61 protein-coding genes (2 of these 61 cut by a window edge) are annotated in these 57,671 nt (G+C 39.6%); 38 read left to right on the top strand and 23 right to left on the bottom strand.

Annotated elements, in window-relative coordinates:
* The 3 genes from DIZ80_04785 to DIZ80_04775 all read right to left on the bottom strand — a co-directional run.
* Positions 1-288, bottom strand: the start of a protein-coding gene (locus tag DIZ80_04785; GenBank protein ID RDH84785.1) for a hypothetical protein. 990 nt of this gene lie to the left of the window's left edge; only the first 288 of its 1,278 coding nucleotides appear in the window; it begins with the start codon at positions 286-288; the stop codon falls past the left edge of the window.
* Positions 273-500: a hypothetical protein gene (locus tag DIZ80_04780; protein RDH84784.1), complete on the bottom strand. Its 228-nt coding sequence runs from the start codon at positions 498-500 to the stop codon at positions 273-275. The genes DIZ80_04785 and DIZ80_04780 overlap by 16 nt, the downstream gene beginning before the upstream one ends.
* 146 nt (positions 501-646) lie before the next feature.
* Positions 647-1,927, bottom strand: coding sequence for a hypothetical protein (locus tag DIZ80_04775; protein RDH84783.1), 1,281 nt, complete (start codon positions 1,925-1,927; stop codon positions 647-649).
* A gap of 38 nt (positions 1,928-1,965) precedes the next feature.
* On the opposite strand from DIZ80_04775, the gene DIZ80_04770 reads away from it, so the two are divergent.
* The gene (locus DIZ80_04770; protein RDH84782.1) at positions 1,966-2,211 is read left to right on the top strand and encodes a hypothetical protein; all 246 of its coding nucleotides are present in this window, start codon (positions 1,966-1,968) and stop codon (positions 2,209-2,211) included.
* A gap of 92 nt (positions 2,212-2,303) precedes the next feature.
* On the opposite strand, the gene acs is transcribed toward DIZ80_04770, so the two are convergent.
* The gene (gene acs, locus DIZ80_04765; GenBank protein RDH84781.1) at positions 2,304-4,268 is read right to left on the bottom strand and encodes an acetate--CoA ligase; all 1,965 of its coding nucleotides are present in this window, start codon (positions 4,266-4,268) and stop codon (positions 2,304-2,306) included.
* A gap of 207 nt (positions 4,269-4,475) precedes the next feature.
* Between acs and DIZ80_04760 the strand changes: the two genes are divergently transcribed.
* The 11 genes from DIZ80_04760 (at position 4,476) to DIZ80_04710 (ending at position 12,597) form a co-directional block, all read left to right on the top strand.
* On the top strand, positions 4,476-5,372 hold the full coding sequence (locus DIZ80_04760; GenBank protein RDH84780.1) for a TIGR01777 family protein: 897 nt from the start codon (positions 4,476-4,478) through the stop codon (positions 5,370-5,372).
* 177 nt (positions 5,373-5,549) lie between these two features.
* Positions 5,550-6,245 carry a peptidase gene (locus tag DIZ80_04755; protein ID RDH84779.1) on the top strand — a complete coding sequence of 232 codons (696 nt, stop codon included), beginning with the start codon at positions 5,550-5,552 and terminating at the stop codon, positions 6,243-6,245.
* 229 nt (positions 6,246-6,474) lie between these two features.
* A complete protein-coding gene (locus DIZ80_04750; GenBank protein ID RDH84778.1) occupies positions 6,475-6,840 on the top strand; it encodes a hypothetical protein in 366 nt (121 codons plus the stop codon).
* A 158-nt stretch (positions 6,841-6,998) separates the two neighbouring features.
* Positions 6,999-7,241, top strand: coding sequence for a hypothetical protein (locus DIZ80_04745; GenBank protein RDH84777.1), 243 nt, complete (start codon positions 6,999-7,001; stop codon positions 7,239-7,241).
* 132 nt (positions 7,242-7,373) lie between these two features.
* Complete coding sequence (locus DIZ80_04740; GenBank protein RDH85039.1) at positions 7,374-7,619, top strand: (2Fe-2S)-binding protein; 246 nt, start codon at positions 7,374-7,376, stop codon at positions 7,617-7,619.
* Between the two features lie 161 nt (positions 7,620-7,780).
* Positions 7,781-8,005 carry a hypothetical protein gene (locus DIZ80_04735; protein ID RDH84776.1) on the top strand — a complete coding sequence of 75 codons (225 nt, stop codon included), beginning with the start codon at positions 7,781-7,783 and terminating at the stop codon, positions 8,003-8,005.
* A 128-nt stretch (positions 8,006-8,133) separates the two neighbouring features.
* Positions 8,134-9,705, top strand: a complete 1,572-nt coding sequence (locus tag DIZ80_04730) for a hypothetical protein (protein RDH84775.1) — start codon at positions 8,134-8,136, stop codon at positions 9,703-9,705.
* A gap of 4 nt (positions 9,706-9,709) precedes the next feature.
* On the top strand, positions 9,710-10,042 hold the full coding sequence (locus DIZ80_04725) for a hypothetical protein (GenBank protein RDH84774.1): 333 nt from the start codon (positions 9,710-9,712) through the stop codon (positions 10,040-10,042).
* Positions 10,043-10,260: 218 nt separating this feature from the next.
* Positions 10,261-10,596: a cytochrome C gene (locus DIZ80_04720; protein RDH85038.1), complete on the top strand. Its 336-nt coding sequence runs from the start codon at positions 10,261-10,263 to the stop codon at positions 10,594-10,596.
* Positions 10,597-10,617: 21 nt separating this feature from the next.
* Positions 10,618-11,352, top strand: coding sequence for a lipo-like protein (locus DIZ80_04715; protein ID RDH84773.1), 735 nt, complete (start codon positions 10,618-10,620; stop codon positions 11,350-11,352).
* Positions 11,353-11,433: 81 nt separating this feature from the next.
* A complete protein-coding gene (locus DIZ80_04710; GenBank protein RDH84772.1) occupies positions 11,434-12,597 on the top strand; it encodes a cytochrome-c peroxidase in 1,164 nt (387 codons plus the stop codon).
* Between the two features lie 39 nt (positions 12,598-12,636).
* On the opposite strand, the gene DIZ80_04705 is transcribed toward DIZ80_04710, so the two are convergent.
* From DIZ80_04705 to DIZ80_04690, 4 genes are all read right to left on the bottom strand, one after another.
* Positions 12,637-13,551 carry a tRNA glutamyl-Q(34) synthetase GluQRS gene (locus DIZ80_04705; GenBank protein ID RDH84771.1) on the bottom strand — a complete coding sequence of 305 codons (915 nt, stop codon included), beginning with the start codon at positions 13,549-13,551 and terminating at the stop codon, positions 12,637-12,639.
* 202 nt (positions 13,552-13,753) lie between these two features.
* Complete coding sequence (gene dksA / locus DIZ80_04700; protein RDH84770.1) at positions 13,754-14,185, bottom strand: RNA polymerase-binding protein DksA; 432 nt, start codon at positions 14,183-14,185, stop codon at positions 13,754-13,756.
* A gap of 198 nt (positions 14,186-14,383) precedes the next feature.
* Positions 14,384-15,721, bottom strand: coding sequence for an exodeoxyribonuclease VII large subunit (locus DIZ80_04695; GenBank protein ID RDH84769.1), 1,338 nt, complete (start codon positions 15,719-15,721; stop codon positions 14,384-14,386).
* A gap of 309 nt (positions 15,722-16,030) precedes the next feature.
* Positions 16,031-16,366, bottom strand: a complete 336-nt coding sequence (locus DIZ80_04690) for a SoxXA-binding protein (protein ID RDH85037.1) — start codon at positions 16,364-16,366, stop codon at positions 16,031-16,033.
* Between the two features lie 204 nt (positions 16,367-16,570).
* Here DIZ80_04690 and DIZ80_04685 point away from each other — a divergent pair, with 204 nt between their 5' ends.
* From DIZ80_04685 to DIZ80_04660, 6 genes are all read left to right on the top strand, one after another.
* Entirely contained in the window at positions 16,571-18,028 is a 1,458-nt protein-coding gene (locus DIZ80_04685; protein ID RDH84768.1) for an IMP dehydrogenase, read from the top strand.
* Positions 18,029-18,236: 208 nt separating this feature from the next.
* Positions 18,237-19,817 (top strand): GMP synthase (glutamine-hydrolyzing), encoded by a 1,581-nt coding sequence (locus DIZ80_04680; protein ID RDH84767.1) that lies wholly within the window; start codon positions 18,237-18,239, stop codon positions 19,815-19,817.
* 180 nt (positions 19,818-19,997) lie between these two features.
* Positions 19,998-21,143, top strand: a complete 1,146-nt coding sequence (locus DIZ80_04675) for a hypothetical protein (GenBank protein RDH84766.1) — start codon at positions 19,998-20,000, stop codon at positions 21,141-21,143.
* Between the two features lie 109 nt (positions 21,144-21,252).
* On the top strand, positions 21,253-21,723 hold the full coding sequence (locus DIZ80_04670; protein ID RDH84765.1) for a tRNA adenosine(34) deaminase TadA: 471 nt from the start codon (positions 21,253-21,255) through the stop codon (positions 21,721-21,723).
* Positions 21,724-21,984: 261 nt separating this feature from the next.
* Entirely contained in the window at positions 21,985-23,133 is a 1,149-nt protein-coding gene (locus tag DIZ80_04665) for a hypothetical protein (protein RDH84764.1), read from the top strand.
* Between the two features lie 250 nt (positions 23,134-23,383).
* Positions 23,384-24,103 carry a Crp/Fnr family transcriptional regulator gene (locus DIZ80_04660; protein RDH84763.1) on the top strand — a complete coding sequence of 240 codons (720 nt, stop codon included), beginning with the start codon at positions 23,384-23,386 and terminating at the stop codon, positions 24,101-24,103.
* Between the two features lie 137 nt (positions 24,104-24,240).
* On the opposite strand, the gene DIZ80_04655 is transcribed toward DIZ80_04660, so the two are convergent.
* The 3 genes from DIZ80_04655 to DIZ80_04645 all read right to left on the bottom strand — a co-directional run bounded on the left by DIZ80_04655 (position 24,241) and on the right by DIZ80_04645 (position 28,866).
* Positions 24,241-26,199, bottom strand: coding sequence for a hypothetical protein (locus tag DIZ80_04655; GenBank protein ID RDH84762.1), 1,959 nt, complete (start codon positions 26,197-26,199; stop codon positions 24,241-24,243).
* A gap of 289 nt (positions 26,200-26,488) precedes the next feature.
* Positions 26,489-26,719: a hypothetical protein gene (locus tag DIZ80_04650; protein ID RDH84761.1), complete on the bottom strand. Its 231-nt coding sequence runs from the start codon at positions 26,717-26,719 to the stop codon at positions 26,489-26,491.
* 59 nt (positions 26,720-26,778) lie between these two features.
* On the bottom strand, positions 26,779-28,866 hold the full coding sequence (locus DIZ80_04645) for a hypothetical protein (protein ID RDH84760.1): 2,088 nt from the start codon (positions 28,864-28,866) through the stop codon (positions 26,779-26,781).
* A gap of 90 nt (positions 28,867-28,956) precedes the next feature.
* Between DIZ80_04645 and DIZ80_04640 the strand changes: the two genes are divergently transcribed.
* The 3 genes from DIZ80_04640 to DIZ80_04630 all read left to right on the top strand — a co-directional run bounded on the left by DIZ80_04640 (position 28,957) and on the right by DIZ80_04630 (position 30,979).
* Positions 28,957-29,187, top strand: a complete 231-nt coding sequence (locus tag DIZ80_04640; protein ID RDH84759.1) for a hypothetical protein — start codon at positions 28,957-28,959, stop codon at positions 29,185-29,187.
* A 187-nt stretch (positions 29,188-29,374) separates the two neighbouring features.
* Positions 29,375-29,674 carry a cytochrome C gene (locus DIZ80_04635; protein RDH84758.1) on the top strand — a complete coding sequence of 100 codons (300 nt, stop codon included), beginning with the start codon at positions 29,375-29,377 and terminating at the stop codon, positions 29,672-29,674.
* Between the two features lie 12 nt (positions 29,675-29,686).
* Positions 29,687-30,979, top strand: coding sequence for a hypothetical protein (locus DIZ80_04630; protein RDH84757.1), 1,293 nt, complete (start codon positions 29,687-29,689; stop codon positions 30,977-30,979).
* A gap of 233 nt (positions 30,980-31,212) precedes the next feature.
* On the opposite strand, the gene DIZ80_04625 is transcribed toward DIZ80_04630, so the two are convergent.
* Together DIZ80_04625 and DIZ80_04620 are read right to left on the bottom strand one after the other, a co-directional pair.
* Entirely contained in the window at positions 31,213-31,392 is a 180-nt protein-coding gene (locus DIZ80_04625) for a hypothetical protein (protein ID RDH84756.1), read from the bottom strand.
* A gap of 302 nt (positions 31,393-31,694) precedes the next feature.
* Positions 31,695-32,633 carry a LysR family transcriptional regulator gene (locus DIZ80_04620; protein RDH84755.1) on the bottom strand — a complete coding sequence of 313 codons (939 nt, stop codon included), beginning with the start codon at positions 32,631-32,633 and terminating at the stop codon, positions 31,695-31,697.
* Between the two features lie 180 nt (positions 32,634-32,813).
* Between DIZ80_04620 and DIZ80_04615 the strand changes: the two genes are divergently transcribed.
* The 5 genes from DIZ80_04615 to DIZ80_04595 all read left to right on the top strand — a co-directional run bounded on the left by DIZ80_04615 (position 32,814) and on the right by DIZ80_04595 (position 35,506).
* Positions 32,814-33,578, top strand: coding sequence for a glucose dehydrogenase (locus DIZ80_04615; protein ID RDH84754.1), 765 nt, complete (start codon positions 32,814-32,816; stop codon positions 33,576-33,578).
* Between the two features lie 56 nt (positions 33,579-33,634).
* Positions 33,635-34,015: a nuclear transport factor 2 family protein gene (locus DIZ80_04610; GenBank protein ID RDH84753.1), complete on the top strand. Its 381-nt coding sequence runs from the start codon at positions 33,635-33,637 to the stop codon at positions 34,013-34,015.
* A 97-nt stretch (positions 34,016-34,112) separates the two neighbouring features.
* Entirely contained in the window at positions 34,113-34,787 is a 675-nt protein-coding gene (locus DIZ80_04605) for a hypothetical protein (protein RDH84752.1), read from the top strand.
* Positions 34,788-34,811: 24 nt separating this feature from the next.
* Positions 34,812-35,030, top strand: a complete 219-nt coding sequence (locus tag DIZ80_04600) for a 4-oxalocrotonate tautomerase (GenBank protein ID RDH84751.1) — start codon at positions 34,812-34,814, stop codon at positions 35,028-35,030.
* 17 nt (positions 35,031-35,047) lie between these two features.
* Positions 35,048-35,506, top strand: coding sequence for a hypothetical protein (locus DIZ80_04595; GenBank protein ID RDH85036.1), 459 nt, complete (start codon positions 35,048-35,050; stop codon positions 35,504-35,506).
* A gap of 231 nt (positions 35,507-35,737) precedes the next feature.
* On the opposite strand, the gene DIZ80_04590 is transcribed toward DIZ80_04595, so the two are convergent.
* Entirely contained in the window at positions 35,738-36,028 is a 291-nt protein-coding gene (locus tag DIZ80_04590) for a transcriptional regulator (protein ID RDH84750.1), read from the bottom strand.
* Positions 36,015-36,206: a hypothetical protein gene (locus tag DIZ80_04585; GenBank protein RDH84749.1), complete on the bottom strand. Its 192-nt coding sequence runs from the start codon at positions 36,204-36,206 to the stop codon at positions 36,015-36,017. The genes DIZ80_04590 and DIZ80_04585 overlap by 14 nt, the downstream gene beginning before the upstream one ends.
* A gap of 815 nt (positions 36,207-37,021) precedes the next feature.
* Here DIZ80_04585 and DIZ80_04580 point away from each other — a divergent pair.
* From DIZ80_04580 to DIZ80_04550, 7 genes are all read left to right on the top strand, one after another.
* Complete coding sequence (locus DIZ80_04580) at positions 37,022-37,615, top strand: hypothetical protein (GenBank protein ID RDH84748.1); 594 nt, start codon at positions 37,022-37,024, stop codon at positions 37,613-37,615.
* A 500-nt stretch (positions 37,616-38,115) separates the two neighbouring features.
* Positions 38,116-39,504, top strand: a complete 1,389-nt coding sequence (locus DIZ80_04575; GenBank protein ID RDH84747.1) for a nitrate ABC transporter substrate-binding protein — start codon at positions 38,116-38,118, stop codon at positions 39,502-39,504.
* Positions 39,505-39,673: 169 nt separating this feature from the next.
* The gene (locus tag DIZ80_04570; protein RDH84746.1) at positions 39,674-40,630 is read left to right on the top strand and encodes a nitrate ABC transporter permease; all 957 of its coding nucleotides are present in this window, start codon (positions 39,674-39,676) and stop codon (positions 40,628-40,630) included.
* A gap of 22 nt (positions 40,631-40,652) precedes the next feature.
* A complete protein-coding gene (locus tag DIZ80_04565) occupies positions 40,653-41,450 on the top strand; it encodes a bacitracin ABC transporter ATP-binding protein (protein RDH84745.1) in 798 nt (265 codons plus the stop codon).
* A gap of 520 nt (positions 41,451-41,970) precedes the next feature.
* Positions 41,971-42,369, top strand: a complete 399-nt coding sequence (locus DIZ80_04560; GenBank protein ID RDH84744.1) for a hypothetical protein — start codon at positions 41,971-41,973, stop codon at positions 42,367-42,369.
* A 729-nt stretch (positions 42,370-43,098) separates the two neighbouring features.
* Positions 43,099-45,348 (top strand): collagenase-like protease, encoded by a 2,250-nt coding sequence (locus DIZ80_04555; protein RDH84743.1) that lies wholly within the window; start codon positions 43,099-43,101, stop codon positions 45,346-45,348.
* Between the two features lie 146 nt (positions 45,349-45,494).
* Positions 45,495-46,154, top strand: coding sequence for a glutathione S-transferase (locus tag DIZ80_04550; protein RDH84742.1), 660 nt, complete (start codon positions 45,495-45,497; stop codon positions 46,152-46,154).
* Between the two features lie 115 nt (positions 46,155-46,269).
* Here DIZ80_04550 and DIZ80_04545 read toward each other — a convergent pair whose 3' ends face one another.
* Positions 46,270-46,608: a DUF2956 domain-containing protein gene (locus DIZ80_04545; protein RDH84741.1), complete on the bottom strand. Its 339-nt coding sequence runs from the start codon at positions 46,606-46,608 to the stop codon at positions 46,270-46,272.
* Between the two features lie 347 nt (positions 46,609-46,955).
* Positions 46,956-47,336: a hypothetical protein gene (locus DIZ80_04540; protein RDH84740.1), complete on the bottom strand. Its 381-nt coding sequence runs from the start codon at positions 47,334-47,336 to the stop codon at positions 46,956-46,958.
* A gap of 599 nt (positions 47,337-47,935) precedes the next feature.
* Here DIZ80_04540 and DIZ80_04535 point away from each other — a divergent pair.
* Positions 47,936-48,673 carry a Crp/Fnr family transcriptional regulator gene (locus DIZ80_04535; GenBank protein ID RDH84739.1) on the top strand — a complete coding sequence of 246 codons (738 nt, stop codon included), beginning with the start codon at positions 47,936-47,938 and terminating at the stop codon, positions 48,671-48,673.
* 273 nt (positions 48,674-48,946) lie between these two features.
* Here DIZ80_04535 and DIZ80_04530 read toward each other — a convergent pair whose 3' ends face one another.
* From DIZ80_04530 to DIZ80_04520, 3 genes are all read right to left on the bottom strand, one after another.
* Positions 48,947-49,963 (bottom strand): ribosome biogenesis GTPase RsgA, encoded by a 1,017-nt coding sequence (locus DIZ80_04530; GenBank protein ID RDH84738.1) that lies wholly within the window; start codon positions 49,961-49,963, stop codon positions 48,947-48,949.
* Positions 49,964-50,042: 79 nt separating this feature from the next.
* Positions 50,043-50,330, bottom strand: coding sequence for a hypothetical protein (locus tag DIZ80_04525; GenBank protein ID RDH84737.1), 288 nt, complete (start codon positions 50,328-50,330; stop codon positions 50,043-50,045).
* Positions 50,331-50,368: 38 nt separating this feature from the next.
* Complete coding sequence (locus DIZ80_04520; GenBank protein ID RDH84736.1) at positions 50,369-51,607, bottom strand: peptidase M48; 1,239 nt, start codon at positions 51,605-51,607, stop codon at positions 50,369-50,371.
* A gap of 137 nt (positions 51,608-51,744) precedes the next feature.
* Here DIZ80_04520 and DIZ80_04515 point away from each other — a divergent pair, with 137 nt between their 5' ends.
* Positions 51,745-52,293: an oligoribonuclease gene (locus tag DIZ80_04515; protein ID RDH84735.1), complete on the top strand. Its 549-nt coding sequence runs from the start codon at positions 51,745-51,747 to the stop codon at positions 52,291-52,293.
* An 85-nt stretch (positions 52,294-52,378) separates the two neighbouring features.
* On the opposite strand, the gene DIZ80_04510 is transcribed toward DIZ80_04515, so the two are convergent.
* The 3 genes from DIZ80_04510 to DIZ80_04500 all read right to left on the bottom strand — a co-directional run bounded on the left by DIZ80_04510 (position 52,379) and on the right by DIZ80_04500 (position 56,005).
* A complete protein-coding gene (locus tag DIZ80_04510; protein RDH84734.1) occupies positions 52,379-53,224 on the bottom strand; it encodes a hypothetical protein in 846 nt (281 codons plus the stop codon).
* Between the two features lie 200 nt (positions 53,225-53,424).
* On the bottom strand, positions 53,425-54,261 hold the full coding sequence (locus DIZ80_04505) for a thiosulfate sulfurtransferase (GenBank protein ID RDH84733.1): 837 nt from the start codon (positions 54,259-54,261) through the stop codon (positions 53,425-53,427).
* A 133-nt stretch (positions 54,262-54,394) separates the two neighbouring features.
* Positions 54,395-56,005, bottom strand: coding sequence for an L-aspartate oxidase (locus DIZ80_04500; protein RDH84732.1), 1,611 nt, complete (start codon positions 56,003-56,005; stop codon positions 54,395-54,397).
* Between the two features lie 215 nt (positions 56,006-56,220).
* Here DIZ80_04500 and rpoE point away from each other — a divergent pair, with 215 nt between their 5' ends.
* From rpoE to DIZ80_04485, 3 genes are all read left to right on the top strand, one after another.
* Positions 56,221-56,805, top strand: coding sequence for an RNA polymerase sigma factor RpoE (rpoE, locus tag DIZ80_04495; protein RDH85035.1), 585 nt, complete (start codon positions 56,221-56,223; stop codon positions 56,803-56,805).
* Positions 56,806-57,462, top strand: a complete 657-nt coding sequence (locus DIZ80_04490; protein ID RDH84731.1) for a hypothetical protein — start codon at positions 56,806-56,808, stop codon at positions 57,460-57,462.
* A 153-nt stretch (positions 57,463-57,615) separates the two neighbouring features.
* Positions 57,616-57,671 carry the start of a hypothetical protein gene (locus tag DIZ80_04485; GenBank protein ID RDH84730.1) on the top strand. Its footprint extends 889 nt past the window's final position, so the window shows 56 of its 945 coding nt (coding positions 1-56); the start codon lies at positions 57,616-57,618; its stop codon lies off the right edge, out of view.

Here is a 57,671-nt window from a genome sequence, read left to right as displayed (position 1 = left end):
CATAGTGAAAGTTTGCGGTACATTACTTGCGGTTGCGCCATTAGGGGTTGCACCGGTTATAACATCAAAATCAAGTTGTAGAGAAATGGTGTCACCGTCATTCAGCTCTCTTTCGCCATTGATTAGAAACTCAATGCCTGTGTTTCTATCCTGTTCGATATAATTCATTACACCCAGATCAATAAACCAGGGTTTGGTTTCAGCGTTTGCAGTTGAACCTAATAAACAGCAACAGGCAGAAGATAATGAGGCTTTTATTGATAACTTAGGCATTAATTGCACCCACATCCACCACCACTAAAACTCTGGCCTCCGCTTGAGCCTTCTTTGCTGTAATAAAAATGAGAATCCATAGCTGAGTTTATTTTATCTGAATTAAACTGCATTTCTTTTTTTGACAGTTGATCACGTTCCCAGGGTTTTATATTGGAGTCACTGCATGCTGAGAGGTTTGTTATCAATAATAAATAAAAACTTATGAATGTTATTTTTTTGTACATTTTTATATAACTACTTCATTTATAAAATAATAAAAAGCCAATTTTAAGTTGCTCCCAGGTGCTTGTGTCGGGAGTCCAGTTACTATGGGTGTTGTAATGAATATCGTTAGTCAGAAACTCGATTGCGTATATCAATGTTAATAATACTAACTGGGTCGAATTCTAAAGCTCATAAAACCCCATATAAAAGTGAGTAAACCAATAAGAGTTCCATATAAATCATAATAACGATAAGAAAATTTACGGGTTCTGGTTAACTGTTCTTCGGCAACCCCGAACGCAGGCAATATTTTTCTGGGTATCCAGCCGTTTTCTTTATTATTTACTTTGACATGGTCCCAGCGCAGGCCGTTTTTCGTCATAGAATTTTGATAAATAAATATTTCGCCTTCGGGTAAAATACTGATGACTTCAGAGTTTTTATCTGGTTTTTTATTGAGTTGAGTATGATTTTTAAGCACTTCAACAAATAAGTGTTCAGACTGATAAAGTGGTTCATACCAGCGTTTTTTGAAAGGCAGGTCGGTGTAATGATTAAAACTCGCAAACAGTAATAATGCTAAACCAGAGCCAAATAAACCGCTTAATATTCTGAGTAGGGTTCTGGAGATAAAATCAATGCGTAACAGGTAATAAGCAAACGCAATTAAAGTGCCTGTTTGTAATAAAAGTATAACAGGGTAGTCGGAGGGTATATTAGTGGTTTCCTGAAACCAGCTAAAGGACATACCTGAATCCGCCAGTAAAAAACGAAAATAATACTGATATACAAAAAATAGAGCCGCCATGGTCATCAGTACATAAGTAATGAGTTCCAGCTTCTGACTTTTTAATAATGGCAGAATGGAGTCGGCTTTTATATTGGATATCAGATTTTCATATTCTAGCCAGTCACAGCTATACAGAGAAATGCCTTTGCGTTTACCGACAAGGTTTAAATCTTCTTTTTCTTTAAGCTGAAATTTTTCAGTGTCTATACGTGCAAAAGTGGAGTGAGTAATCAATACCTGGTTTGCATCTGCGCTATTTTCAACCTTGGCTGCAACATTAACAACATCGCCAAAAATATCATCATACTCAACAATGCCTTTACCAGTATGAATGCCTATACGGGTTCGCAGACTAAAGTATTTATCTCTGGCGCGCTCAGCTGCCAGTTGTTGCTGAATGGCAATGCCGGCTTTAACTGCATTTTCAGGTTTGCTGAATGACGCCATTATTGCATCACCCAGTGTTTTGATTATTTTACCGTGGAATTTTCGTATAACTGGAAACAGCAGTCGATTGTGGCGATCCAGTAACATACGTGCATTCACATCGCCACGTCGTTCCCAGTGACGTGTTGAGTGTTCAATGTCCGAAAATAAAATGGTTACCTGTTTTCGAGACTTTTTGATGACTTCGATGGTGCTTTTATCTGTTAACATTGTATTTTATAAAAATCTCATGCTTTAAGGATATGACAATGTTACGCGTACAAAGTCTTTTATTATTATGTTCACTGGTTGTGCTCAGTGCATGTTCTACATCAGCGAAAGGCCCGGTAACCAATAGAGAATATAAGGTGCAAATGGGCGGCTGGCAAGATATGGATGAATATAATCGACTTAGAGATAAAGCAGTGCAGGATAAAAGCCGTACTGAAGACGATATTATTGACTGTAATGTGGTGGATTGCCCCGAAATGATTCGTAAGAACGGAACGGAATAGCAGTCGTCAGTCATTAGTCTTAAGTCAAAGCGGTGCGCCGTAGGCGCTGTGTTTTTTGACTTAAGACTAATGACTTAAGACTAACGACTTCTTTATGCTTTCCCTTGCAACTGTAAAAGAATATCTTCATTTTCCAGTGTAGAGGTATCCGATGTGATTTCCTCGCCCCGCGCGATATTACGCAATAAACGACGCATGATTTTGCCTGAGCGGGTTTTTGGCAGGTTATCAGAGAAACGAATCTGGTCCGGCTTGGCAATTGCACCGATCTGTTCACCTACCCAGGCACGTAATTCCTGAGTGAGTTCTTCGTCAATACCGCTGTCAGGACGCTCACCACGTAAAACCACATAGGCAAATATAGCTTCACCTTTAATCTCGTGTGGGTAACCCACAACTGCCGCTTCAGCTACACCTTTGTGAGCCACCAGTGCAGATTCAACTTCCATTGTGCCAAGGCGGTGGCCTGAAACATTCAATACGTCATCGATGCGCCCCATAATCCAGAAGTAACCGTCTGCATCTTTACGGGCTGAATCACCCGCCAGATAATATTTACCGCCAAATTTAGGCCAGTATGTATCAATGTAACGCTGATCGTCACCCCAGACTGTGCGTAACTGAGACGGGAATGGTTTTTTAATAACCAGGAACCCACCTTTGTTTGCCTGTGTAATGCTATTACCTTCTTCATCAACCACATCGGCATCAATACCGGGCAGGGCAAGGGTGCATGAGCCTGGTTTGGCAGCAACCACACCGGGAAGGGGTGCAATCATATTCGCACCGGTTTCAGTCTGCCACCAGGTATCAACAATCGGGCAACGCTCTTTACCAATTACTTCGTGATACCAGATCCAGGCCTCAGGATTAATTGGCTCGCCCACTGTACCCAGCAGACGAATTGAAGACAGGTCATATTTATTAGGGAACTCATCACCCTGTTTCATTAGTGCGCGAATAGCGGTAGGTGCAGTATAGAAAATACTGACTTTATGAGTTTCAACAATCTTCCAGAAGCGACCTGCATCTGGAATAGTAGGTGCGCCTTCATAAATAACAATTGTGCCACCTGCGGCCAACGGGCCATAAGCAACATAAGTGTGGCCGGTGATCCAGCCCACATCAGCTGTGCACCAGAAAACATCATTGTCTTTTAAATCAAATACCCATTTATTGGTAAGAATAGAGCCCAGCAGATAACCGGCGCTAGAGTGCTGAATGCCTTTAGGCTGGCCAGTTGAGCCCGAAGTATAAAGTAGAAACAATGGGTGCTCTGAGCCAACCCATTCAGGCTCACAATCAGTGCTTTGCCCGTCAACTGCATCATGCCACCAGATATCACGGCCAGACTGCATAGGTATATCGTGTTTGGTGCGTTGAAAAACAATCACTGATTCAATCGATGGGCAGCCGCCATCCATTGCTTTATCGGTGGCGGCTTTTAGCTCTACAATTTTGCCACCACGGGTGCCGCCGTCAGCGGTAATTACCATTTTCGCGCCTGCATCATTTATACGATCACGCAAAGAGTCAGCAGAGAAACCACCAAATACAACAGAATGAATAGCACCAATGCGTGCACAGCCCTGCATTGCAATAACGGCTTCCGGTGTCATGGGCATATAAATAACTACCCGATCACCTGATTTGATGCCTTTTGCTTTTAAAGCATTAGCAAACTGATTAACTTCATTGCTTAACTGCTGATAAGAGATATGGCGGGTATCACCATTCTCGCCTTCAAAGATAATGGCTGTTTTATCGGCCTTATCAGCCAGATGGCGATCTATACAGTTATGGGTAACATTGAGTTTACCATCAGCAAACCATTTGAAATGGGGAGCATTACTGTCATCCAGTACTTCAGTGAAAGGAGTGTGCCAGTCAAGCATGTCGCGGGCCTGATCTGCCCAGAAGCCTTCATAATCATCCTCAGCTGCTTTGTGCAAAGCGTCAAAATCAGCCTTTTTTATAACCGCATTATCAGCAAACTCTTTAGAAGGTGGAAACTGGCGCTCTTCGATTAGAACGGAATCAATATTATTATCAGACATGCTCACTCCATTTACATTTTGTACTTATATTTTGTACAGGAAGGATACCTTAGAAAAACCAGCAAATGAAGACGTAGGGCGATTTCATTGGTGATAATATGGATGCTACGCAGAATATAGTCGCGAGAGCGGGAGTTCAACTCGCCGAGCCTCAGCAAAAATGAAACTGTTAGCCGTTTATTTTAGTTTCATTTTAAGGAGAATAAAATGAATGTGCTCATTACCGGTGGTACAGGTTTTATTGGTTCAGCGCTTTGTTCTCTGCTTCTAAAAGATAAACATGATGTTGTGGTACTAAGTCGACACCCGGAAAAAATTAAATCACCTTTGCGTGGAATCAGTGATTTAAAACAATTAGTTAGTGACACTTTTTTTGATGTAGTTATAAATCTTGCGGGTGAGCCTATTGCGGATAAAAAATGGAGTGATCAGCAAAAACAGAAGATTATACAAAGTCGAATTAATATAACGCAGAATCTTATTAGCTATTTTGAAGCCATGGAGCATAGACCCACATTATTTATTAGTGGTTCTGCTATTGGTTATTACGGCATAACCGCATCAGATGAGGGTATTGATGAAACGGTTTCAGGTGATAGTAGCTTTTCCAGTCAGTTATGTCAGCAATGGGAGTCGCTTGCATTGCAGGCGCAGAAGATGGGTATTCGAACCTGTATAATACGCACAGGTATTGTATTAGGTAATGGGGGTGCACTGGGTAAAATGTTGCTGCCTTTTAAAATGGGTTTAGGTGGAATAATAGGTAAGGGTAGCCAATGGATGTCATGGGTTCACCTGCATGATCTGCTTGGTATTATTTTATACTGTATCGATCATGCTGAAATGCAGGGAGTTATTAACGGGACATCGCCTCATCCGGTAACCAATCGGGTTTTTACAAAAACGTTGAGTGACGTTTTAAAACGTCCATCTTTTTTACCCATGCCTGCATTCGTAGTTAAGATGCTCATGGGGCAAATGGGAGAAGAGTTATTGCTTGCAGGTAAAAAAGTGTTACCGGTAAAAGTATTAAATGCGGGTTATATATTTAAATATAAACAATTAAAGGGTGCTTTACAGGATGTTGTGAATAATCAGGGTTAGAATCGAATAGTACTTTTTTAGGTCATACCTGAAAAAATTAACACCTGTAGGGTGTTAATTTTTTAGTGATGCTAAAGTTAGGCTGTATTTCGTATAAGATATTCATCTCATTTTGTTTAACAGATTATTATGAATACGCGATTAACTAAATACTCATTATTTGAGTTTTATTGAACCATGCATATATTATTTCTTATTATCGTTATAGGCCTGATTGGTGGATTAATTTACTGGCCAGGTTACTGGGTAAATAAAGTTTTAGTGAAATATAAAGAGCCGGATGATCTGTTCTCAGGTACAGGTGGTGAACTGGCGGTGCATTTACTGGAACAGCTGAACATAGATAATGTCGGGGTTGAAGAGGCCAGGCCTGGTCAGGATCATTACGACCCGATAATGAAAGTAGTGCGTTTATCGCCAGATAATTTTAATGGTAAGTCACTTACTGCTATTACGGTTGCAGCTCATGAAGTTGGTCATGTTATGCAGGATGAATCGGGATACTCGTTATTTAAACTGCGTCATAAACTTGTAAAATTAGCGCACTATACCGAGAAACTTGGCAGCATTGCTATTGTCTCAATCCCCGTCTTTGCCCTGTTAACCCACTCGCCTGTTGTGGGTGGAGGTCTTTTTTTACTGGGTATTCTGGGAATTGCATTTGGTACATTAGTGCACCTGGTTACACTACCTGTGGAATGGGATGCGAGTTTTAAACGGGCGTTACCTTTATTGATACGAGGTGAGTATATCAATGAAATGCAGTCTAAACATGCACGTAAAATATTAAAAGCAGCGGCGCTGACTTATGTAGCGAGTTCACTGGCCAGTATACTTAATTTTTACCGTTGGATTGCAATTCTAAGGCGATAATTTAGTTTTTTCTGGTATTATATTCAAAACTTAGATTGTAGAGTTTTTTTGTAGAAAAATTTATCCTGATAGGAAGTCATGAGGATAAATGCCTTAAACAGGTGATAATTAATTGAAATTTTAAGATGTAAGAGTTAGTTTGTATGTTAACCAATATAATTTATATGCAGTTGTCCGCCTATTTCCATATTAGGCTTATTCTGTCTATATCACTGATATGAGAAATCAAATGAGCAGAATCGTTATTTTATTGTTAATTGCCTTTTTAATGAGTTGCAGTAACTCACTGGATATTCAGCTAGAACCTGAAGTGAGTATGTTTCTTAGTAATGATGCAGAACAGAAAATACGTCTTACTCAAAAGGATGAAGCGTATGTAGTCCTTAATGAATGGTTGCACGAGAATAGTTCAGACTGGTTTGTTACATCGGGTAGTTATCCCGGTGGTGTCTATGTGCAATCAGGCAGCGATGGTATTCAGGTTACTGAAACGCAGGTTGTTATTTACTCAACTTCAAGCAATGAACCAAGAGCAATATTTATTCAGGACATTGGAAAAGATGAGTTAAGTAAAATAAAAGATTTTGGAAAATAAATTTATAACCAGTCATTTAAATCGTTGTGTAAAATATAGCATAGCCTGGAGACTGACTTAGGTGTTTGGTGAATATAAAACACCCTGAATCCACTATTATTAGTGTTTTATAAGTAATGTTAAAATAGTAACAAATAAAATATTTGGAGTTGAAGAATATGGAAGACAATCAAGATAATAAATTCGCTGATTATATGAAAAGAGCATGGATTATATATGCCCTGATAATTATTGCTCTTATAGCTGTGCTAGTGCTTTTCGTTGCTAGTGACAATGAAGAAATGGTTTTCTTTGGTTTTATGACACCTGCAGCAGCCTATGTTTTTCGCCCAACTAATCGGTACATTGCTAGACTTGTTTTTAAGTATACGGGTGTTTCTGAAGCTAAAGAACAAGAATGAGTGGTAGTATCAGGTGTATAACGTATAAAATTTTATATGCCTGAGTCGAAAAGAGGTGAGCAGGTCTGTCACCTTGTCTCTTAATGTTTCGATTTGACTGAAGTTAGACAGGGTGTTTATACTGCCCGTACTTTGAAAACTGAACCCGTCACAAATCCCCTGGATAAACTCCCACCTATTCTTAAGAAGAATTTAGACCGAAATTTATGTGTCTGTAATGAGGTTCTTAAGATAGATATTATAAATGCCATTGTAGATGGAGCTACCACGGTGGCTGAGGTTAAAAAACAGACCTATGCTACAATGGGAAGCGGCTGTTGCGTTAAACAGGTTGAGCGTTTGATTGAGTGTCTTTGCTCACCCGAAGCAAAAAAGTAACTCGCTTCTCTTTAATTCGTAACACTGTTTTTCGAGTCTGAGTAAAACCCGGATAGTTAACACCATATAACGCATGTAAAACAGACCGTATACTCCGCATTATGTCAACAAATGGAGGAATCGATATGAAGTCTGGTTTGGTGGTTTAATCTAATGATCCGTTGGCTGTCTGGAATGTATTTCGCCTGAAATTATTTTATTTAAAAAAACAAGATGTAGTTAACGTGTTTTTAGTGGCAAAAGGTGTTGAAGTAGAATCACGTGATACCGATCAATTTAATATCACAAAACAAATGAGTGAGTTTATTGCTATTGAAAGCTTTGAAGGTAAAAACTGGGAAGAGCATGCGTATACTCTCAAGCATCTTGGTAGAGAAATACAATAGTCTAACTAAATAAAGCTTTTACTTGAACTAGGTCATTTAACTCAAGTTTTGTTTGAGAAATGTAGTAGGTTGTACTACAAATTTCAGTTGATAGTTATAGAATATAGTAATCAGTTGTAGGAAAGAAAATGGGAAATAAAAAAACATTTATAATTATAGGGCTATTGGTTTTTGTGCTCGATTTACTATTTGTTGCCGTTAATTACTCCTCATCAAATTCAACTTTATATCGAAATTTGTCTGATAAAGCACAAGAAAACCAAAGGAATTTTAATCATACTTTAGATATGACATATAACAGTATGTTGCAGCTTACAACGCATTTTTCTCAGGATGTTATTTTAAATGATTTATTTCTGAAGGGTAAAAAAGCGGTTGAATCTGAAGGAGGTGCTGCAGGTGGTGAGCAAGCAAAATTGTATAGGCAAAAATTATTCGATGAATTAAATGACGGTTGGGGGGAAATGACTCGTGCATTTAATTTGAGGCAACTGCATTATCATTTAGGTCCGGGAAGCACGAGTTTTCTACGCGTGCACAAACCTGAAAAGTACGGGGATAATATGGATGATATTCGCCATATTATTATAGCTGCGAATGATGATAAAAAATCTCATACTGGGTTTGAAATTGGACGTGTCTATTCTGGCTTACGTGCGGCATCTCCAATTTCAGTAATCGATCCAGTAACGCATAAAGCAGTTCATGTTGGTGTGTTAGAAATAGGTACGTCTTTTGATAAAATTATACCAAAAATACAATCAAGCTATAAAACGAATATTGCTATATTGTTATTGAGAGAGCAAACGAATAAAAATGTCTGGAGTCAATTGCACAAACAATATGATTTAGTTAAAGCATGTGAGAATTTATATATAGAATCAACGTCATCTTCATCAATACATGAAGTGTTAAGCAGGTCAGAGATTGATTGTGGTAATACATATAATGATGTAAGTGTTATTGAAATTGATGAACGTTATATTTCCGCCTATTTTTTTCCTCTAAGAGATTTTCAGGGTGAGAATAATTCAGCGTTACCGGATATAGGTAAGGTGCTTATCTGGGATGATGTTACAGAACAAATAAGTGAATTTAATGATAATGTTTTGTTGAATTTATTGTATGCAGTTACGGGTTTACTTATTGTTGAGCTGTTTTTATATTTTATTTTTAGATATGAAATGCGTTTATCCGCTATGGCTATGTACGATACTTTAACGGGATTGCCAAATCGACGCTATTTTAATGATTATGCAGGTCACGCGATATCACAGGCCAATAGAGATAACGGCAAGATCGCATTTTTATATATCGACCTTGATGGCTTTAAAGCGATTAATGATAATATCAGTCATAAAGCTGGTGATATGGTGTTAATTGCAATTGCTGAACGAGCAAAAGAGTTAACGCGAAAAAATGAGTTAATGTTTCGATTAGGTGGTGATGAATTTTGCATGGTGTTACAAAATTTCGGTACTAGAGAAAGTGTGTCGGTTATTGCGCAACGTCTCATCAATCGGTGTTCTGAAGATATTGCCATTGGAGACCTGAATGTTAATGTTGGTATGAGTATTGGTATTGCAGTATATCCAGACCATGCCACAACGCTGGAAAAGATAGTCTCTTTAGCAGATAAAGCTATGTATGTTGTGAAGAATAATAATAAAGGCACTTACCAGTTCTTCTCTGCAGATTGAAAAAGTGAGGGTATTAATAATCTACATTATTTCTCTTTTAGCTTATGTTTTTTTCGTAGGTCATATCGTTGTATTTATTGTGGGTTTTGTTTTTGCAATGCCTTACGAGTGGTTGAGTGATTCTGATGAGTATGATTCTGATGAAGAAAATTTTCTTTATCTGATGAAAATTGTACTGGGTGTAGCGACTCTAGGGTGTGCAACATACTTTGGCTGGAAAGATTTATACCACCTTCAATCTGGTGATAGTGATAGCGTAATTGCAGTTACTGTGAATTTAGTGTTTATGATTATTGTTTTTATCAGATTGAAGCTCATTTTTGAGGGTAAAGCCTGAAAACAGCCATATCACCTTAGTTATTTAAAAATAATTGAAATTTCAAGGCATTAAAGCTGTCTATTATTGCTATTATATTTCGAGTTTAAAATCATAGAGTAGGAATGATAATGCGTTATAGAAATACAAAATCCCTGATTGCAGGTATTGCTCTAATGTTTACTGGTGCTCAGGTATCGGCAGAAAATGCTGCTGAACCTTTAGCGATACAGAAAATAATGCAAGATATGAGTAAGAATATGCAGGTGATTACTGGTGCTATTTCTCGTGAAGACTGGGCATTGGTAGAGAAAACAGCGCCTTTGATTGCAGATCATCCTCAACCACCGATGTTTGAGAAAATGAGAATTTTTGCTTTTGTAAATACGGATATCGGCCAGTTTAAAAGTCATGATGGAAAAACCCATGAAGCAGCACGAATTCTGGGAGTAACCGCGGCGACTGGAGATGGTCACGCTATTATTGCTGATTTTGCTACTTTGCAGGACACCTGCCTGATGTGTCACGAGCAATTTCGCAAGCCGTTTCAGGCTTACTTTTATGGCGAAGAGTGATACGTTTTTTGAGTCGCGATTATGAATAAAATAACCCGTTGGTTAGGTCGCTATCTTGATACGCCTTTAAGTAATTATAAAGCGGTTTCAACCAGTTCACCGGGTTTATTAACAAGCATATTAAAACCCGGTGATGTTTTGCTGGTTGAAGGTGATACACGCATCAGTGTTGCGATTAAATATCTAACCCAGTCTACCTGGTCACATGCGGCTATTTATGTGGGCGAAGGTTCCGGTGATAATGAAGCGGTGCTGATTGAGGCAGATATTGAAATGGGTGTGATAATTGTACCTTTATCGAAATATGAACATTTACATACACGAATTTGCCGGCCGAAAAATTTAACTGAAGAAGATCAGAAGTCACTGATTGATTTTCTTGTAAAGCGTATCGGTTATCAATACGACATGAAAAACGTAATTGATTTAATGCGTTATTTATTGCCCACACCACCTGTGCCGGTTAGCTGGCGAAGACGAATGATTGCGCTGGGTAGTGGTGACCCGACTCGTGCGATTTGTTCTACTTTAATTGCGCAGGCATTTCAGTCTATCTGTTATCCCATATTACCTGACATCGAAGTATCAAATAAAAAAGATCATGTGCAACGGGAGATTATGCAAATTAGGCATCACAGTTTATATACGCCTCGTGATTTTGATATATCACCTTACTTTGAAATTATTAAACCCAGCCTGATTAAGGGTTTTAATTATAAAGAGATTAACTGGGCGAAAAAATCACCATTGATTTAAATGTGACGAATACCACAGTTTCTTGAATTGTTTTCAATGCTTTCCTAATTGTTGATCTTACGCATTCTATTCATCAACATAATGTTCTATTTTCATAACTATTGTATTTATGTTGCAGGTTTAATAATGAAAATGCGTTTATTGGTTCTTCTGGTTTTAGGTGTGTCTGTTAGTAGTTGTGGAGATAGCGGTGGCGGTGCATCGAGAGTGGATACGATTGCAGCGATGCAGGCACTTGGTAAAAATATATTTTTCGATACTAATTTGTCCAGTAACAGTAATCAGTCGTGCGCAAGTTGTCATGACCCATTAGTAGGGTTTGCCGATCCTCGTGTAAGTAGTGCAGCACCGGTGTCTGAGGGATCTGAAGCAGGAGCATTTGGTGATCGCAACGCACCAACCGCAGCATATGCTTTTTTTAGTCCGTTTTTTACAAATACAACAACGCATACAACGCCAGATGGTACCGTTTCAAACTATCAGGGCGGGCAGTTTCTTGATGGGCGGCGTATTAATTTAAGAGAGCAGGCAAAAGATCCGTTTCTGAATCCGGTTGAAATGAATAATGCAGACTCAGCGACAGTGGTAACAAAAGTGAGTAATAGTAGTTACGCTGATGATTTTATTGCTATGTTTGGTAGTGGTGCATTTGATGATACTGATATTGCTTACAATAATATTGCCAGAGCGATTGCTGCATTTGAAGCGTCTGCGGAAGTGAATAAATTTTCATCAAAATTTGATGATGTGCAAAACGGTACAGCAACATTTAACGATTCTGAATTACGTGGTTTTAATTTATTTAAAGGCACAAAAGCTAAATGTGCAAACTGTCATACGGTTCCTGATACGGGAACCATTCTATTTACCAATCATCGTTTTTATAATGTGGGTACGCCTTCTAACGGGTTTAACCCGGCTGTTGTAGCGAATTCGAGTTTTATCGATAATGGTCTTGGTGGCACAACCGATGTTGTCGTTCCGGGTGATGAGGCCGCTGAAGTGGGTAAGTTTAGAATACCAACATTACGTAATATCGCCTTAACCGCACCGTATATGCATAACGGTGTTTTTCAAACACTGGAAGATGTGATTCGTCATTATGATTTGAAGATGCAATTTGCTACGGCAGAAGTGAATAGCAATATCGCGAATGAAGTTGCTTTTGATGATAGTTCACTCGGTTTAAGCCCGGAAGAAATTACTGATCTGGTTAGTTTTATGGAAACATTAACAGATCAGTAAGTGGTTGCTTTACACCCAGGACTCGCTAGTTTTTTATTGTTAGTCCTGAGCTGAATTAATTTTATTAAGTTCCCAGTTTTCCATTGCCCAGCACCAGACATTATTTAAAGAATCCCGCTCGAGCTCTTTCGGCGGGTTTTGCCCAAGAAATTCAAGGCACTCTACTAATAAAGGAATGTCGGCTTTGTCGCCAATGCTTTGAGCACCGGTTTGTTTGCTTAATTTATCGCCATTGGCATGAACAATTAGCGGCAGGTGAGCATATTGTAGCTGATTATATTTCAGGCATTGTTGCAGGTAGAGTTGCCGTACAGTTGAATCAAGTAAATCTACGCCCCTGACAACATGGGTTATATTCTGAAATGCATCATCTACAACAACAGCTAACTGATAAGCAAATAAAGCATCACGTCTGCGAATAATAAAATCACCTGAATCCGCTTTTAAATTTTGTGAGTTAGCTCCAAGTAATTCATCATCAAAACAAATTTTCTGTTCGAGTACTTTAATGCGTATAGCGTACTCATCTGTTTTAAAGTTTGAGAAATTATTATTTGTGCAGAAGCCCGGATAAATAACACCAAGCTGTCCGCTCGTTATTTCTCCTGAAGCTGCTTTGGCTTTAAGGCTCTTACGGCTACAGGTGCAGGGGTAAATCAGGTTCTGTTCTTTAAGTTGCTGCAGAGCTTCGGCATAAGCTTCCTTGCGTTGAGTTTGATAAAGAATATCTTCATCCCATTCAAAACCAAAAGCCTCAATGCTGCGTAAAATAGAATCAGCTGCACCTTTTACATTGCGCAGTTCATCGACATCTTCCATGCGAACCAGCCACTGGCCATTATATTTTTTTGCTTCAAGATAACTGGCAACGGCCGCTACTAATGAGCCTTTGTGCAAAGGGCCAGTAGGTGAGGGGGCAAAGCGGCCCCGGTAGGTGTTAGTAGTAGATGTCATTAACCTTGATGAATAATCCTGTGCAAGCAGTTGTTATTGATTGTAGGTGCCCCGAAGAAAAATTACTCACATTACTTATCGTTTAAGTAACGCCTCTGTGCAAAACGGGTGCACAAAATGAGGGGTTACAAAAGTTGAGGATATTTTTCATTTATTTCAGACACAAAAAAGCCGGGTAAAACCCGGCTTTTTCAGAATGGGGCTACTTGCCTTTATTCTGTTTTTCTTTTATTTCATCAAGACTCTTACAGTCGATGCATTGTGTTGCTGTCGGGCGAGCTTCTAATCGACGTATACCAATTTCAACACCACAGGTTTCACAATAACCATATTCACCGGTATCAGCTTCGTTTAATGATTCGTCAATTTTCTTAATTAACTTACGTTCGCGATCACGGGTACGTAATTCAATGCTGAATTCTTCTTCCTGAGAAGCGCGGTCAGCAGGGTCTGGAAAATTGGCTGCATCGTCTTTCATGTGATCTACTGTGCGATCAACTTCATGCATCAGCTCTTCTTTCCACGCATTTAAAATATCGCGAAAATGCTCAAGCTGTTTTTCATTCATGTATTCTTCACCCTTTTTTGCTTTATAGGGTTTGAAGCCGTGTATAGGTGCCGAGTTTGCTGGCATCGAAAATCTCCGATTATTTTGTTCTGGTGCGTTTAAATCACACATTATTCTATTAAATAGTCCAGATTTCTAGGATCCGGATCAATCAAACCCGATAATTTACCCGTATTTGTTGGATTTTGCGAGTTTTAATATTGTGTTTGTTGTTTTTTGTCTGATGATTGTTTGTAACTAATTGAAAAGTATAGCTTATATTTTTCATTCTACACGGCTTGTTACTTTCCCTTTGCCAAATTCACTACTAATGATGTCACCTTTACGCAGCTGTCTTGCATTAGTAACTGTTTCACCATTGGTATCACGGGTAATGCTATAACCTCGAGATAAAGTGTTAAGTGGGCTAACGGCCTGCATGGTGCGTGACAAATTTGCCAGTTGTTGCTGTTTGTTCTCAATATTTAGCTGAGACGAAAAAACTAGCCGACTGGATAAATCTTCAAGTTGAATTTTCTGATAATCAATAAACTGGTCGGGGCGGTTATTGATCAGGCTTTGTACAGTGTATTTTAAATCGTGCTTTTTCTCGCTAACGATAGCTTGAAAAGCATCCCGCAAATTATCAATTAAGCCATCGAGTTGCTGGCTTTGCTGCATTAACTGACTGCTGGGGTGTTGCATTTTCAGGCGGTTTTGTAACCATTGTGACTGTTCATTTAGTCGGTTCAAATCACCCTGTATCTGGCGCATTAACTGGCGTTGAAATGATTGAAATTTGTGTAGATAGGTTTGCTGGTTCGGGCTAACCAGTTCAGCTGCCGCGGATGGTGTTGCTGCTCTAAAGTCTGCAGTAAAATCTGCAATGGTGACATCAACTTCATGGCCAACACCGCTAATAACCGGAACATCACAAAGCACGATGGCCCGTGCAACCTGCTCTTCATTAAAGGCCCATAAATCTTCAAGTGAGCCACCGCCCCTGACAAGTAAAATAACATCGCAGCTTTTACTTTTAGATGCTCGATAAAGGGCTTTTGCTATTTCAGGTGCTGCCTTTTCACCCTGTACCGCAACAGGATAAATCTGCACTGGAATAGATGGGAAACGCCGTTTGAGTACGCTTAATACATCTCGAATAGCCGCGCCGGTGCCTGAGGTAATAACTGCAATGCATTTTGGTAATTCAGGAAGCGGTTGTTTTAGTGCTTCATCAAACAGGCCTTCAGTAGCCAGTCTGGTTTTAAGTTCTTCAAATTCTCTTCGCAGGGCGCCGTCACCTGCTTCTTCCATATGTTCTGCAACAAGTTGAAACTCACCCCGTGCTTCATATAAACCGACTTTTGCGCGAATTAAAATCTGCTGGCCATTGGCGGGTTTGAATTTAACCAGCTGTTTGCGCCCTTTAAACATAGCGCAACGCACCTGAGCTTTAGAGTCTTTCAGTGTGAAATAAATATGCCCGGAAGCCGGTTGTGCCAGATTAGAAATTTCACCCTCAATCCACAGTAGGGGAAACTGGCTTTCCAGTAAGCCGCGTATAGTGCGGTTTAGTTCTGAAACGCTATAAATCGTTTTTTCTTTGTTCTCGGTATTTGGCATGGGGGGATCTTAAGCTGTATTGGGGGATAAGCCAAGGTAGAAGTCTTTAGGTATAAGTCATTAGTCGTAAGTCGTAAGTCGTAAGTCAAAATCAAAAACACAAGCACAAGCACAAGCACAAAAATATTGAGCTCCGCAGGTGTGCCGCTGTGGACTTACGACTTATGACTAACGACTTGATTGTTAAAAGAGATGAGATGTCCGCTGGTGAGGAGTTTCTTACGAAGCAAACAAAAATCAGCCCAAAAAAAAGCCGGGCTAGCTACAGACCCGGCTCGATTTTTAGCTTGTTTGACCTTATTTTTTAATCTATCGAGGACCGGCTCCTGCCTGCTCTTTAGATTGTGCCAGTGCCATATCGCCCTGACGTTTTGCTTGATTAGCCAGTTTGGTGGCTGTTTCAAAGTCACCTTTTTTAGCGGCTTTATCAGCTTTTTTAAGCATTTTTCCACTATCGCGCCATACGTAATTAGCTTGTGCAGCAGCTTTAAGTGATTTATTTGCGTTAACTAAAGCGGCGTTATAGCCCTCTTTAGTTGCAGCAGCAGAGTTGCCTGAAGAGCCAGAAGTGGCACAGCCAGACAGTAGTACAGTTGCCAGCGCTATGCCGGCAAAGATTTTAGCGTGGTTCATAAATAACCTCATAAATGTTTTTTTTATATTATATTTCCATATTTTCAAAAATCCCTACCTGATTTTATAATCAGTCGGTGGATTGTACCCCAGAGTTGACTGGATACAAGTGTATTTTGTCGGCAGGTGTAATCTAAATCATCTGTAAATTTGGGATGAATTATTAAGTGTTTTCTTATATAATCGTCCGATTAACCAGACCAGACAGGAGCCGCTATGCGTATTACCCAGGAAGCACTAACTTTTGATGATGTGCTGCTGATTCCCGCCCACTCTACGGTCCTGCCCAATGATGTAACACTGGGTACCCAAATCACTCGAGACATTAAACTTAATATTCCACTAATATCCGCCGCGATGGATACAGTGACGGAAGCAAAACTTGCTATTGCAATCGCACAGGAAGGCGGTATCGGTATATTGCATAAAAATATGTCGATAGAGCTACAGGCGAAGAATGTCACTAAAGTAAAGAAATATGAATCCGGTGTCATTAGTGATCCTATTACGGTTTCACCTGATACCACTATTCGTGAAGTAGCTGAATTAACCGCTAAAAATAGAATTTCCGGTTTACCTGTTTTAGAAGGTAAGAATCTGGTGGGTATTATTACTTCACGTGATCGTCGTTTTGAAACAGACCTGGATAAACCCGTTTCAAGTGTAATGACACCTAAAGATAAACTGGTAACCGTAAAAGAAGGTGTAAGCCAGACAGAAGTACAGGCGCTATTACACAAACACCGTATTGAAAAAGTACTGGTTATAAATGATGACTTCCAGTTACGTGGCATGATCACCGTGCGTGATATGCAAAAATCAGATGATTTCCCAATGGCCAGCAAAGATGATTTAGGTCGTTTACGTGTGGGTGCAGCCGTAGGCACCGGTGCAGATACAGAAGATCGCGTTACTGCATTAGCTGAAGCTGGTGTGGATGTGATTGTTGTCGATACGGCTCACGGTCACTCGCAAGGTGTACTTGATCGCGTTAAGTGGGTTAAGGAAAACTTCCCTAAAGTTCAGGTTATCGGTGGCAATATCGCGACAGCGGCAGCGGCACGTGATTTAGTTAATGCCGGTGCAGATGCAGTTAAGGTTGGTATTGGCCCGGGCTCAATCTGTACAACTCGTATTGTTGCGGGTGTGGGTGTGCCACAGATTTCTGCAGTATCCAATGTTGCTAAAGAGTTAGAAGGTACAGGTGTGCCACTGATTGCTGATGGTGGTATTCGTTTTTCAGGTGATATCGCGAAAGCCATGGCGGCTGGCGCACATTGCGTTATGTTAGGAGGCCTGTTAGCCGGCACTGAAGAAGCACCGGGTGAAGTTATTTTATTCCAGGGGCGTTCTTATAAAGCCTATCGTGGCATGGGTTCAATCGCTGCAATGGAGCAGGGATCAAGTGATCGTTACTTCCAGGACAAAGATGCAGGTGCTGAAAAATTAGTACCAGAAGGCATTGAAGGTCGAGTACCTTTCAAAGGCCCGATGACAGCTATTATTCACCAGCTTATTGGTGGTATTCGTTCAAGTATGGGGTATGTCGGTTGTGCAAATCTTGAAGAAATGCGCACGAAACCTGAATTTGTTCGTATCTCTGGCGCTGGCATGAAAGAATCTCATGTTCATGACGTGACGATTACAAAAGAAGCCCCAAACTACAGAACGTAATATTTAAAAACTAGACGCAGAGGCGCGGAGGCGCGGGAATGTTTAAGTCATATGGCTTAATCATTCCCGCATGCCTCTAGCGGGAATCCAGTGACCTTTGTTAAATGTAAAGACACTGGATTCCCGACACAAGCATTCGAGAATGACGCGTAATTTATTTTCTCAGAGTCTCTGTGTCTCCGTGTCAAACATCTATTAAGATAAATACATGACATCACAAAACATTCATACAGATCGTATTTTAATTCTCGACTTCGGTTCTCAATACACTCAACTTATCGCCCGCAGAATTCGCGAAGCCGGTGTTTATTGTGAGTTATATGCATGGGATGTTAGTGACAAAGATATTAAAGCATTCAAGCCAAAAGGCATTATTCTTTCAGGTGGTCCCGAATCTGTAACCGAAGGCGAGTCACCACTCGCACCGGCTATTGTTTTTGAATTAGGTATTCCTGTTTTAGGTATCTGTTACGGCATGCAAACTATGACCGCACAACTGGGTGGTATGGTTGAAAATGCAGATCATCATGAATACGGTTATGCCAAAGTTCGCGCCCGTGGTCACACCGCTTTATTAAAAGATATTGAAGATCATGTTACCGACGAAGGTTATGGCATTCTTGATGTGTGGATGAGCCATGGCGACCATGTCGTTAAAATGCCAGATGGTTTCAAACTTATGGCATCAACTGATTCTGCACCGGTTGCCGGCATTGCTAATGAAGAGAAAAAATTCTACGGCGTACAATTTCACCCTGAAGTGACTCACACGAATCAGGGGCAAAGAATTATAGAACGTTTTGCCCATGATATTTGTGGCTGCGGCAATTTATGGACAGCAGATAATATTGTAGAAGATTCGATTAAAAAAATTAACGAGCTCGTCGGTGACGATGAAGTTTTATTAGGTTTATCCGGTGGCGTAGATTCATCGGTAGTAGCCGCATTGTTACACCGGGCAATCGGTGATCGTTTAACCTGTGTATTTGTTGATAATGGTTTATTACGTTATCAGGAAGGTGATCAGGTAATGAAAATGTTTGCCGAACACATGGGTGTAAAAGTGATTCGTGTCGATGCAGAAGATCGATTCCTGACTGCACTAAAAGGCAAAACAGACCCTGAAGATAAGCGTAAAATTATCGGTAATTTATTTGTTGATATTTTTGAAGAAGAATCTGCAAAATTAAAAAATGCAAAATGGTTAGCACAGGGCACAATTTATCCGGATGTAATTGAATCAGCAGGTTCTAAAACTGGAAAAGCGCATTTAATAAAATCACATCACAATGTAGGTGGTTTACCGGATTACATGAAGTTAAAACTGTGTGAGCCTTTACGTGAACTGTTTAAAGATGAAGTGCGTGAAATTGGTGTTGAACTAGGTTTGCCATACGACATGGTTTACCGTCACCCATTCCCGGGCCCGGGTTTAGGTGTGCGTATACTGGGTGAAGTTAAAAAAGAATATGCAGATACCTTACGTTTAGCTGACCACATCTTTATAGAAGAATTATACAAACACGAGTTGTATCATGGAGTGTCTCAGGCATTCACGGTTTTTCTACCGATTAAGTCTGTAGGTGTAACGGGTGATGGTCGCCGTTATCAGTGGGTGGTTTCTTTACGTGCCGTTGAAACAATTGATTTCATGACGGCTCGCTGGGCGCACTTACCCTATGAGTTTCTTGATCTGGTGTGCCGCAGAATCGTAAACGAAGTGGATGGTATTTCACGTGTGGTTTATGATATTACAGGTAAACCTCCCGGCACGATTGAGTGGGAATAAATGACAATATTGTCATCCTTCACTAACGTTCAGGATGACAATAAAATATGCATTACAATCACGAACGCCGGATGTTATAAATCATCCAGCTAGCCAGAAAACACCCTGTTCGAGGGATATAAATCTATTAGATAAAGCAATATACTTATTAATTGCCATGTTTAAGGATTTATAAGTTAGATGCTAACCAAACAAGGCCTGTCAGTAGCGCTATCGCTAATATTAGTAACTCTTTTTGCTTCTTTTCTCTGGTTTCAAAATATCGAAGATACACATAATGATGTTGAAATAAATCGTCATATAGAGCTTATTAATCTTTCAAATGAAATAAGTAGCTATGCAAAAAGAGCTGAAGGGCACCTTCTATTGTTCTTATTGCTTAATGATGAAATAGACAGGAATAAATTTTTCAGTCGTGTTGATAGCCTTACCGGCTTAATCAGTCAGGTATTAACCAAGGAACTTAATGCGGATGAACTTAAAATAGTTCACAAAATTACTTCACAATCTAACCAGATATTAAGTATTGGGAATCAACTGATTGCCGAGAGTGTAAGTAGAAAGACGAATAAGAAATCAGATGATTTTAATGAACTTGTTTTGCTATTTCACAAGAGCACCTCTGGTATACGTCATCAAGGTATTGAGTTAGTGAAAATTTCAACTGCACACATAGATGAAATACAATCAGATGACATAAAGAACACTAAATTAAAGTCAGATCTTTTGGCTGTTGGTATGGTTCTTACTTTTATGTTTGTTCTGATTTATACCAGGCAAATAACTAAACTGGCAGTTTCTGAAAAACAAACGACTGAATATCTTGATATATCAAATACAGATGGTCTGACGGGAATTGGTAATCGAAGATATTTTGATAATGAATTAAAGAAACAATGGAGAAGGTCCCAGCGAGATGGTGATGCATTCTATCTTTTAATTTTAGATATCGATTTTTTTAAAAATTATAATGATTCATATGGCCATATTCAAGGAGATCGTTGTTTGAAAATAGTTGCAGATGCATTAGTTAAATCTGTTCATAGGCCAATGGATACTGTCTTTAGATTTGGAGGCGAAGAGTTTGCAATCATATTGAATGATACAACGGATGGTATAAGTGTCGCTGAACAATGTAGAAAAAATATAGAAGAGCTATCGATAGAGCATAATAATTCGAGCATTTCAAAAGTTGTGACCTTATCTATTGGTGTTGGTAAGGTAACAGGTAAGGCAGATTTAAATATGGAAGATTGCCTGGAAAGAGTGGATAATGCGCTATATAGAGCTAAAGGGCTGGGAAAAAATCAGGTTGTACTTGTATAGGCGATTAAGGATATTAGCAGTTATATTGTTAAGAGACTAAACTACAACTAATCATATAGCGTGTGAACAAAGTAAAAGATGAATGCAGAACTAATGAGTGTTTTTTAGCATGGGTATCAATCATGAGTACTGGATGCAACAAGCCATCCAGTTAGCCAGAAAAGCCGCCGATGAAGATGAAGTCCCCGTCGGTGCAATCATTGTTAAAAACGATCAACTCATCGCCGAAGGCTGGAACCAGCCAATACAGTCACACGACCCTTCAGCTCATGCAGAATTGATGGCGATTCGAAATGCAGGTCAGGTTTTAAATAATTATCGATTAATCGACACCACAATGTATGTCACATTAGAACCCTGTTCTATGTGTGTGGGTGCCATGATACATGCCCGGGTAAAACAGTTAGTGTTTGGTGCAAGTGATTTGAAAACAGGCGCAACGGGCAGCGCAATAAACCTGATACATGATCCGATTCATAATCATAAAATTGAAGTAACCGGTGGTGTGATGGAAGATGAGTGTAGAGAAGTATTACAGTATTTTTTTAAACAAAAACGCGAACGTAATAAAAATAAATAATAATCATCATCAGTAGGAGTTATCTTCAGCTGACGATTTGTAACGTGATGCGTAGCGAGCCGTAAGTTTTAAATTATTAGCTATGCAGTGCATTAAAAAATCGTGTCAAATACCTTGTTACGCTAATGTAAGAAAATGTCAACGTCTGGTCTCAGGCTTTAGGTCTAGAGCTCAATCTTTTTAAATCTGTGTGTAGTATTATCTTAAAAAATAGTAAATGTAGCTATAATCAATAATATTCTAACTGAAACTGTCAATACTATGATTGAGTATGACCTACAGGTTTATGTGAATGCATTTTTTATATTGATGATTTCATCAATAACCGCATTTATATTAGTCGCCAGAAAAATTGATAGTGATGAGATACCCATTATTTCTTTAAGGTATTTTAATCTTTACTTCATCCTGGGTGTTGTAGGCTGGATTGGGCTCTGGTTAAAAGAAGTTACGAATATAAGCGATGATCTGGCCATATCAGTTGTTTTTTATATTCTAGTTAGTTATTTTCTGCTGCTCGCCATAGCGGAGTGGGCAGGAAAGGTGTCATATAGAAAAGTAATTAGTATTTTGCATGTTGCTATTATCCTTTCAAGTTTCCTGGTTGATAATGATGCGCATAGAATTATTTTTCTGGCAGCATATACGGTTGTAATCTATCCGGTAATATTTTATATGTCTTTCAAGCGAGCTCGCGAAAGACAAAACATAGGCAATGCAATCATCAGCGCAGCTGCATTACTCGTAATAGTAATTGTTCCACTTCAGGTTTATGGCATCTTAATTATCAAAGACCCCGGCCTGGCCTACGGTATCTCACTTATCGGTAGCTCTACTGGATTTGTACTGGTTGGAATAGGGTTTCTAACATCAGTTATGGTTGCTGAGCACAAAAAATTAACACAGCTTGCATTATATGACCCATTAACGGGGTTATATAATCGACGCGGCATGGATATTACACTGACTGTATCACTCGCATCTACCAACCGTTCAGGTGAGTGTTTTAGTGCCATCAATATCGATATCGATTATTTTAAAAAAGTGAATGATACATACGGGCATGATGGCGGTGACTTTGTGCTTCAGAAAATTGCCGGAGTTTTATTAGATAATTCAAGAACGGGTGATGTCTGTAGCCGGCTTGGCGGTGAAGAGTTTGTTATTGTTTTACCGAAAACCACCAGTGAAATAGCCATAAAGATAGCCGAACGCATAAGAGAAAATATAGAATTGTTAGAGATGGCTTATGATAATCGCATCATAAAAATCACATCCAGTTTTGGAGTGGCGACACACTGTGGTGATGTGGATATAGATTATTTGTTAAAAGATGCAGATAAAGCTTTATATGCTGCCAAATCAGAAGGTAGAAACAGAGTTTGTGTAACCGTCAATGATGAGGGATAAAATAAAAAATGAATTGAATTAAGGGGGGTAGTTAATCTTTTTCTTATATTCAGTAGTTAATTCGAACGAGTGATTACATTTGTGTTTTATTGCTTATAATGAACCCAGCTAATATCATAAAATCATAATACGTACTCTGTTTTATATAGGTATGTAATAAAGGCGTTAGCAGTAATTGCCTGATAAAAAATAATAAAATTATAAAAGCATAATAATAAAAAAATAAATTTTAATATTTTTGGGTGGTTGTATGTGTTCGTTAAATAATTGTAAATCACAAAATGTGATTTCAAAATCATGTCGTTTTCAAAAAATAGAATCAGTTTATCCTCAGCTTTCAGAAATAAAAGATAAGAAATGGATTGAAATCATTGGGGATTCACGTTTAATAGAGACAGATCCTAAAGTGACCTTTTCTGGTGATGATTCATCCTTTAATAATTTCATGTTAATTCTTGAGGGAACAATTAGAATTTACCAAACCGCCGATGATGGTAGAGAGATAACTCTTTATCGTGTGCAGGCGGGCGAAGTTTGTTTGCTTAATCTTAATCTGTTATTAGAAAATAAAACCTTCAATGCTGTGGCCACAACAGAATCACATGTAGAGACATTGGCTATTAGTCCGCAATCATTCAGATTTCTAATGGACACAATTAAACCATTTCGTGAATATATTATTTCCTGCTTAATAGAGCGTTTGTATAAAACGACCTGCATGATACAGGATACGGTTTTTAATAACCTGGATCTGCGACTTGCATGTATGTTGGGCATTCTTTTTGAAAGAGCTAATGACTCAGTATTAAAAATAACCCATCAAAAACTTGCATTTGAAATTGGTACCACCAGAGAAGTGGTTAGCCGTATTCTAAAAGATTTTGAAAAACAAAACTGCATAAAACTATCAAGAGGTTCGATTGAACTTGTTTCAGCAGAAGCACTTGAATGGATTGCAAATTCTAACTAATTCAAATATTAGTTAGAATAGTTCTTTGGCCCAGGTTAAATTCTGACTTTCTAATTACTCAATAATGGTAAGTCAGGAGCAGGGAAGAATAAACCCTAATATTAGTAATAATTGTTTTTTGATCGGGTTCGTTTTTATCAAAATTCATACTCAATACCCAGATAACCTTCACGGCCATGATTGGGTACATTGACAGTAAATGATGAACCACCCGATGGGGAAAAGTATTCTTTATCAAACAGATTCTTTACCTGTAGATAAAATTTCATATTCTTTTGTAGTGAGTACGATAGTTTTATATTAGAAACAACATATGAAGATAGCTTTACTCTGGTTCCGCTGAAATCATTTTCTACTTCAGAATGATAATAACTATCAAAATTGAGATTAAATAAACGACGGTTGTGATTTAAGATAATTGATGCCAGTTGTTTAGATGACCTGAAGGAAACATCCGGAGATGTGAATATATTAGTATATGAAAACTTCGTCTGTAAATTTTTAAAGAATAAAGCATTATACTCGGTCTCAATTCCTTCATATCTGGCATCGTCTTTATTGTCTCTAATGATTGAACCATCAGGTTGAGAGCTTGAAACGATAATATCTTCAATATTGTTTCTAAATAAAGAAAATTGAATCGTCTGGTTTGAAAACTGTTTAATTAAAACGGCCTCAAATGTTTCAATCGTTTCAGGTTCAAGGTTAGGGTTACCGACTAATATGCCGTTGTTTTGCAAATCTAATTCATTACGTGAAGGCGCTCTGAATGCGGTTGAGTATAAAAACTTTACACTTGTGTTATCAGAAAATTCGTAAACTAAACCGGTGCGAGGGTTGCTAGAAGATCCAACGTCTGAATATTCATCATACCGAATACCCAATGTTAAAAATAAATTATCTATGATCTGACCCTGATATTGCGTGTAAATGCCATAGGTTTGTCTTGCGCTTTCATCGGCTAGTGGGAAGGTGTAGTAATCAGGATTATAAAAAGGTGAGCTAAAGTTAATGATGTCGTAGTTATAACTAATAGTAGCAGTTTTTATATCAGCATCTCTGTATTCCAGACCAAACTGTAATGAATGATCATTGTCAAAATTGTATGTATTAAACCATTCGAAAGCAGTGGTTTGTTCTTCTATATCACCTTCAGCAAATAGAGGGTCAATCGTAAACGGCGGAGTAACAGGGCTTACTTCACCAAATAGATTATCTCTGGATTGTAAATAACTTACCGCAATTTGAGAATGATAATTCTCTGAGCTAGAAAAATCATATGTTAAACGTAAGTAGCTATGATCTGTTTCTCTCCAGTTATCGTTAGAGAGTCGGTTTAAAGAGTAATAGTCTTCTAGTTCATGATGCGTGTGAGATAAATATATTGAAAAATCTTTATAGTGAGCCTGTAAATAAAGATCGACAGTTTCAAAAGGATCACTTGTTTCGGTCGTATTATTTGGAAGCGTATTGAATGGATCTGTATACGTTTCGCCTTTATCATCGACACCTTTAAGAAAGCCTGAATATTTAAACTCAGATTCATTCGATGTAATCTGAATGGTTGCTTTCTTATTAATTTCGCCAGCTCTAAGTGTGGCTTTATTAACATCATCAACCGAAATTAGGTTTATGACTGCTGAAAAAGCGTTCGCACCATAAATTGATGATCCGGGGCCTCTAACGAACTCAACACGTTTAATGTGTTCAAGTGGAATGTGTGCTGTAGTTACATCGATACCGGTATTAAATTCAGAGCTTAATCTTTGTCCATCAAGTAAAACAAGAACACCTCTTGAAAAACCTCGAGTCGTTGTAGCATTAAAAAGAACATTGTCAGCTGTTCTAGTGGACTGAAAACCCGGAACGTAGTTCTGTAATTGCTCAAGTGTATCGACACCCAGTCTGTTAACTTGCTCCTGGGTAAAGGTAGTAACTGAAGAGGGGACACGAACATGGCTCTGTACAGTACGAGTCGAACCGGTAATATTTACCTGCATCAACTCCTGAAGTGACATGGTAAAGTATTTATCAAGTTCATCTGCCTGCGCTGGTACTGAAGCTAAGATAGCAAGTATGAATAAATATTTAGACATATATAAACAGCAATAACCAAAAACTAAGTCGGATTATTCATATTCTAGTATTTTTTACAGGTTTTGCTCTGTATATAGTGAGGGGTATTCGGTTAAAACCTGTATAAGCTATTGATAGCTTTCGATATGTCTCTGGATAAATAGCTTAAACTTAAATGTTGTTCAAAAGAAACGGGGAGCGTAATTCACGGGTTAGACTCCGATTTTACTAATTATCGGCAACTTATTTCAGATACTAAGTTGAAATACCTAAAATATAGCAAGTATTCATGCCAGAGGTATCTTTAATTTACAGCCATTGATTAAAAATTAATGCAATGCTCTTTTTGGAAATTAATCGGTGCCAGAGCACACACACTAATATCAGAAATAATTGTGCTCTGGCCCCATTTATTAAGAAACTGGTTAAAAAATGTAATGGCTGCATGAATACACCATCAAGTCTGCAATGCCCTGATTGCCCGGTTAAATAAATCGGGGGCAGTATATTGATTTCATGAATCCGACCATGTTTATTCATGATAGGTATACTGTCCCCGTAATTTGTCCCCGTAATTCTTCTCTGAAATTTGTGCTTATTTACTCATTGGTTACTGTTACGTTGGCCTCAAAGTCATTCATCTCTACTTTCTCAGTTTTTCCCTTAGTGCCAGGTAGAATTTCGAAACCAAGTTCGAATGCGATTAGCATCGATGCAAGCTGATCTAAAATCTTTTTATCACCTTTAACCTTAGCTGTGCCGTCCTTAATCTGATCGGTAAGTTTTTTGACGCCCATCATGGTCTGTTCGAGGTCAGAACGATTGATGGTGATTGTCAGATCGGCATCGTCAGCAGTGTAACCTTCGATATTGGTTAGTGTTTCATTGCTGAGTTCAACCAGATATTTCTCGCCATTGTCCGGTGTTATCAGGTTAATCGTGAATGCTTTGCCCACGGCTTTACTGCTGTCCATGCGAATGCCGATGAAGTCGAGAAACAGGCCAGTCGACATAGCACGAATCACGTCGGGTCCGCCGGTTTTCGGTGATGCGCCACCCGGAATGCCGGAGCGCAATTCAAAGGCACCGGCGAGAAAAGCATTACGTAGTCCGGGGTTTTCCTGCTGGTAACCAAGTTGTTCATAAACATCTGCGAGCAAATCTTTGCCGGCCTGATTTTTGGGTTCAGCAAACACCAGCTTGTTCAGAATTTCAACGGCTTCATGGTACTTACCCTTGTTATATAGCTTTTTACCTTTGGTTATAATTTTCTTCGAGCCACCCATCATTTCAACAAACAGTGGCGCAGAGTCACGTGGTGACAGGGGAATTAAAGTTGCCGGGTTAGCATCCCAGTGACCAAGGTAGTAGTTAACAATGCCCCGACTATTGTTCTCCCTGGAGCCATGATAGAAACCGGTGGTCCAGCCTTTATCCAGACTTTTTGGTGATTTATAAACGTTGTGAATTTCATTAATGGTGGTGCCCTGGTTAACGTGATGCAGCACCTCGTTGTTCATGTGAGCATATATATCACGCTGGTCTCTAAGCACTGTCTGAATCCGTTTGTTACCCCAACGAGGCCAGTGGTGCGACGCAAACATAACTTCGGCATCCTGACCATATTTGTGCAGTGCTTCATCAATGTATTTTGACCAGCGCAGTGAGTCGCGTACCTGAGCACCACGCAGGGTATAAATATTGTGCACCGAGCCGACAACATTCTCAGCCATCCACAGGCCCTTTATGCTCGGTATCCAGGTATTCATTTCAGAAGGCGCCTCGGTGCCCGGCGTGTTCTGGAATTCCATCTTGATGCCATCAACCTCAAACACCTCAAAGTCTTTTTCTACAATACGCGTTGGTGGAATAAGGCCAAGATTACCGGCAGCGACATTCTGCGCAAGCCCCTGACCCGCGTGACCATAAGGGCTGGCGGGCAACAACACACCGTATTGGTAGAACAGGCGACGGCTCATGGCGTTGCCGGCATAAACATTTTCAGAAACGGCATATTGCATGAAATCACGCGGTGCAATGATCTCAATCTTGCCAGCCCTGACATCTTTCTCATCAACGATGCCGCGCACGCCACCCCAGTGGTCTGCGTGGGAGTGCGAATAAATAACCGCAGCAATGGGTTGTTTACCTACGTGTTCATCAAGCAGTTTTTTGGCTGCGCGGGCAGTTTCTGCTGCAGTTAACGGGTCAAAAACAATCCAGCCGGTTTTACCCTGCAAAAATGTGATGTTGGCTAAATCGAAACCACGCACCTGATAAACACCATCAACAACTTTGTACAAACCGTAGTTCATATTTAGCTGAGACATGCGCAACATAGAGGGGTGAATACTGTTGTACTTATCGCCGTCTGCCAGAAATTCATAACGTTCCATATCCCAGGCCACATGACCGGTATCAGCCATAATTTTTTTAGACTTTGGGGCGGCAATAAATCCCTTTTCTTCTTCTTCAAAATCCTGCTTATCAGAAAACGGTAATTTTTTGCGTGCCTCTGCAAAAATCTGTCTGGTGTACTTTGATGGCATTTTGCCTTTCGGATGAAAATGTTTACTCGGGTCAGACTTAACGATCGGGCCCCCTCCGCCTGCAGCAAATGCAGAGTTGCTGGTAAAACCTATTGTAAAGATGGCTACGGCTACACTTAAGGTATTTTTAAGCTTCATAATCATTAATCCTTTATTGTATTATTTAGTATTACTTATTGTAGCTAACGCTTTGAAAAAAGCGCGTTGATTATCCCCGGTTTAAATATTGTGCTGGGCATTCTAAATGGCAGTTTTTTATCTCTGAAGAAAGCCGGATCAGGAAATCCGAATCGGATTTCAGTTTCCACTAATATAAGTAAATACTGTGATCTGACACCATGCTTGCTCCGTATTAACCACTATCAGTTGATGTTTATCAATACCGGTGTGCATGTGTTAATTATTATTAAAATAACTGATAGAGTAATTACATGGTTAACAATAAAACCAGCTGGTTGAAGAAATTCAGTTATAGCTCTTTCAGGCAGTCACCTCATTAATGAACGTGCCTAAATTTATTGCCCGTAATAACGCGCATAAAATTCTCTCTATCGTTGAATTAAATAATAATGAGTGTCTTACATTAAAACGGTTGGTTGTTCTTTAGTCGATTTAATTTAAGTTAAAAGGTGTATTGGAGGCAAACATGCTTAATAAAAAAACATTAGCAATATTATTATATTTTTTACCGGTTTCAAATATGAGTATGGCTGTTGAAATTAGCCCGAGTGCTATGCTCGCTAACTCATGTGCCGCCTGTCATGGAACCGATGGTAAAAGCCCCGGTGCAATACCCGCCATTAACGGTAAATCGGCAAAATTTATTTCAGAGTCATTAAAAGAATTTCAAAGCGGTGCCAGACCATCCACAGTGATGGGCAGGCATTCTAATGGTTATAGCGAACAGGAAATTCAGCTTATCGCTGAGTTTTTTTCCAGTAAGTAACGGGAGATCATCATGAACACATATGATCGTAGACGATTTATAAAGTTATTGGCTAATACCGGTTTTATGTTGGCGAGCATGAGTCCGTTATCTGCTTTTTCCAAAAGCCAGAAAGCATCAGCAAGGGTGCTTGTTGTGGGTGGTGGTTTTGGTGGGGCAACCTGTGCAAAATATCTGAATGTTTTTGATCCTTCCCTGTCAATAACACTTATAGAACCATCAACGCGTTTTAAAACCTGCCCGTTTAGTAATGCCGTGTTGAGTGGCATAAGAGATATAGATAGCATTAGCCATGGTTATCAGGCACATGAAAAAAGAGGGGTTAATGTTGTGCACGACAGGGTGACGCACATAGATGCCGTGGGAAAATATGTAACGCTGGGTGATGGTAAAAAATTATTCTATGACAAACTGGTGCTTTCACCGGGTATCGATTTTAAATGGGATGATGTTGAAGGCATGACAGCTGCTGACGCAAAAATTATTCCGCACGCCTGGCAAGGTGGTTCACAAACAACGCTATTACGTAACCAGCTAGTTTCAATGAGAGATGGCGCCAGTGTTATTATCGCACCACCGGGTAATCCATTTCGTTGCCCACCGGGGCCATATGAGCGGGTTAGTTTAATTGCACATTACCTGAAGCAGCATAAACCTAAATCAAAAATTCTAGTTCTGGATGCAAAATCAAAATTTTCAAAACAGGCTTTATTTATGCAGGGCTGGAAAAAACTGTACCCCGGCATGATCGAATGGGTTGGTGCAGATGATGGCGGGCGTATTGATTATATTGAAGCAAAAAACAAAACCATTCACACAGAAATGGGTGACAAACACAAAGCAGAAGTAATTAATTTTATACCGCCACAAAAAGCGGGTTTAATTACACACACGGCAGAGCTAACCAATGGTGATGGCTGGTGCCCGGTTAACCAGAGAACATTTGAATCAAAACAATACCCGGATATTCACATTATTGGTGATGCATCCATTGCCGGAAAAATGCCAAAATCGGGCTTCGCCGCAAACAGTCAGGGCAAAGTCTGTGCCGCCGCTATTGTCTCTGCAATATATGGCAACAAAATGCCCGAGCCATCTTATGTTAACACCTGTTATAGCCTGGTATCACCAGACTACGGCATTTCAGTCGCGGCAGTTTATCGTTACAGTCATGATAAAGGTATATACAAAGTTAAAGGCTCAGGTGGCGTTAGCCCTATAGAAGCAGATGCCGCTTTCCGCAAACAGGAAGCGCGTTATGCAAAAGGCTGGTATGACAGTATCACGTCAGATAGTTTTGGTTAAATTAATAAAAAAATACAAACAGTTAATGAATAGGGCGAGAGCACAAGTGTGTGCTCTGGCACCAATTAATTAAAATAAAGAGGTTGGAGCAATTCATTTTTTTAATATTTTTATATTAAATGAATCATATAATTTCATTGTCCCTGCATTCGTTTTTTCATCCATTGTTTTTACTTCAAGCACATATCGCTCCAAACCTCGCGCATTAAGATGAACAGTCTGCCATCCTTCTCCTACTGCAGTATCAGTACAGGCATGCCAGTCAGCAGGTTTTTTGTATTCATTAAAGATATGGCCTTTTTCATCTTCTGAACTGTAGCGAAAATTTCTACAAACATGCCTGCCAGAACGATGAATAAAGAGAATAAAGGGGTCGGTGACAATTGATAATTATTAACATTATCATTTGTCACCGACCCCTTTAATTCCTTTAATTACTTTAATTATTAGTTATTTTACTGCTTGCTTCGCATCGCGCTCTAAATCGTCAATCCATGTTGCAGATTTGTTAACTCCTACAATTGGTTTTTTTTGCATTATTATTCATTAAATTTATATTTACTTTTGATTTGAGGGTTGAGCGTTTTCTTTATTCACCTCAATGCAGTTATTGAAAGAAAATGCGTTACCGGGGTTAACTCATTGCAAAACAGACCTTAAGAAGACAGTAGCCAGATCACAAATCGGACATTTGCCGAATCAAAAAAACGGTGGGTCACATCAAAGCCGCTGGAAGTGTTTCTGCTGGATCTGCTGACCAGTCATAATCTTCGTTAAATTGTTCGATTAAAAAGTCGATGAACACTTTTACTTTGGGCGGAATAAAGCGCTGATAAGGGTGGACTGCATACAGTGCAGAGGCGGGAGGGTACGCTGGGTAAGCGGGTAGCAGTTTTACCAGTTCGCCACGTGCGATGGGCGGACCTAAGATCCACTCGGGCGACAAAATCAAGCCGCTACCGAGGCGAGCTGCAGTTACTAGCATGTTGCCGCTGTTGGCCGTAAACTCGCCGTGAACCTTAACATCGACAATTTCATCACCGTCTTTGAACTGCCAAATATTATCACCCGGGTTACGTCTTAGTGCGAGACAGTTGTGGTTTTCAATATCATCAGGGTGGGCGAGGTGAGGCGCAGATGCCAGATACTGTGGGCTAGCGCAAAGCCAACGGGGTACCGTGGCGAACTTGCGCGCGTGTAGGGTGGAATCTTTAAGCTGTCCGGTGCGAATCGCAATATCATAACCTTCAGCGACCAGGTCAACATTTCTATCAGTGGAGGTGAGCCCAAAGCTCACCTCTGGCCATCGCGTTTGAAACAAGGCAGTTGCCACAACAATATGTTGTTCAAGACTCGCGGGCAGGGTGATGCGCACGACGCCCGCGGGTTTGTCTTCGAGTTCAGCTGCCATAATACGAGCTTCTTCCAAATCCAGCATGATGCTGCGCGTTCGTTCGTGAAATAGTCGACCTACTTCAGTCAGGTTTAGTTTACGGGTGGTACGGTGAAACAACGTTGCCCCCACCCAACCTTCAAGATCAACAATGCGACGCGAAACACTGGATGGCACCAAATTCGATTGTCGACCGGCTTCCGAGAAAGAGCCTGTTTCGACCACTTTATTAAATAGCATGATTGCACCCAGCTGATCCATATCTTGTCTCCTGCTTTGCTAAGGATAAAGTCTATTTATTCACATAACGCAATAATGATTTGCGTATTTGTGATCTTATCACAATGATATTTTAAGCGTATCGTAAAAAACAATGGATGCACGGACAGATACGGAAACCACTAACTGAAAGCTTAAGCGCTTAAAACGAAGGACTAAAACATGACACAAATAACAAACAATCAGACTCTCACTGCAATCGTAACCGGTGCATCTACCGGTATCGGTTACGCCATTACTAAGCGTCTGCTAGAAGACGGTATGAATGTGGTAATGAATGCACGTACACAAGTTGATCTTTTATCTGCTTATGATGAACTCAAATCGTTAGGTAATTTGGCATATGTCACTGGGGATGTATCTAAAAAAGCAACGGGTGAAGAGCTTGTCGCTAAGGCCGTGGAAGCGTTCGGTGGCGTAGATATTCTTGTCAATAATGCTGGCGTATTTAACCCAAAGTCGTTTCTTGATACAGAAGAAGGTGAGCTCGATCGCTTTTTCGCTATTAATTTCAAAGGCAGTTATTTTGCAGCGCAAGCCGCAGTTCCAGAAATGAAAAAACGCGGTGGTGGATCGATTGTAAATATCGGAACAACGCTTATTGAACACGCAATTGCAGGTTTCCCAGCTTCTGGGGCGGTGGCTAGCAAAGCAGCACTTCACAGTTTAACGCATCAGCTATCGGCTGAACTTGGGCCAGATAATATTCGTGTTGCGACCATTGCGACAGGGATTATTGAGACACCCTTGCATGCCAAACAAGGCATAGAAGACGCTAATGTCCTTGCCGGTCTGCATCTACTTAATCGAATCGGTAAGCCTGAAAATATGGCGGATGCTGTGGCAATGCTTGTCAAAAATGACTTCATCACAGGCACCACATTACGTGTCGACGGTGGACATGCAGCAGGTCACAACTACGGTTAATCAACTGAAATCAAAAATATTAGCTTTATAGCACTTAATAAATAAGGAAAAGAACAATGACAAATACAAACAAACAAGAAACTAGCTACAGCCAGGACCACCAAACCATTCATGTTCTTTTACAAGATTACTTTGATGGGCTTTATGAGGGAGATGTAGAAAAACTCCGCCCACTCTTTCATGGCGATGCCTGGCTCAAAGGAAACAATTATCGAAAAAGCCGTGATGAATGGTTACAGGCAGTTGCTGCTCGTCCGGTACCAAAAGATGAAGGCATGAAATACGCATTTAATACGATGTCGTTGGAAATTATTGGTGACCAGGCCATGGCTAAGGTTGATGTGCCACTTCTGGCTGCACATTTCATTGATTTTCTTGGGCTTTTGAAAGAAGACGGTGAGTGGAAAATCGTAAATAAAATGTACACGATTATCTAATTCAAATTTAATCATAGGACTAGATATTAACTGTTTCCAGTAAGTTGGTGTCTATTCTTCCTTGCTCCAGCATAGAAAATAGAAAAGGAATAGAGGAATGTCTAAAGTAAAAATTAAAATTGAAGCCATACATGATGTCGTATGTTCCTGGTGCCCCATCGGGTACAACAATTTTAAAACCGCGTTAAAACGATTGGAAGATGAAGTTGAAGCACACATAACGTATCTTCCGTTTGAGCTAAATCCTGATATGCCTGAAGAAGGCGAAACGATAGTCAATTATTTTAAGCGCAAACAAAAGTGGTCATCAGCGACCTTGAAAGATTATCAGGAGTCTCTGGTGAAGACGGCACAGAACGCTGGTATTGTCATTGATTTTATTAAACGCACGCATTATTACAATTCTCGAAAGGCGCACAAATTAATACATTTGGCTGAGCAATTTAATAAGCAAAACGCTATTAATGAAAGTTTGATCGAAGTCTATTTTAAGCAAGGTCTGGATATTAGTAACACGGATGTTTTACTGGATATCGCGGAGCAACTAGGGATGGATAGAGTTTCGACTCAGAAAGCATTGTCATCGAGTGAATTGACGCTGGTGTTAGAGAAAAAAATTGAGCGACAAAAAGCATTAAAATTACACAGTATTCCCGCATTTATCATAAATGAGGATACTTTGGTTTCTGGTGCTAATTCTGTGGAATTTTTCGAGAAGGTGCTATCAGAATATATCGATGTAGATTCACTAAACAAAAAAATCACTGTTTAATAGTCAAACTAAGAGGTAACAATCATGCCGTATATTAATGTAAAAATTACTGATGAAGGCGTAACTAACGAACAAAAACAAGCGATCATAAAAGGCTGTACTCAATTGATGGTCGATGTTTTAAATAAAAATCCAGCCACTACTTTCGTTGTTATTGATGAAGTGAATACGGATAACTGGGGGATTGGCTTTGACCAGGTGACAGAGCTGCGCAGGCAAGGGTTAACATCGTCGGCAGAATGAAACCGGAAGGAGGCATAATGAACTATTTTCAACAGCCAGTATTTTATGCTTTATTGATGTGTGTAGCAGGGTTTGGAATCCCTGTCATGGCAGCGTTAAATGGCAGCTTAGGTGAAAAGCTTCACAGCCCTGCATTGGCTACAACTATTTTATTTATGGTTGGCGGTGTAGTTTCACTGGCAAATCTATTTTTGTCCGGCGGTATATCTAAATCCCCAATTCAAGCGCCAATCCCCATCTTGTTTTATATGGGAGGCCTGTGTGTAATATTTTATATTCTTAGCATAACATGGGTTGCACCTAAATTTGGTGTTGGCAATGCCGTTTCTTTTGTGTTGTTAGGGCAGATAATATCTATGGTAGTGATTGATCACTTCGGGCTTTTGGGTGCGTTACAACATTCAGTTTCTACTCAGCGTTTAACAGGATTAGCTTTAATGATTGTGGGGATATTTCTGACTGTTCGTCGCTTTTAATAAAATCATTGCGGTTAGAGTAAAAACTAAAAATGTCAGCATACCTGATAGATCGGAAGTTAATGTGAGTTTAGTTGTTATTGTAATAGGGGTGTTAGTTAAAAATTAATGTAGTTTGTAGCCCGGATGTAGTGCAGCGAAATCCGGGAATTGTAGTTATGTTAATTAAAGTCAAAAGCCCCGATTTCACTTTTCTGCATCCGGGCTACGGGTATGAGATTGTATTTTAATTTAATTACGCACAAGCCTAATTTCAATATGGCAATTTACTGCCTCTGCATATTTGCGTAATGTAGATATTGAGGGCGAGTGTTTTTTATTACCTCCACCTGCTTCTAGTCTGGCAATTGCGGGTGTTTTTGTTCCCATACGATGAGCTACTTCCGCTTGAGTAAGTCCTGCATTCATTCGGGCGTTTAGTAGTTCATCAAAAAGTGAAAACTCTTCTTCAAGTGAATCGTATTCAGACTTAACGTCCGGGTTGTCGAGCATTTGTTGTTTAAGTTCTTTATGTGTTCGCATTTGCTTTTACCTCTTTCATGCGTGCAATGGCTACTTTGAATTCGTTAGAAGGTGTTTTGCTGGTTTTTTTGATAAACGAATGCAGCATAACAATGCGTTTATTTACCAGTGTGCAATAAAAAACACGGCCAATACCTTCTTTTGATTTTAAGCGAAGTTCAAATAATCCATCCTTCATTGTTCAGAGGTGCCCTGATGTGGCATACCCAGATTGGCTCCATAAATACACATCCTGTCTGTCAGGTGTATGTATCTGGCCTGTATACCAGCAGGAAATTTTAAAATCTCTTTCTGGAGTCCCTGATTGTAATAGGTGATTTCCCAATCCATAATCAAATATTAACATATTTGTTAATATGATCAATAGGTAGGTATTATTGATGACAGGGGTGTGGTGGTTACTTTGAAGCAGTTTAAACTTTATTTTAGTGATGTTAAGTCTGATTATATTAATTCGTTTTTACCGGCTTCTACTATTGAGCCGAGTCGTTCTACTGTTAGCCATACGCATTTTTTGTTTCGTTTGCGTAATGGGGTTTATCTGGTGCATGTGGATGCCATAAAAGTGTGTTGGGGGGTTGTTGTGAGAGGTATTAGTCGTTTTATGGTTTGCTTCGTATCGCAATAATTATCGTCAGCTATTACATAGAGCTGGTTTGTCTTATAGTAAATTATTCATTGCTTCAATAATTGTGCAGGCCTCCTGTTTGTGCACATTTGAGGCGCATTTCCTGAAATTATTCACTTCGTAATAATATTAAATATACTAAAAACAATGACTTATTAATTGGCACATGTTTTGTATAGGTATATAACGATTACTTTTTATCTGAATATCAATGTCGGTATTTAAGCTGTGTTTACTGATAATACGGTTATGTGTGTAATTAGGCAGTGAGCTCTGAGAATTCATTTATCCATTCTCATTTGTGAATGTTTTTAATGTGTTGAGGGTGGCTATGGTTTTTATATGTTTATTGAACAGAGTTAATTATGAATATTACATTAATTTATGAAAGTGTAGAGCACCAGAATAAAACGGCTATGTTGCTGGTTGATGCAGGTTATACCATTAATAAAACCTGTGATACAGAATCTCAGTGGTTCGATGATGTAAAAAAAGATACGCCTGATGTATTGATTATATCGGTGAGTTCACCTAACAGAAAATTATTTCAACAACTGGGTAATTTTAAAGGGCAGGTAATTTGCCCGGTTATTGTTTTGGCGAATACTGCGGAAATAAATATCACCCAGGATGTTATTTTAGCGGGTGCAGATTCTTGTGTAACCGGTAATATAGCAGCTAATCGTATTCAGAGTTTAATTGAAATTTGTCTGGCACGATTTAAAGTAACGCGGTTTCAAATAGAAGAAATTGAAGGTCTGAATAAAAACATTGAATCACTTGAATCTCGGTTAAGTGATAGAAAAGATATTGAAAAAGCCAAAGGTATGTTGATGAATTCATATAATATGAATGAAGACGATGCGTATAATGCAATGCGTCGAATGGCGATGGATACGGGTAATAAGTTAGGTGATGTGTCGCGTAATATTATATCGATGTCAAATATTTTAAATTAATAGATGGCAACACAAAGCATAAATAATTGGCTTCAGCCTGTCTTATAAAAATAATCTGTTACTTCTTAATCTTTAGTTTTTTCAAAACACTAATATATAGCCATTAGATTGAGTACATTGAAAATATTCTTAATGACATGATTTATTTATGAGGTATATAAATAAACGTTGTTGTTAAATTTATTAATTCTTTAACGCACAACATTAGTGCCTACTTATGTTTCTTGCACTAAATCTGTTCTGTATGAAGCTTATAAAGGCCTAAAACACCCTTTTTATAAGGGATTGCTAATTGGCACAGTGCGTGCATTGTTACTATTAAGGGTCAACGGCGATCTAGTAATTCAACCGATAGTTTAGTTTTAATTACTGACTATCAACTTTTATTAAATTTAATTTTATTTCTATTAAGCGGGCAAAGGCGTCCTCATACAGGTTAACACTGTGTATGAAGGGCGCTTTTTTTTGCCTGTGAAAAATTAAAATAACGGGAGAGAAAGATGTTTCTTAAACATAAAATATTTTCACGACGTAAATTTTTAAAACAAATATCGTTAACAGCCGTTATGGCTTGTAGTGTTGGGTTTAGCGGTGCTTATGCGGCTGAGCCAGAAAAAGAAGAACTTAAATTCGGCTTTATAAAACTAACCGATATGGCGCCTTTAGCTATTGCATATGAAAAAGGTTATTTCGAAGACGAAGGTTTATACGTAACACTGGAAGCACAGGCTAACTGGAAAGTGCTGCTGGATAGAGTGATCGATGGGCAGTTAGATGGTGCACATATGTTAGCGGGTCAGCCCCTGGGTGCAACCATTGGTTACGGCACAAAGGCCGATATTATTACCGCATTCAGTATGGATTTAAATGGTAATGCGATTACGGTCTCGAATGATATCTGGAAGCAGATGAAACCCCATGTGCCACATGAAAATGGTAAACCTGTTCACCCTATAAAAGCAGATGCATTAAAACCGGTGGTTGAGAAATTTAAAGATGATGGCAAACCATTCAATATGGGCATGGTGTTTCCCGTATCAACTCATAACTATGAGTTACGTTACTGGTTAGCAGCAGGTGGTATACACCCGGGTTATTACGCACCGGCTAAAGGTGATGTTTCGGGCACTATTGATGCAGATGCTCTGTTATCAGTAACACCACCTCCTCAAATGCCCGGCACGATGGAGGCTGGAACAATTTATGGTTATTGCGTAGGTGAGCCCTGGAATCAACAGGCGGTATTTAAAGGTATTGGTGTGCCAGTGGTAACTGATTATGAAATATGGAAAAACAACCCTGAAAAAGTTTTTGGTGTGAGTAAAACCTGGGCTGATAAAAATCCGAATACGCATATAGCGGTTGTTAAAGCCATGATACGTGCAGCGAAATGGTTAGATGCTGAAAACAATAAAAACCGCCCTGAAGCGGTGAAGATTCTATCTCAGAGTAATTATGTAGGTGCTGATTATGATGTGATTGCAAACAGTATGACAGGCACGTTTGAATATGAAAAAGGTGATAAACGTGAAGTACCTGACTTTAATGTGTTCTTTCGTTATAACGCAACCTATCCATATTACTCAGATGCTATCTGGTACTTAACTCAGATGCGCCGTTGGGGACAAATTGCAAAACCAAAAGCGGATAGCTGGTATATGGATATAGCGAAACGTGTTTATCGCCCTGACATATATGCGACAGCAGCCAAGGAGTTAATTGTAGAAGGAAAAATTAAAGCGACAGAGTTTCCTGATTTTTCTACTGAAGATGGCTTTCGTGCACCGCAGAAACACTTTATTGACGACATCGTTTATAACGGAAAAAAACCAAACGATTATTTAAAGGAATTTAAAATCGGTTTAAAAGGAAAGGATACCGTTAACTAAATAGATAAATAGTCTCATTCATACGGTTCACAGATAGAAAGGTGGGTTGATTGAATGAGACTAAATTAAAAACAGGATAAATATCATGTTCACTGGAATATTTAAAAGATGTATTTTATTAAAACGATCTTTGTTGCCTTCTCTATCTGAATCGAATGGAAAGACTAGCATGTCAAATTATAGAAGTCTTAGTTTACTAAACAACAAACAAACAAAAGCACTGGTTATTCCCATTGTTGCTTTTCTAGTTTTTTTAGCGGTATGGCATATTAGCGCAGCCAGCATTATAACTTCATTGGGTCAGGTGCCCGGGCCTTCACAGGTTTGGTCACAAACAATTGTGTTAGTGGATGAGCATATACAGGAACGTGAGAAAGCAGAAAAATTTTACCAGCGTCAGATTGATCGAAATGTGAAAAAGCTGGAAAAAAATCCGCATGCTATAGTAAAAATTCGTAATTATACCGGTAACCCGACTTTTATTGATCAGGTGGGCACCAGTTTAATTACAGTATTAACCGGTTTCTTTATCGCCAGTGTCATTGCCATACCGATTGGTGTGTTTAGTGGTTTGAGCAGCACGGTGCATAAGGCAATCAATCCGTTAATTCAGATTTTTAAACCCGTATCACCCCTGGCATGGTTACCTATTGTTACGATTATTGTCTCTGCGGTTTATACCTCGGAGAACCCGATGTTTGCAAAATCATTTGTAACCTCAGCCATTACCGTAACACTTTGTTGTATCTGGCCAACCATTATAAATACCACCTTAGGTGTTTCCAGTATCGATCAGGATTTAAAAAATGTAAGCCGAGTATTACGTTTGAGCTGGATGACGAATATTACAAAAATTGTCATACCTTCATCTGTTCCCATGATATTTGCCGGTTTACGTTTATCACTGGGTATTGGCTGGATGGTATTAATTGCCGCTGAGATGCTGGCTCAAAATCCGGGGCTAGGTAAGTTTGTGTGGGATGAGTTTCAAAATGGTAGTTCTAATTCATTAGCTCGCATAATGGTTGCAGTATTTGTAATCGGTTTTATCGGCTTTATGTTAGATCAGATTATGTTGTTACTACAGCGAAAAGTGTCATGGGATAAAACTGCTGAAGTTCGTTAATTTATTATTTAAGGATAGAGTTATGTCAAACGCATATTTAAACATTAGTGAAGTTACTATCGATTTTCCGACAGATAACGGTTATTACCGTGCATTAGAAAAAGTCAGTTTGGGTATAGATAAAGGTGAATTTGTTTCTTTAATTGGTCATTCAGGTTGTGGTAAATCTACCGTATTAAATATTGTCGCGGGAATGCATCAGGCCACATCGGGTGGAGTATTGTTAGAAGAAAAAGAGGTGAATGAACCCGGGCCAGACAGGGCAGTGGTATTTCAGAATCATTCATTATTACCCTGGTTAACGGCATACCAGAATATTGAACTCGCGGTGGATACTGTTTTTAAACAGACCAAATCAAAAGCTGAAATAAAAGACTGGATTAATCATAACTTAGAGTTGGTGCACATGAGCCATGCAAAAGATAAATTACCTTCGGAAATTTCAGGGGGAATGAAACAGCGTGTCGGTATTGCCCGTGCACTGTCAATGAAACCTAAAATATTATTAATGGATGAGCCCTTCGGAGCATTAGATGCGTTAACCCGCGCCCACTTGCAAGACTCGGTAATGGAAATTCATGCGGAACTAGGCAATACGGTTGTTATGATTACCCATGATGTGGATGAGGCGGTTTTACTCTCAGATAGAATTGTAATGATGACAAATGGCCCGGCTGCTGGCATTGGTAATATATTAAAGATCGATCTTGAACGACCACGAAACCGGTTAGCTCTTGCCGATAATGAAAAGTTTAATCACTACCGTGCTGAAGTATTAAAGTTTCTGCATGAACGACACGAAAGAAAAGAAGTCGCTTAGGTTAACATCGTCAGTCCAAATTTCAGATATGGCTAACGCCTACATTTTTTCTGCAAGGTTTAAGTTGTGCATGATGATAGAAATAAAGTCATAAGTAGATTGACGGTCGTAGATCGGATGTTTTTACAATGTTTTTAAAGTTAATGACGGTTTCTGTCCTATAGATATGATTCATTTTTATAAAGAATAAATATCGTAGATTTTTATAGTTATCAGGTTGTAATGATTTTGTTTTTTAATTTTGTTTATAATTTATTTTTTATAAATCTGCTTCTTATGTATCTGGCATTAGTGATGTTGAAAATAGAGTCTTATGTGTGCTCTAACTCACAAATAATATTACTTTTTGTATGACGGTCTTTCGATGCAGACTAATTAAAGTTGCTATGACGAGTAAATATTAAATAAAGTGAAATATAAATGTTCAATACAATAAGTAAATTAAAACGCGCTGCTGTGCTTGTATCATTAACCATTGTCGGTTTTACAAGTAGTGCCGTTTAAGCTGCAGATATTGCCAGTGGAGATGGTTGCACTCATAACAGATCCGACAAAAGATCCGGAACCAGCCTGTATCGCACTTCAAATTGGGATGTATCTATTAATGAGCCCTGGTGGCGCTGCACCTGCTGATGATGTCACTCTTTGCGTTCAAACGAGTGGTGTAGAATTAATTAATCCTGATAATAATATTCATACAAGAGCGAATCCAAAGCCTGCTTGTGCCACTCCTAATGGCGTTAAAACTGCTTCACTTCAAGGCCTGTTAAATGGCTTTGAGAGCATGTGCGGAAAAGTTGTGATTTGTACGTTATGCACAATGAGTCGTGGAATTACACAGCTTACTAATGGAATATTTGCTAATCCAGTGATTATTCATAATTTATTCCTCAGTGCAGACAAGGTAATGACTTTTTAATTAATATTAAAGAAGTGAAAAGATAACGGCAGTTTTTATGGCGGCCGTTTTTTTTTGGTTTATCCTGTATATACGAATGTGATTGATAGACTATGTTACTCTCACTATTCTTTATGCTCTTTTATACACTGAAAATTAAGCTGGAATACATTTATGTTACGCACAAAACAACGTTTTTTGACAATAACCTTGCTCCTTGGATTTTTAATCAGTATTTCCGGTTGTACAATACCTGTTTGCTGTAGCCAGCCTGAGCCAGAGCCTGTTCCGTCAAAAATCATCCTGGAAAAACGTTAGCTGATTAACGCTTACTAAAAAGACTCAACCTTCTATGCTTTGCATTGAAACATTCGAACCTGTGATTGAAACCAATTCCGGAGTTTAATTCCGGGAAGTCTATCTGGTATTATCTCATTACAAATTCAGCAATATTAAACCCACCTTTGCAATAATCGATGGCAGTGCTCCATGACAATGCTCTCAGGTCCATCATGGCTCGTTATAGCTCACTATCGTTCAATTATGTGATATTGAACGATAGGATGACTATACATCGAAAATTCAGCAGGTAAAATGTTCCCCCGTTACCCTTCAGGATATGCCCATTAGGTATATGTTAAGAGGGAATATGTTAGAAGCCAGCCTATAAGAGCCACATTGGGAAGGCAGGTTATATTCAGCTATTACAAAAGATCAGCAGGCCATTACCCGGAATTAAGTGATTCGCACATGACTAGAAATATTGAACTATTAGCGCCCGGTGGCGATGTTGAAGCCATTAAAGCAGCTGTTATTGCCGGTGCTAATGCGGTTTATTGTGGGCTGGATAATTTTAATGCGCGGAACCGTGCCTCTAACCTTACCTTTGACGACTTATCCGGCATCTTACGTTTAGCGCACAAATACGATTGCGAAGTGTTTTTGACCTTAAATGTCGTCATTCTGGAGCAGGAGTTACGCAGCTTAATCAAACTGCTGAACAAGCTGGTTAACACCGGTATCGATGGCATCATCGTACAGGATCTGGGTGTTTTTAATCTGGTAAAGAAATACTTTCCATCGCTGAGTATTCACGCTTCAACTCAGTTAACGACGCTTAATGAAGGTCAGATATTATTTCTGGCAAAAATCGGCGCATCACGGGTTAATCTGTCACGTGAATTAAATATTGACGAAATAAAATCATTAACGGCACTCGCCCACAGGCACGATGTGCTCACCGAAGTTTTTGTGCATGGCGCTCTGTGTATTGCATTTTCTGGCCAGTGTTATTCCAGCTCGGTTAGCGTGGGTAACTCAGGTAACCGTGGAAGTTGTAGTCAGGCATGTCGTGATGAATATGAAGTGACTGCGGCGGGCAATCGTTTTCCACTCAACCTGAAAGACAATTCTGCTTATTTTGATTTGCCGGCATTAGTCGATGCTGAAGTTGACTCATTGAAAATTGAAGGTCGTATTAAAAATGCACACTATGTTTATACCGTAGTCGATACCTGGAGAAAGCAGGTTGACGAGTTTGTTGAAACCGGAAAGCTGTTGGCCGACGACTCTAACTTGCACCGCGTATTTAACCGTGATTTTACGAATTCTTTTTTACAGGGCAATCTCAGTAAAGATATGTTTATTGATAACCCTCGTGATCACAGTGTTAACCATGCCATTAAAGAAAATAATGCTGTGTTGGTGGAGGATGTTCTGCATGTGAAGCAGGTACTGTTCACAAAGAAAAATGAACTCGGGGACGAGCTTGCAGAAAAAATAAAATATTTGAGTATTGCAAAACAACCGTTAGTACTAACTTTTTCAGGACAGTTAAATGCGCCTTTATGTTTAACGATGACGATAGGTGATAGTGACAAAGTTCACCACGTGAAAACACAATCGCCGCTCATATCTGCAAGTCAATCTGCCATCGATCAGACAACACTGGAAAAACGATTTAAAAACTTTGCAAGTAATGATTATCGTATTGACGGGTTTGAATGTAACGCTCTGGATGATGGTTTAACTATTGCGTTTAAAGAACTGACAGCTTTGAAAAATCAGGCGGCTTCATTATTAAATAATTCAGTCGACATTATTCCCAATGTTGACATAGCACCGTTAGAGAAACATAAAAAATTGGCAGATAAACCTGCTTTGTCGATATTAATTGCCGACGAAAAAGATATGCATCTGTGTGATCTAACTGATGCTGATGTGTATTTCAAGTTGCCAGAAAGTCTTAAAAAAGGCTGCAATAAACACATCGATATTTTTTTGCGCAATCCTCGCCTGATACCCTGGTTTCCGGCGGTATTAATTGGTAAAGATTATGATGAATCTGTGCGGTTACTTGAACAAGTTCGCCCTGAACGTATTGTTAGTAATAATACCGGCATTGCTTATAAAGCATTTGAAATGGACATTGATTGGATTGCGGGACCATTTTTAAATACCACCAACTCTTATGCATTGTTAACGTTGAAAGAAGAATTAAATTGTGCCGGGGCTTTTATTTCAAACGAAATTAATCGCATGCAAATAAAAAATATTGCAAGACCGGATAATTTCAAACTGCTGTACAGTATTTATCATCCGATTTTAATGATGACCAGTCGCCAGTGTTTCTTTCAGCAAACCGTAGGCTGTAAAAAGCCAACCATTGAAGACGGTTGTATGCTGAAGTGTACAAAAGCCACGACGATAACGAATGTAAAGGGTGTTTCTTTTGCCGTCGATAAACAAAAAGGTGGCTACCCCAGTATTTATAATCATGAACAGTTTTTAAACCTGGACATCGTCAGTGACCTTGCCGATTTATTTGATGAATTTTTTATTGATTTAACTAATATTGGCGCTGGCTCTAAAGCGGAGTTAGACAAAGCGCAACTGGTTAAATATTTTGAAAACCTGTTAAGCGGTGATGATCAGGCACCACAGAAATTAAGTAATATGGTTAGCATTTCGACTAACGCACAATATCGTCAGGGTTTGTGAAATGATGGTTGGCTTGCCATCTCTGAATAACGTTATCGTGGATAAAAGGGGGCAGTCCCGTTTTATTAATGCATCGCTCAGTATTCCCACGGGGAGCGTGGGGACGAGAAATCGAAAACTGGAGTTCGGATTAAAATCATAAGCTTATGACATTGCCAATACTCTATTCTCTGCAAAACTGCCCATACGCGATGCGTGCAAGACTCGGCATATTATTAGCTCAACAAACTGTCAGGTTGCGTGCAATTGTTATGCAAGATAAACCACCTGAAATGTTAGCGCTATCCCCTAAAGGTACAGTACCTGTTTTAGTGTTAGAAGCTAAGAGCAATAAAACCGTCATCGATGAAAGTTTAGATATTATGTTGTGGGCGCTTAAGCTTAATGATCCTGGAAATTTACTCTATTCGCAGGATACAGATGCACTCGTGGAAATGCTTAAAATAATTAAAGATAATGATGAAAATTTTAAGCCGAAGTTAGAACAATACAAACGTGCCAAACGTTTTCACGGTGATGATGAAGAGCAGTGTCGCCTACTGTGTGAACCTTTTATTCAAAGTCTGGAAATTCGCCTGACACAACATGAATTCTTAATGGGCTCTACACCCAGCTTACTCGATTATGCCTTATTGCCTTTTGTTCGACAGTTTTCCCGGGTAAACCGACAACTGTATTTACAGGGCCCGTACACGCATTTACAGCGCTGGTTAAACCAACATCTGCAAAGCCGGTTGTTTTCAAAAGCGATGTTCAAATACCCGTTATGGTTAGATAACCATGAAGAATGTTTGTTTGGTAAGTGAAAGTTAAGTGTTTAATCGGGTGCTCATCATAAAAAATCTATATAAACAAAGCTTCAGGTTGTGTTTAGGGTCTTTGTTACCAGAGTTGCCTCGATGGGAATTTATTCGTTTCAAGTTACTTTCCTGTAACAAAATAAACGAAGAAGCCAATCCAGCTTAAGATCAATAAAATCCATGGTAGTTTGTTATGCTTAACCGTTGAGGGCCCAACTGTATTCTCAATAGTAGGTTCGGGTAACGGTTTACTCGTTGATACTTTTTTTAGTTTCTTGTCTAACTCTCGAGCCTTTTCTTTGTGTTTCTTTTTGTATTGTTCTATACCTTTTTGTATTCCCTGAGTGATTAACTTTGTCTGTTCTCTCGTTTGCCCCGGTCTTTGAGTGCCCAATGCTATTTTTGTGGCATCTTCTTTTGTTTGTTCTGAAATTTTATTCTTTTTAGAATGTTTAGCCATGATTTACCTGATTTATTGTCTGCTGCATAGTAACACTGATAAGTTGTGTTGCTCCAGTTTAACTCCACTACTTATCATTGATCCTGTTTATTCAGGTTGTACTTTCGGCTTTTGTCACTATGGGGGGCTCGATAAGCATGATAACCATAAACTATACCAGTTTTATCAAACTTACTTTTAATTGACTACGTAATGTAGACGTTTTGATTCAATACAACTATTTCAGTTATTGATCTTTAGTGTGGCCTAATATAAGTCGTTATTAATGTTAATGAAGTAAGAAATTAAAGGAAATAAAGGGGACGGAGGGATTAAATCTTAATCCCTCCGTCCCCTTTATTTTATTACTAATGTCCAATCATCTTCGAGTCGTGTTTGTGTACATCGGTTTTGATCAGGGCAAAGATGACCAGTGGTATCAGCAGTACCGCCAGAATAACCGGTATGCTATACATCAGGCCTTCATTGTAATTAAGAAAACGTACGCCTATAACCAGTCCGGTATGTGTTGCGGCCAGTACAATACCGGCAACGGTGGTAATTGTTCCGGGCAGTAGTGGCACGGCAATGGCATATATCAGATAAGGGAATAAACCGGCCAGCAGAATATTGTCCTGAAACAGATAACCCGCTTCGAAGAAAGGGGTAAAGGCGGTAATAAAGGACAGGCATACCCCGTACAGGATAATCGTCCAGCCAGCTCGATTGGCATAATGTTGAGACTCCATAATATCACCTCCATGCATTAGCATCAGTGTTTTTGAAGTGTTAATTTAGAACTAATATTGTATGTCAGGTGTACAGGCTTAAAAAACAATAAAATGAAGGGTAATTAATTGAATGTACGCCATTATCTATAAAGAATAATTCAACAAATTTTATGATCATAAAAGGATATTAGAGTTCGACTATCTTTTTATGGATAACGCTGTTTAGCTACAAGTAGTACCAACCGACTAATCATCTGAATCGACCATATAAACCGTGTGAAATTTTAATTACTACATAAACTAAAATTGGGGCGATGATAGATAGTAATCATTCAAAAATGTAAATAATTCTCAGTTGTTACTGCTCAGGTTTTCTTCTTAAAATTATTTATGTAAGGCTTTGTTTTTATTATTAAAAAAACCGTCACAATATTCGTACGAAAATGAACGAACAATATTCTGGTATTTAGTGTGGTTATTCATTAGTTTTCTTTTTTAAATGTAATAAAAATTACTACTGTATCTGGCTTGCAGCTCATGAATTTCAATTCGGCTAACTCAAGAACAGGTTTATTGCATGATTAAGTTAATTGATGTAGAAAGTGCGAGGTGTTTGTATGCATAGTCCCAATGTAGCCAGAATTGAACCGGTAATGAATCAATCTCTGGAGATTCATAATGATAGACAAAATGAGCTTAAACAGGCTTATCCATTTCTTGGTGATGTTAATGACCCTGCATGGGTTGAAACAATTAATAATGCAAAAAAGTTAAATGTTAAACCCCATACCACTATGTTTCATGGCTCATCTGCCTGTAATAAATTCATGCTTATCCTAAAAGGCACTATAAGGATTTATCAAATAGCAGATGATGGACGCGAAATCACCCTATACAGGGTAGAAGCCGGTGGTTTGTGTGTTTTAAGCTTGAACAGCATGTTACAGAAACATGCGTACAATGCGGTTGCAAAAACAGAAACAGATGTCACGGCTTTAGTGTTAAGCGCAGATGATTTTAATGGTGCGATGAATGGTATAGAAAAATTTCGTAATTATGTGCTCACATCTTTAACTGATCGCTTATGTGAAACGATGTACCTTGTTCAAGATACAGCTTTTAATCATTTAAATATGCGTCTGGCTTGCATGCTGGGTGGATTGTTTGAACGCAATAAGGGAGCCGCATTAAAAATAACCCATCAAGATCTAGCTCACGAATTAGGTACAACACGTGAAGTAGTAAGCCGAATCTTAAAAGAATTTGAAAAAGAAAACTGTGTAAAACTATCTCGTGGACGTATTAATCTTGCATCTACAGAAGGACTTAAATGGTATTCAGGTAAAAATAACTAAATAGTATTCAGGGTGTTAGCGCTAGTTTAGTGCCTGGTTGTATATGAATGATTGTCTGCAATAGACTGTCGGTCATAGTCTGGACATTTTCACAGCTTTTTCTTAAGCAAAGGACAGTTACTGTCCTGTAGTTTTAATTCATTTTTATAAAGCATGAATATCGTAGCTGTTGATAGATATCAGGCTGTAATAATTTCATATATTAATTTACTTACGTTAAATCTGCTATTTTGTCGTCAGCTGAGACTAAGTCCTACAGTGATATAGTAGTGTTCAGTTTGTGTATTCCTCAATTGTTTTCAGATAACTATTAAATCTCATCTGTGAAATATCACCGTCTTTTAGTGCCTGCTGAATTGCGCAGCCTGGTTCGTGTTGGTGGCTGCAATTTGAGAATTTGCAGTGACCAATATATTTTCTTAATTCTATAAAACCGTGAAGTATGTCTTCGGCTGTTGAATTCCATAATCCGAAATCACGTACACCCGGTGAGTCAATTAATACGCCGCCACAGGGTAAGGTGTAGAGTGTTGAACTGGTGGTGGTGTGTGTGCCTTCACCACTTGCGGCGGAAAGCTCACCTACGCGAATATTTAATTCGGGCATCAGGTGATTAATTAATGATGATTTACCCACGCCTGATAAACCGACAAAAATACTGGTGTGTGATTGTAGGGTTTCTAACAAATCATCAAAACCACAATCAGTTACTTTACTGGAGGTAATCACTTTATAACCGATGTTCTGATAATCTTTTACCAGTTTTCTAATGCTGTCTTTGTTTTTTTCTTCTAACAGATCAATTTTATTGATGAGAATAATCGGTGTTGCCGGCAGGTTTTCTGCGGCAATAAGATAACGGTCAATCAGATAAGGTTTGGGGTCTGGCTGCACGGCAGAGACAATAATGATCTGATCGATGTTTGCGGCCATGGGTTTTAACTTGCCACCAAAACCCGGTTTTTGTAATAGTGATTGACGTTCTTCAACGGCGACAACTACACCTTCATTATTATCGGCGAGTGCGGGTTGCCAGATAACCTGATCACCACAAACCAGTGTGCCCAGATTTCGCCTTGCAACACAGCGGTGTAATTTTTTTTCTTTGTCTTCAACTATTTGAGCGCGGCCATAGTTGGTAATAACCAGACCGGATTGTTCAGGACCTAAGCCTTGCTGTGAAAGTGTGTCTGATTTTTCCTGTTGATTGTCTGCGGCTTTTTCACGACGTTTTTGTTGAATGCTTTTAATGCGTCGTTGTTGCTGATCGTTGATGCGTCTTTTTGCCATTGTCAGGTAATTGCAATGGTATGTGCCGGGTTAGGATTAACCCGGCTAGTGATAGTTGTGTATAAAACCATCGGTTTATTTAGAACTTGTAATAACGATCATTTAAAAAATCAACAACAGATGTGGTTTCAGGTTGAGTCCATTCGGCTTTTGCTGCACCTTTCATGCAGTTTTCTACCTGACTCTCCAGTGCTGACATGGTTTTTACCATACGCTCATCACGGGTATATACACTGCTGCCGTGACACTTTGTGCATTTTTTGTCATGTAAATCTTTACCGCCATGATGTTTATCATCAGCGGCATACAGGTTTGTGCTCAGGCTGACAGATAAAGTCAGTAAAAGAAAACTCATTATTTTTTTCATCTTTAATTCCTGTTTTTCCAATTGTTTTTTTCTAGTTATTAGTGGTTAGCCAGATGCGCAATTCTTACGGGCGCAGGGGGATGGCTGTCATAAAATGCTGAATACAGTGGATCCGGTGTTAATGTATTGGCATTTTCTTTATAAAGATTAACCAGTGCATGTATTAAATATTTTGCTTCAGATTGTTCCGCTGCATAATCATCGGCTTCAAACTCATTCTTACGTGAAAACATGCTCATTATCGGGCTAAGTAAAAATGTAAACACAGGTGTCACAATGGTGAACAGTAATAATGCCATATAGGTAGAAGAAGTACTAATGCCCAACGAGGTGTAAAACCAGTCTGCTTTCATTAACCAGGCGAGTATGGCTAAACCCGCTAATGTGGTTGCAAAGGAAATCGCCATGCCTTTTACAATATGTTTGCGTTTAAAGTGACCCAGTTCATGGGCCAGCACTGCTTCAAGTTCATCATCACTTAATGATTCAAGTAAGGTGTCATAAAATACAATACGTTTGTTTTTACCAAAACCTGAAAAGTAGGCATTACCATGGCTGGAGCGTTTAGAGCCATCAATAACAAAAATGCCATCACTATTAAAACCGCAACGATTTAATAAACCGGTAATGCGGTTTAAGGTTTCACCTTCTTCCAGAGGTGAGAATTTATTAAAAATGGGTGCTATCCATGTGGGGTAGGCCCAGGCGATGAGTAAGCTGAATGTTGTTAACACAACCCAGGTATATAACCACCAGAACTCGCCTGCCTGTTCCATTAACCAGAGCACAACCCAGATGAGAGGCACGCCTAAAATAAGACCCAGTAATCCGCCTTTAAACATATCTATAATAAATATTTTGATTGTGGTGCGGTTAAAGCCGAATTTTTCTTCAATAACAAAGGTGCTGTAAAGCGAGAAGGGAAGGTCGAGTAAAGATGAAATAAACATCATGCAAAGAATGACCAGAATACCTGTATAAACCGAGCCTAACTCATAACCACGTGCAAACTGATCAAGCAGTTCAAGGCCACCACCAAATGTCCACGCTAATAATATGCCCGCATCATAGATGAGAGGTAAGCGCCCGAATTTAACTTTAGTAGAGGTGTAGTCAGCTGCTTTCTGATGTTCATCCAGTGTGATTTTTTCATTGAATGCATCTGGCACCTGAGCTCTGTGTTTCTGAATATGAGTCAGATGACGTTGGGAAAGCCAGAACTTAACGACGATGGATATAGCAAAAAAAACTAAAAATAGAACTGCAAAATTGTGCATGTATACCTACTACTGATTTATATATGGTCGGGGGTTACGGGGTAAATCATTTATGTTAGGGCTGATTATCGCTTTTCTAGAGAAAATGTTCTACTGTGTATTTTGTAAGTATATTAATAAAGAATTTGGAGAAAACCATGTCACAGGTAAACCCGGATAATTTAATCTGGATTGATCTTGAAATGACCGGCCTCGAGCCAGCTAGCGACGTGATAATTGAAATTGCGACGATTGTTACGGATAAAGACCTTAATATTCTGGCTGAAGGCCCAATGATAGCGGTGCATCAGAGTGATGAGTTACTCGATGGCATGGATGAGTGGTGTACTAATCAGCATGGTAAATCAGGTTTAACTCAGCGTGTTAAAGACAGTGCATACTCAGATGTGGATGCTGAAAAACAGACCATTGCGTTTTTAAAGCAATATGTGCCAGCAGGTAAGTCGCCTATGTGTGGTAACAGTATCTGTCAGGATCGTCGATTTTTAGCCAACTATATGCCTGATCTGGAAGAGTTTTTTCATTATCGTAATCTGGATGTAAGCACACTTAAGGAGCTTGCAGCGCGTTGGGCACCGGATGTGGCTAAAGGTTTTAAGAAAGACTCATCACATCTGGCGATGGATGACATTAAAGATTCAATCAATGAGCTGGTTTATTACCGTGAGCATGTATTGAATATTTAGTTATTACTTGTCAGTTAATGAGCACGGTTGTTTTTTGCGTTCACTGACTGACAACAGTTTTAATTTTAGATTGATTAGCAGGAAATTATACAGTCGCTTTTCTTCTAGCAAAAGTGGCTATGCCAATAAGACCAGAGATAAACAACCAGGCTGCAGCAGGTAATGGAACAGCTGAAACCTGACCTACAGCGAGAAGGTCGGTGTTATCCTCAAATTTCATAGTGAATGTGCCGAAGGCATCTGCTGAGCCACCAAAAGTGCTCGCTTCAAGACTTCCGTAAACAGTGAAAAATTCGCCTGCACCCACTGTAAAGCTGGCAATGCCAGGAACAGTCGTTTCCCCATTACCTGATATTTCAGAGCCCGACCCACCGAATTCAGATGCTATCTGAGAGCCGCAGGCGTAACCAAGATCATTTAAACTATTGGCAGTGCTGCCACATAATGTGCTATCAGCAAAAACATTGGCACCTGAATAGACAAAAAAGTCGGCATCAATAAATGAGGAAGGTGAGCTGTCTACAATGCCATGTAAATTGAGACTGATGGTGTAAGTATTAGATGTGCTGCTGGTGTTTTGATACACCTGAAATGCAGATGCTTCTGCTGAGATAAACCAGTCATCTGATGCATCAGTATGACGATCATATATTGCTTCAGCTCTAAGCACAGGAGCAAAGGCATTTGTATCAAAGCCGGCTTCAGCTCTGTATGAGTATGCGCCTAACGTGCCAAAGCCTGGAACTACCTGTAAGCTTCGTGAACCTTGAACGGAAGCAGTGCTTTGATCAATGCCACCAGACGTTTCGCTAGTGCCAAAAAGACCACCTGCTGCATATGTGCCGATACTTGCTGATTGAACCGTAGCGGTAGTTAAAAGGGTCGATAAAAGCAGTAATTTGCTGATGTTTTTCATTTGAGTTTCATCCATTAAAATTTAAATTATTGACTATCTAGTTTTTATGGATGCCATACTATAGTAGTCATGTATTAGGATCAACTTATGCAGCCTGGATATTTATAGTTATTGATCAGAAAACAGGCTAATTGAATCTCTATTAGTATATGACCCTGATTATGTCTTGAAGATTAATCTTAGAGTTTTTTCTGTAAAGGTATGCAAAGGGGTTGTTAGTTCTCAATCGGTGTATCGGTCCGGTTTCCCCATTCACTCCACGACCCCGGGTAACCTCTTACTTTTTCATAGCCCAGATATTTAAGCATTAAGTAGGACAATGCAGAGCGATGATGACTCTGGCAATACACTATTATTTCTTTATCTTGCGTTAACCCCAGTTCATCTAACATGGGTTGTAGAGTTTCTTTAGAGAGCAGTCGGTAGTTAGCTTCGGTGTCCATTGCACGCGTCCATTCAAAATGCTTTGCACCGGGGATACGTCCGGTTTTCTGTGCGTATTTTGCATTGCCGGTAAATTCATCAATACTGCGAGCATCGAGTAAACCGACAGCGTTATTCTCAAGGTTATCTATTATGTATTCAGTGCTGGCAACGACTGGTTGCAAGTTGAAATCAACTTTATAATGTTTATCACCCGGGTTGGGCTGGCTGGTTACGCTTTTATTGCTGAGGGGGTGTTTTTCTCGATACCAGGCTATCAGGCCGCCATTTAACATGCTGGCATTATTGTGATTCATGGCGTGTAATGTCCAGATCAGGCGTGCTGCTTTGCCACCACCTTCCTCATCATAAGCCACGATTTGCGTATTCGGGGTTATGCCCAGAGAATTAATAATATGTTCGAATTGTTTGGCTTCGGGTAATAGGCCGGTGTAGGGCTGATTCATGCCGACAATATGGCCGTAATCTAAAAAGACGGCTTCTGGTATGTGTGCCTGCTGGTATTGTTTGGGGCTGGATAAATCAACAATGAGCAGGTTTTCATTGTTTAGAATTGCATTGAGTGCTTCGGGTTCAATGACCAGGGGTAATGGGGGAGTATTTGTCATGGGTGATTATTTAATTCAAATTCAAATTTTTGTCATCCCCGACACAAGCGTTCGGGAATGACGGGAATACATCCTCTCGGCTATGTATGACGGAGTAATGTTCTTTGTTTTAATAAGTAATATTACAGGTAATTTAAGGCGTCAATACCGTATTCTCTGCTTCGTCATCCATCTGCAAATAATCCAGTGTGTAATGCAGCCCACGGCTTTCCTTGCGTTGCATAGCGCTGCGAATAATTAAATCTGCTACTACGGCCAGATTACGTAATTCAAGTAAGTCGGCGGTTACGCGGAAGTTGCCATAGTATTCTTCAATTTCCAGCAGTAGCAAATCAACTCGACGTTTGGCGCGTTGCAGGCGTTTATCGGTGCGTACGATGCCAACATAATCCCACATGAAACGTCTGAGTTCATCCCAGTTGTGAGAGACGACTACTTCTTCATCCGAGTTGGTTACCCGGCTTTCATCCCAGGCTTCTATTGAGTCCCATTTACACTTTGTATTTTCATTTTCGGTGATATGTTGCGCGGCCGCCCGAGCAAATACCAGGCACTCAAGTAATGAGTTACTCGCCATACGATTAGCGCCATGCAAACCGGTGAATGCGGTTTCACCAATGGCGTATAAATTTTCAATGTCGGTCTGACCGTGTAAATCAGTCATTACACCACCACAGGTATAGTGGGCAGCGGGCACAACCGGAGCTGGTTCTTTGGTCAGATCAATACCAAACTCTTTACACTTGGCATAAATAGTCGGGAAATGTGAGCGAATAAAAGCAGCGGATTTATGGCTGATATCCAGATACAGACAATCGACACCCAGGCGTTTCATTTCATGGTCGATTGCGCGGGCGACGATATCACGGGGTGCCAGTTCGCCTCGTTCATCAAACTTGTGCATAAAACGCGTGCCATCCGGCAGCAGTAAATGACCACCTTCACCTCTGAGTGCTTCAGTGAGTAAAAATGATTTGGCTTTAGGGTGATATAAACAGGTTGGGTGGAATTGCATAAATTCCATATTGGCGACCCGACAACCCGCACGCGTTGCCATGGCAATACCGTCACCGGTTGAACCATCCGGATTGGATGTATACAGGTAAACTTTACTGGCGCCACCTGAGGCGAGCACTACATTTTTCGCCTGATAGGTTTCCACATGCATATTGTTTTTATCCAGCACATAAGCACCAATGCAGCGATTGTGGTCCAGACCCAGTTTTTTTCCGGTGATTAAATCGACAGCAATGTGGTGATCTAGCAGGTCGATATTGTCACTGTGTTTAACATGATTTATGAGTGTGGTTTCCAGTGCCTGACCTGTGGCATCGGCAGCATGAATGACCCTGCGATGACTGTGACCGCCTTCGCGAGTCAGGTGCCAGCTCTTTTTACCATCTTTATGTTTATCTGTTGTAAAGGGCACACCCAGATCAGATAACCAGCTAATCGCTTGCGGGCCATTTTCTACGGTGAAGGTTGCAGCCTGTAAATCACACAGGCCACCCCCCGCATTCATGGTGTCTTCTATATGGGATTCAAAAGAGTCACTGCTACGTAAAACGGCTGAAATACCACCCTGCGCATAGTATGTGCTGCCTTCTGTTTCACGGTCTTTTGTTATCACCGCGACCTTCATATGAGGCGGTAAATTCAGCGCAAGTGTTAAACCTGCTGCGCCACCACCAATAATTAGAACTTCGTAGCGTTTGGTTTGTCTATTGTTTAGTTTGTTGGACATTGTTAATACATTTATACATATTATTAGGGTAAGTCTTTATGTCAGTATGCGAATCAGGTATTGTCCCAGTTATGGTTCCAGATCTAACTCTGGGGTTTGGCAGTGATACTACACCAAATAAGGTGATCACGCCTAAACGAACATTACAGGTTAGAGATAATCTAAGAAAACAGGCACAGGAAAAGCAGCAGGTGTCGAGTGGAGGACAGGCCCGTATGGGCGAGCGCGAAATTGATCAGGCTCTGGTAGAGCGGGTACAGCAAGGCGACAAGAAGGCTTTTGATATTCTGGTATTGAAGTACCAGCATCGGATTATCAAGCTGGTTGCACGTTTTGTGAGAAACGGTGATGAAGTTCAGGATGTAACGCAGGAAGCATTTATTAAGGCTTATCGTGCATTGAAAAATTTCCGTGGGGACAGTGCTTTTTATACCTGGATGTACCGTATTGCGATTAATACGGCAAAAAATTATCTGGTGTCTGCAAGTCGCAGAGCAACAGAATCGGCTGTGGATGCTCAGGATGCAGAGCAATATGACGGAGCTGACTGGTTACGTGAATATGCCACACCGGAAAAAGAATTATTAGCTCAGGAAATTAAACAGGTTATTCATAAATCAATAGGTGAACTGCCTTCTGATTTAAAAGAAGCGGTGACATTACGTGAAATGGAAGGCCTGAGTTACGAAGAAATCGCCGAAGTCATGGACTGCCCAATCGGTACAGTACGTTCACGTATTTTCCGTGCACGTGAAGCAATAGATAAGCAACTTAAGCCACTGCTAGATGGTAAATCCTAGGTGAGTATGATGAATAAAGAACAACAACGTGACGAACAGTTATCCGCATTATTAGACAGTGCTTTAGATGAGCAGCAATTAGCGTCTTATATGCAGGATTTAAAACGTGACCCGATTGCAGATGCGGAAGCTGCCCAGCGTTATCGTTTAATGGGTGATGTGTTACGTGAAGAGTTAGATCAGTCTTCATTTATGGACATTAGCTCAGCTGTGCATCGTGCGATTGAGCAGGAGCCCGATTACAATGAAGCAGCTGTTTCTGCAAAGCAGAAAACGCAGTTTAGTCTGTCAGCGCTTTTTTCAGGCTGGGTAAAACCATTAACCGGTATGGCGGTTGCAGCCTCAGTTGCGATGGTGACTCTGGTTACATTTAATACCGTGCAGAACAGTGGTGGTGTGGAGCAGTCTGCGCAGTTAGCTCAGTCATCACCAATAGAGTCAGCACCAATAGAGAGAGTGAGCTCTGAAATTTCACGTAATGTGCAGGTTGCATCTACTTTAAGGATCAGTGAAAAAACACCTGAGCAGCAAAAGTTATTAAATAACTATATGATGCAACATTCCGGTTATGCGAGTCAGTCTACAATGCAGGGTATGATGCCTTATGTGCGTGCGGCTGATGTTAAAACTCATGAGACTGAGTCGGAAAAACATTAAATAGGTCTTCGTAGGTTTTTTGGTGGTATTACAGCAGGGGGCAGAGCCGTGAAAAGTCGGATCTGACCCCGAGTAGAGAAACTTGAGAAAAGTGACCAGAGTAAAGTTCATGGGTTATAAATCAATTTGAGATATTTTTTATGGGGTTGGAGCTTGTTTAGAACATTTTCTTTATTTTTATTTTTTTCTTTATCTCTAGCTGCAAATGC

Source organism: endosymbiont of Galathealinum brachiosum, from assembly GCA_003349885.1.
In the GTDB taxonomy this organism is placed as follows: domain Bacteria; phylum Pseudomonadota; class Gammaproteobacteria; order SZUA-229; family SZUA-229; genus SZUA-229.
This window is presented reverse-complemented; position numbering and strand designations above follow the sequence as displayed.

Bases quoted from the DNA above. Each gene is read 5' to 3' on its own strand.
- DIZ80_04585 (RDH84749.1), bottom strand. From the start codon at position 36,206: ATGAAGGATGGATTATTTGAACTTCGCTTAAAATCAAAAGAAGGTATT.
- acs (RDH84781.1), bottom strand. From the start codon at position 4,268: ATGTCTGATAATAATATTGATTCCGTTCTAATCGAAGAGCGCCAGTTT.
- DIZ80_04715 (RDH84773.1), top strand. From the start codon at position 10,618: ATGAATAAAATAACCCGTTGGTTAGGTCGCTATCTTGATACGCCTTTA.
- DIZ80_04650 (RDH84761.1), bottom strand. From the start codon at position 26,719: ATGAATAAACATGGTCGGATTCATGAAATCAATATACTGCCCCCGATT.
- DIZ80_04555 (RDH84743.1), top strand. From the start codon at position 43,099: ATGACTAGAAATATTGAACTATTAGCGCCCGGTGGCGATGTTGAAGCC.
- DIZ80_04710 (RDH84772.1), top strand. From the start codon at position 11,434: ATGTTCTATTTTCATAACTATTGTATTTATGTTGCAGGTTTAATAATG.
- DIZ80_04695 (RDH84769.1), bottom strand. From the start codon at position 15,721: ATGCCAAATACCGAGAACAAAGAAAAAACGATTTATAGCGTTTCAGAA.
- DIZ80_04745 (RDH84777.1), top strand. From the start codon at position 6,999: ATGGAAGACAATCAAGATAATAAATTCGCTGATTATATGAAAAGAGCA.
- DIZ80_04620 (RDH84755.1), bottom strand. From the start codon at position 32,633: ATGGATCAGCTGGGTGCAATCATGCTATTTAATAAAGTGGTCGAAACA.
- DIZ80_04780 (RDH84784.1), bottom strand. From the start codon at position 500: ATGTACAAAAAAATAACATTCATAAGTTTTTATTTATTATTGATAACA.
- DIZ80_04600 (RDH84751.1), top strand. From the start codon at position 34,812: ATGCCGTATATTAATGTAAAAATTACTGATGAAGGCGTAACTAACGAA.
- DIZ80_04730 (RDH84775.1), top strand. From the start codon at position 8,134: ATGGGAAATAAAAAAACATTTATAATTATAGGGCTATTGGTTTTTGTG.
- DIZ80_04615 (RDH84754.1), top strand. From the start codon at position 32,814: ATGACACAAATAACAAACAATCAGACTCTCACTGCAATCGTAACCGGT.
- DIZ80_04635 (RDH84758.1), top strand. From the start codon at position 29,375: ATGCTTAATAAAAAAACATTAGCAATATTATTATATTTTTTACCGGTT.
- DIZ80_04655 (RDH84762.1), bottom strand. From the start codon at position 26,199: ATGTCTAAATATTTATTCATACTTGCTATCTTAGCTTCAGTACCAGCG.
- DIZ80_04540 (RDH84740.1), bottom strand. From the start codon at position 47,336: ATGGAGTCTCAACATTATGCCAATCGAGCTGGCTGGACGATTATCCTG.
- DIZ80_04690 (RDH85037.1), bottom strand. From the start codon at position 16,366: ATGAGGTTATTTATGAACCACGCTAAAATCTTTGCCGGCATAGCGCTG.
- rpoE (RDH85035.1), top strand. From the start codon at position 56,221: ATGGGCGAGCGCGAAATTGATCAGGCTCTGGTAGAGCGGGTACAGCAA.
- DIZ80_04565 (RDH84745.1), top strand. From the start codon at position 40,653: ATGTCAAACGCATATTTAAACATTAGTGAAGTTACTATCGATTTTCCG.
- DIZ80_04670 (RDH84765.1), top strand. From the start codon at position 21,253: ATGGGTATCAATCATGAGTACTGGATGCAACAAGCCATCCAGTTAGCC.
- DIZ80_04675 (RDH84766.1), top strand. From the start codon at position 19,998: ATGCTAACCAAACAAGGCCTGTCAGTAGCGCTATCGCTAATATTAGTA.
- DIZ80_04590 (RDH84750.1), bottom strand. From the start codon at position 36,028: ATGCGAACACATAAAGAACTTAAACAACAAATGCTCGACAACCCGGAC.
- DIZ80_04505 (RDH84733.1), bottom strand. From the start codon at position 54,261: ATGACAAATACTCCCCCATTACCCCTGGTCATTGAACCCGAAGCACTC.
- DIZ80_04720 (RDH85038.1), top strand. From the start codon at position 10,261: ATGCAAGATATGAGTAAGAATATGCAGGTGATTACTGGTGCTATTTCT.
- DIZ80_04575 (RDH84747.1), top strand. From the start codon at position 38,116: ATGTTTCTTAAACATAAAATATTTTCACGACGTAAATTTTTAAAACAA.
- DIZ80_04580 (RDH84748.1), top strand. From the start codon at position 37,022: ATGAATATTACATTAATTTATGAAAGTGTAGAGCACCAGAATAAAACG.
- DIZ80_04755 (RDH84779.1), top strand. From the start codon at position 5,550: ATGCATATATTATTTCTTATTATCGTTATAGGCCTGATTGGTGGATTA.
- DIZ80_04645 (RDH84760.1), bottom strand. From the start codon at position 28,866: ATGAAGCTTAAAAATACCTTAAGTGTAGCCGTAGCCATCTTTACAATA.
- DIZ80_04515 (RDH84735.1), top strand. From the start codon at position 51,745: ATGTCACAGGTAAACCCGGATAATTTAATCTGGATTGATCTTGAAATG.
- DIZ80_04525 (RDH84737.1), bottom strand. From the start codon at position 50,330: ATGAAAAAAATAATGAGTTTTCTTTTACTGACTTTATCTGTCAGCCTG.
- DIZ80_04775 (RDH84783.1), bottom strand. From the start codon at position 1,927: ATGTTAACAGATAAAAGCACCATCGAAGTCATCAAAAAGTCTCGAAAA.
- dksA (RDH84770.1), bottom strand. From the start codon at position 14,185: ATGCCAGCAAACTCGGCACCTATACACGGCTTCAAACCCTATAAAGCA.
- DIZ80_04685 (RDH84768.1), top strand. From the start codon at position 16,571: ATGCGTATTACCCAGGAAGCACTAACTTTTGATGATGTGCTGCTGATT.
- DIZ80_04760 (RDH84780.1), top strand. From the start codon at position 4,476: ATGAATGTGCTCATTACCGGTGGTACAGGTTTTATTGGTTCAGCGCTT.
- DIZ80_04570 (RDH84746.1), top strand. From the start codon at position 39,674: ATGTCAAATTATAGAAGTCTTAGTTTACTAAACAACAAACAAACAAAA.
- DIZ80_04595 (RDH85036.1), top strand. From the start codon at position 35,048: ATGAACTATTTTCAACAGCCAGTATTTTATGCTTTATTGATGTGTGTA.
- DIZ80_04520 (RDH84736.1), bottom strand. From the start codon at position 51,607: ATGCACAATTTTGCAGTTCTATTTTTAGTTTTTTTTGCTATATCCATC.
- DIZ80_04665 (RDH84764.1), top strand. From the start codon at position 21,985: ATGATTGAGTATGACCTACAGGTTTATGTGAATGCATTTTTTATATTG.
- DIZ80_04605 (RDH84752.1), top strand. From the start codon at position 34,113: ATGTCTAAAGTAAAAATTAAAATTGAAGCCATACATGATGTCGTATGT.
- DIZ80_04705 (RDH84771.1), bottom strand. From the start codon at position 13,551: ATGACATCTACTACTAACACCTACCGGGGCCGCTTTGCCCCCTCACCT.
- DIZ80_04500 (RDH84732.1), bottom strand. From the start codon at position 56,005: ATGTCCAACAAACTAAACAATAGACAAACCAAACGCTACGAAGTTCTA.
- DIZ80_04545 (RDH84741.1), bottom strand. From the start codon at position 46,608: ATGGCTAAACATTCTAAAAAGAATAAAATTTCAGAACAAACAAAAGAA.
- DIZ80_04750 (RDH84778.1), top strand. From the start codon at position 6,475: ATGAGCAGAATCGTTATTTTATTGTTAATTGCCTTTTTAATGAGTTGC.
- DIZ80_04680 (RDH84767.1), top strand. From the start codon at position 18,237: ATGACATCACAAAACATTCATACAGATCGTATTTTAATTCTCGACTTC.
- DIZ80_04630 (RDH84757.1), top strand. From the start codon at position 29,687: ATGAACACATATGATCGTAGACGATTTATAAAGTTATTGGCTAATACC.
- DIZ80_04610 (RDH84753.1), top strand. From the start codon at position 33,635: ATGACAAATACAAACAAACAAGAAACTAGCTACAGCCAGGACCACCAA.
- DIZ80_04510 (RDH84734.1), bottom strand. From the start codon at position 53,224: ATGGATGAAACTCAAATGAAAAACATCAGCAAATTACTGCTTTTATCG.
- DIZ80_04770 (RDH84782.1), top strand. From the start codon at position 1,966: ATGTTACGCGTACAAAGTCTTTTATTATTATGTTCACTGGTTGTGCTC.
- DIZ80_04535 (RDH84739.1), top strand. From the start codon at position 47,936: ATGCATAGTCCCAATGTAGCCAGAATTGAACCGGTAATGAATCAATCT.
- DIZ80_04530 (RDH84738.1), bottom strand. From the start codon at position 49,963: ATGGCAAAAAGACGCATCAACGATCAGCAACAACGACGCATTAAAAGC.
- DIZ80_04660 (RDH84763.1), top strand. From the start codon at position 23,384: ATGTGTTCGTTAAATAATTGTAAATCACAAAATGTGATTTCAAAATCA.
- DIZ80_04550 (RDH84742.1), top strand. From the start codon at position 45,495: ATGACATTGCCAATACTCTATTCTCTGCAAAACTGCCCATACGCGATG.